This is a genomic window from Bradyrhizobium sp. B097, from assembly GCF_038957035.1.
Taxonomy (GTDB): Bacteria; Pseudomonadota; Alphaproteobacteria; order Rhizobiales; family Xanthobacteraceae; genus Bradyrhizobium.
The window spans coordinates 7,170,032-7,227,702 of sequence record NZ_CP152412.1; the positions used below are offsets into that span (position 1 = coordinate 7,170,032).

A 57,671-nucleotide genomic window follows, 5' to 3' on the forward strand; every position below is an offset into this window, starting at 1 on the left:
CACCGATGGACTGTTCGAGCCCCTTGCAAGACTTGGCGAAGAAGTTTCAGAAGGTCAGCTCGCCGGATTGATTCACTCGATCGACAGGCCACACAATGATCCGGAACAGGTCCACTTCGGCCGCGCCGGCCTGATTGCCAGCAAACGTTTCCCGACCCTGGTCAAGCGTGGCGATTGCCTGTTTGAACTGATGCAGGATATCGCATCCTCGCAGACACGAGGGTGATCCGGTGCCCGGCAAGTTAAATCCAAGAATCGCCGGCATGACATGCGTCCGGTGTCAGCTCACCCATCCGGTCGCGGACTATGTGGAAGGATGTCCCGCCTGCCTTGAGTCAGGCACGCCCGCAAGCGTTGCACCGCACTATACCAGCTGGCCGTCGTCACTGGACCTTGCAACGATTGGTGACTGGCTCTCGTACCCGGATGCATCGGGGCTCGGTGAAGGCAACACGCCGCTGTCAGATCTGCCGCGTCTCGCCAGGGTGCTTGGCATACAGGCGCTGCATACGAAAAACGAGTTTGGCAATCCCACCGGCTCCCACAAGGACAGAATGGGCGGGATGGTCGCCCGGCGTGCCCTTGATGTCGGAGCCAGAACCGTCGCCGTCGCCTCGAGTGGCAATGCCGGGGTATCGGTGGCCGCCTATGCGGCACGAAGCGGGCTGGAATGCGTCGTCGTCACCACGCCCGAGATCAGCCCGAACTGGCGCCAGGCCATCGAGCTGCACGGCGCACGAATCGTCGCAACCGAAAGATCGGACGAGCGGTGGAGACTCGTTGCACGCCACGCCCGGGCCGGCGACTGGTATCCGGTCACAAACTACCTGATCCCCCCTGTCGGAAGTAACCCCTTCGGTGTCGACGGCTATCGTGCCATCGCATTCGAACTGTATCTGCAGTTCGAGCATCACCCGCCAACAGACATAGTGGTCCCGACATCACGCGGAGATCTCATCTGGGGAATCGCAAAGGGATACAGGGATCTTTCGGATGCCGGTCTGGTGCGGTCAATACCCAGGGTTCACGCGGTCGAGCCGTTTCCACGAATCCGTCAAGCGCTCTCGGGCCACGGGATGGTCGGCGCTTTCCCGGAAAAGACCAGCATGGGGTCGATCGGGGGCAATACGGTTACCTGGCAGACGTTACAGGCGCTCGAACTGGCAGGCGGATCGTCAGTCGCCGTCGACGAGCCTGAGGTGGCTGCCGACCAGAGTGTGCTCGCAAGAGAGGGCCTGTATCTTGAGCTTTCAAGCGTCGCCACGCTCACGGGTTTGCGCAAACTGATCCGCGAAGGAAAGGTTACGCCGGATGCACGTGTCGTGCTGATTGCCACATCCCATGGCTACAAGGAGCGCGCCCGAATTGACGAGCGGCTGGTTCCCGTCAACCCGTCCCTTGTCTCCGCTTAATGGATAGGCACTCTTGCGCGTTTGCAACATAGCAGCGCGATCATTGGCAGCGTCGTATGGCCAAGTGACCGGCGACCGACGGGCAGCGCGCGGCGGTGAACTCACGCGAACAGGCGCCACGGGCGGTTCCTTCGTCAGGGAAAGCCTTGTTGCGAGGGCAAGCCCTGAGCCGCGGGACGGCTTCCATCGTGATCGCCGGCAGGCATGACAGGTGTCGGCTCCGCGTCACACGATCGCGAGCCTTTGGCAATTGCGGCTGCGGTCTCGCATATTCGAACGGCGAGGGAAGATTCGGTCGCTGGAGCATCACAAAAAGACGCCGCCATCATGGGCCAAATTCCTGTGCCATGATGGCGGCGATTGATCCTGAAGAAACCGGAAAAGAGATCGGTGTGCCGGCCGGCGCGTGATCCATTCCCGGGACGGTCAGGGCTTCGTCGTCCAGTCAAGGACGATCTTCCCCGAGCTTCCGCTTTGCATTGCCTCGAAGCCAAGCTGGAAGTCCCGCACCGGCAGGCGGTGTGTGATGACTTTCCGCACATCGAGGCCGCTCTGCAGCATGCCCAGCATTTTATGCCAGGTCTCGAACATTTCCCGGCCATAGATGCCCTTGACCGTGAGCATCTTGAAAACAAGCCTGCTCCAGTCGACTGCAAACGGTCTGGATGGAATGCCGAGCATGGCGATCTTTCCGCCCATGACGAGGTGCTCAACCATATCTTCGAAGGCGGCAGGCGCCCCGCTCATTTCAAGCCCGACGTCGAATCCCTCCTTGATGCCTAGCCGCGCCTTCACGGACGCGAGGTCTTCCTTTGAAACATCAACGGGCACGACATCGGCCGCTTCGGCTGCGAGTTTCAGGCGGGCCGGATTGACGTCTGTGATGACGACATGGCGGGCACCGACATGTCGCGCGACCGCGGCGCTCATGATGCCGATCGGCCCGGCGCCGGTGATCAGCACATCCTCGCCGACGAGATCGAAGGATAGCGCCGTATGCACGGCATTTCCCAGGGGATCGAGAATGGCCCCCAGATCGTCGTCGATATCGTCGGGCAGTGGCACGACGTTGAATGCAGGCAATTTTACATATTCTGCAAATGCGCCCGGGATATTGACGCCCAGGCCCCGGGTCTGCGAGTCAAGATGGAAGCGACCGCTGCGGGCGGCGCGACCGTGCATTGCGATGACATGGCCCTCTCCCGAAACCCGCTGGCCGGGAGCAAGACCCTGGACAGCCGGACCGATCTCGATAATCTCGCCCGCGAACTCATGGCCTACGACCATCGGCACCGGTATCGTTCGGCGTGCCCAGTCATCCCAGCCAAAAATATGAATATCCGTGCCACAGATCCCGGTCTTCCTGACCTTGATCAGGACATCATCGGGCCCGATCGAGGGCACGGGTTCGTCGCGCAACCATAATCCCGGCTCTGGCCTGGCCTTTACGAGTGCCTTCATTTTGCAGTCCTCAATCCTCGGGCTTCATTGGATAAGACGGAGCGTCCTGCCGGCGTCCTTGAATGCGTCGATGGCAAGCGTCACGTCGGCGTCGGTCAGGGCGGCAGACATCTGCGTGCGAATGCGGGCCTTGCCGGCCGGCACGACAGGATAGAAAAAGCCGGCAACGTATACGCCGCGCGCGTCGAGCTCCCTGGCCATATCCTGCGCGCGGCGCGCATCGTGCAGCATGACGGGGATGATCGGCGTTTCCCCGGGGAGGAGTTCAAATCCCGCTTCGGCCAGACCGTTTCGGAATCTGACCGTATGGGATGCAAGCAGCGCGCGGCGGTCATCAGCGGCCTCGGCAATGTCGATCGCCTTGAGGGAGCCGGCCGCAACCGCCGGAGCAAGGCTGTTGGAGAACAGGTAGGGTCGCGAGCGCTGGCGCAGTACGTCTATGATCGGCTGAGCGGCCGCGACGAAGCCGCCCATGGCGCCGCCAAGGCTCTTGCCGAATGTACCGGTCACGATATCGACGCGCCCGCCCGCCCCCGTCAGCGCCGGGGTGCCGCGCCCCTGTGGCCCGAGATGGCCCGTGGCGTGGCAGTCGTCCACCATGACAAGGGCGCCGTAACGGCCGGCGAGATCGCATATTGCCGCCAGGTTGGCCACGTAGCCATCCATTGAGAATACGCCGTCTGTCACGATGATCTTGAATCGAGCCCCCTCCCTTTCAGCGAGCTTGAGCACATCCTCGAGCTCGTCCATGTCACCATTGGCGAAGCGGTAACGCCTCGCCTTGCTCAGCCGGACGCCGTCAATGATGGAAGCGTGATTGAGCGAGTCCGATATGATCGCGTCTTCGGGACCGAAGAGCGGCTCGAAGATCCCTCCATTGGCGTCGAAGCACGCAGCAAACAGGATGGCGTCGTCCTTGTTGAGATAGCGCGCGATCCGCTGCTCGAGCTCCCTGTGCAGCGTTTGCGCCCCGCAGATGAAGCGCACCGACGCCATTCCAAAACCGAACGTATCGAGCCCCGCTTTGGCGGCAGCCAGGATTTCAGGGTGATTGGCGAGACCGAGATAGTTGTTTGCGCAAAGATTGATGACCTGACGGTTGCCGCCCGCCGACTGAAGTTCGATCCGGCCGCCCTGCGCACCGGCAATGAGCCGCTCGCGCTTGTAGAGGCCCTCACCCTCAATGTCCGAAAGCGCATTCCTGAGATGGCCAAGGAAATCGTTCGGCACGCAGCACCTCCTGTTCCTGCATGATGAATTTTCCAATATATTGGACAGGAGTCAAGATAACTCGCAACGCGAATACGCATGCTCGCGGCTGCTCGGGACCCGAGGCTCCGCCGTTTGTACGTTCCGTACCGCGCGACGCCGCATCATCGATGGCTGCTTCGCGCTCCGGCGTATTGATCTTTTCCAATTTATCGGACACGATCCCGTATAAAGGAACGCGGCGAGCGACAGCAATCCCGATTGGTGCGCTTCGCACCGGATTCGATGACGTCGTGCCGCCTGAAGCCCCCGGGCTTCGCAAAATTGCGCGAGGATTGTGATGGCAGATGAAGGTCGGGCGCCAATAAACGTCGTACTGATAGGCTTCGGCAGCGTCGGCAAAGCCTTTTCGCGGCTCATAAGGGACAGCAGCGCGAGCCTGGCTTCGAAATACGGCATCCGCCTGAATATTGCGGCCGTATCGGATCTTCGGTTCGGCTCGCTCGTGCCCTGCGAGGGGATGGACGTCTCCCGCCTGGCAGAGACATCGCTCCAGCCGGGCGGATTCGAAAAATATCCAGGCGGCAGCAGCAGGGCGCAGAATGAGACAATCATAAGGGACGTGCCGGCCGACATCGTCATCGAGGCGACCTTCACCAACCCTGTCGATGGTGAGCCTGCAACCTCCCATTGCCGCCGGGCAATCGAGGCCGGCAGGCATGTCGTTACGTGCAACAAGGGACCGGTCGCCTTCGCCGGCAAGGAGCTCAAGGCCCTCGCCGCGCGCAAGGGCGTCACCTTCGCGTATGAAGGTGCGGTCATGAGCGGAACGCCGGTCATACGCGTGGCCAGCCAGACACTGGCCATGGCCGGGATTCATGGATTCGAGGGTATCCTGAACGGGACTTCGAATTTTGTCCTTGGTCGTATGGGAGAGGGTCTGGATCTCGGCGCCGCGGTGAGGGAAGCGCAGGCTCTGGGATACGCAGAGGCGGACCCGAGCGCCGATATTGAAGGCCATGATGTGCGGCTCAAGGTCGCGATCATGGCAAACGAGCTGTTGGGCGCGGATATTTCGCCAGAACAGGTCCTTTGCGAAGGAATTTCGGGTCTGCAGCCCGCCGATATTCTCAAAGCGTCCAGGGCAGGGCAGCACTGGAAGTTGATTGGCTCCGCAAGCCGCGACGAACGGGGCTCGGTCACGGCCGCGGTTGCTCCGCGCGCCCTGTCCTCCGGTCACCCTCTGGCGAACATAGCCGGCGCTACGAATGCCATTACCTTCAGGACAGATGTTTTGGGTGACGTGTCGATGGTTGGTCCCGGAGCCGGACCGCTTCAAACCGCATATGCGCTGCTGTCCGATATCATAGCGATCTACCGCAGCTAGTCTGGTGTTGCAGGCAACAACAGGCACGCAGAAGCCGGCCGCCCGAGGGGCGCGCGTCGGGGTGAACTATCTGTAAAGGACAACGAGAAACCCGCGGGCTATCTTGCCGCCCACATTCGAGATTCGATGTCGAACGTCGGCGGGGTAGCGCGCTGTCTCGCCGTTGTCGAGACGCATCGTACTGTCGCCGCAGGTCACCTCGAATCCCTGCGTGAGTGCCGTAAAGTGTTCGAACGTACCGGACGCGTGTGGATCACTCTCCAGTTTGCCGCCGGACTGGATTTCGACGTCATACCATTCCGTCTGGCCGGCGAGGCGTGGAGAACTCAGGATCTTCAGCCGGCACAGCCCGTCGGCGCTGCGAATTTCAGGGGTATGCGCCCTCGTCGTAATCTCTATCTGGTCGAGGCTTGCTGCGGTGCTGCCGGTACCGACAAGATCCGAAAAGCCGATCTCGAGCGCCTGGGTCAGGCTCCAGACGACCGCAAACGTCGGGTTCGCCTCACCGCGCTCGATCTGGCTGAGCATGGATTTCGAGACGCCGGATTGTACGGAAAGCTGCTCAAGTGTCAGCTTGCGCAGCTTGCGTTCCCTCTGGATCGCGGGTCCAATTTTCGGGGTTCTTTGAGACATCCTCATCGACTTAAGTTACCGGTCGCAACTACGCTCCCACATCCTGTATAGCGGATTTTACCGGCGTCTTCACTCCATTCGGCCTGACGGTGCTGTTTGACAGGGTCCGGCAGTCGTACGCGTGCGCCTCGATTTTTCCGACCGGGGAGTGCAGTTTGAGGGCGACATCCCGCGAACGGTTGCCTGACCGGCCACGACGGATCCTCCAGTCTCTCGCCCGTTCGGGCCAGTGAAACCACTTTCATTTTCCGCCCGACCGGTATCACCGGAAAACCGCCGCTTCGGGACCGGCTGCCCGCCGTTGGAGGCCCGCGCAATTGTCGGCATTGATGGTCGCGTGGCGGCGACTTCGCCGGTGCGGCAGCATCGTCTGCAGCCCGGGACGGCGCCGGCAGCGTCCGGTCGTTTCCGGCCAAGCATATGCGTGTCATCAGCGAGAAGTGTGCGTCATTGGCGTTCAGGCCGGCGCCGCCGCACTTACTCGAGCCCGAGACCAGCCGAACTAAACCAGCCCTCGAACATGCCCACCATCTCATTCTCACTCTTGCTGCGGTCCCGCCCATAGCTGCAAGCGCACCTGTGAGGCCTCTTCGTGTGCGCTCGCTCGCCTACGGCTCCCCGTCGAGATCGTATTTCACGCCTAGCTCCCTCGCGAAGATGAAGGCAGCTTCCGGAGCCATCTTGGGACTGTCGCAAACGAAGCCTGCGTTCCAGTTGGCGGAGCCAGGCTCAGTGGTAAATGATCGGGTTATCGCCACTCCTTCAATGTGGCTCCAGTCGGGATGCTTGGTGACCTCATTCATGAGGATTGCGCGCAGTTCGTCGGCTGTCTTCTTCGCCCTCATTGTCTGTGCCTTTGAGCTTTTGCCCGTCTCCGCTGCGCGGAATTCCAAATCATCACCTTGCGTCCGACCTGACTGGCGATGCCGACGGAAAAAAACGGGACGATGATCCACCACCACTTTACCCGCCAAGTTGGCATTTGATCGAGCGGTAGCGGCGGTGGGCCCAACGTCTGCGCCCTGAATTCCGGGACCTCGCCAGCCTTCTTCCATTCCTCAAACCCGTCACGCCAAACGAGAGCGCTCGCCGGCTCCGACAGGCGCGCAAGCACATCCTTCAATTGCTGGAGACTAACCGGGCCGATCTGCCCCTTGTAATCGGCATAGTACCAAACGTCAGACAAAGCCCCTCCTTCGAACGTCGGGAACGCGCTATATACGGATAGTTGCCGCAGTCAATGGCCACACGCTTCACTCTTGATGCGGCTTCCGGGAAGCCTTCGGGCTCGCGCCCATAGGTGCAACAGCGTGACCGGCGAGTCGGCGCTCACGCACACAAGCCGGCTGGCGAGGTTCGCTGATGCGTGTGTTGCTCTGTTAGCGAATGGATGCGCGATCGACATCGCCGTGCACCCGTCCAATGGACCGGACCGCTTGCGCACGCGATCTTACGCCATGCCCGCGCCGAGAACGGATCCGTCGCGGTCAGAGTAGGGATGGATGCTGCCAAGCGCGATGCTGTCCGCTCGGGCTGAGACAGCTGTGTATGGGTCGGCCGCACGCTTGGCAGTACGGTAGTCCCCGCCTTTCAGTGCGCGCTCAAATCGCTCGCGGCGCCATTGTTCGATCCGGCTGAGGCGCAGGATCGTTGGTGTCTTCCAAGTTTTCGCCATGTCACATCTCCCTTTTTGCCGGCCTCCGGGATGACCTAGTTTACGCTGGGCCGGCCGTCCCGCAGCAGATGCCGGTAGTCTTGATTAGCCATTCACTTGGCACGGGCGAGATGCGTCTCATAGGCGCGACGGGCACGCTGCGGCTCGCGTCTGGGATCGATATGCAATACGATCTCTGCCACTTCGCGCCGGTCCGCACCTTCTGCGTCGGCGTCTAGCAGCCGCAGATAGGTGACGGCGTGCTCTTCGTCGTAGGGCGTTAGGGTCTGATCAGTCGGCGCGGTATCGAGTGGCTCCCGCATTTGCAGTTCTCCGCAAGATGTAGATCGGCGGCTTAACCATCGGTCATATCGGAGCGCGTCGTTCGACTGTGCGTTCCGTTTTCTAGCCGGGGCGTATCACTTCGGCGTCGCAAGTGTCTGTGACCTTAAGTTGGTCGACAATCGCCATTTCGTAGGTGTTGGAGAACGACACAGTGCCGGCGAATATCGTCTCGGGCGTCCGAATGTCGATGGTGAAAATCCGCTTGCTTGGATCGGCAGTTCGGAGCGGGTGATGGCCCTTGTAGTTTCCCTGCTCAGCCTTGAACCTTTTCATTCTGCAGTTAGACGCGCCGCGCATATCGATGTCGAGTTCCTCCGGTCCCTGATCCCACCTCGCTACGAAAGAAGGATCGCTCCCAGATTTCGGAACAACCCTAAATATCTCCAGCTTACCGGTCTCTGAGAGGATGCCGTCACACCATTCAAGCTTGTAGCCGGGATGAATGGCAGTCGGATTTACCTCCAGATTGCGCACTTCGGAGACCCGGCCGTCTCTGGTTCTAGTTCGATTGATCTTCGCCTGCCGATCCATCGTGTATCCTTCAGCCGTATCGAGTGGGGAGGCCTGATCAAAGCTTAGCCTCTCACGCAGCCAAGGCGCAACCCGCCCAATCAGGCGCGGCAGCGAGGCCCCTAACATGACGATTTGCGCGGGAAACTTTCCATACGTTTTCGGATTTTAGAAGTATTCGCTTGGAAATTCTTGCAAGTTAGGTCGCGCCGTCCTGCCGCCATGTACGAACGGATCAACGCTCACATCGAACGAAAATCGCTCTCGACGAGGCTGCGCCGAGTTGAAGCGGTCGCCGTTCACCGGCAGGCGCCTCACAAGCTGAAGGTATCTCAGCCAAGGGCTTCTGCCGTCAGAATTTGAAGCTACCGCCATCCGCATAGCCCTTGGGCCTGATTTCCAGAGACGCGGCCTGATCCAGGCGCTGCTTTCGGCAACGAAAATGCGGAGCGCTGTCACTCACCTGTAGCCACGCTCCGTCGCGCCGCTCCAGCCAGCCGGAGGCGAGAAGGTCTCCGGCCCGAAAATCAGCATTCACAACTCCGATCCAGCGCTCGCAGTCGGCTGTTGGCCAAAGCGCGACGTGAACGGACAACTCGTCGTAACCCGCATCGTGAACATAAGCCACGGCGGGAATGTCCCCGATATTGAACCGATAGCTGCGGCCGGTGTCCCCGTATCTCGGGTCCGGCGGAGGCCAGTTGTTCTCACCGGCGCGCGGCGTGAACAAGCCCTTGTCGATGCCTGCATTGATTCCGGCCACCATCGCGTTGCGCCATGCCCGCCGCCTGCTCGATCCATCGTACTTGACCTTGGCCGCCCCCTTGGACGCGGTCCGGATCACGTCCGGGCCCTCGTAGCTGAGGCGATCGAAGGAAAAGCCGCGGAGGTCATCATCCGACATCGGAACACCCGTCACCGCCGCGAGCCGGCGCAGGAACGGCAATTCCTCGAGCAACGCAAAGTCCGGACGCTCCGCTGCACGCCCCGCCATATGGGCCCGCAGCGCGGCATGGCTTGCATATCCGCAGGCGGCTGCGATCGCCTCGGTGAGATGAGATGATTTGTAATTCGGATAATCCAACCGAACCGCGCGCTTCACGCACGTCAGGGCCGATTCAGTCAATGGAATAGCGGTCACGGATCCACCTCGTCATATCGATGATCGATGTCCGCAGATTACGCACCGACCTGAGATACGAAGGTCGATCCAAGAAAGCTGAAGTTGTCCACTTTGACCCCGCGGCAGGTCCGGCGAGACGGCCGATTCGGAGGATGCCTTGCCTCCACGGAGCTTTCAAGTGCCAGGACAGCTGAAGGCACCCATGCTGCCCATTTGGTGCTGCATCCGGAACGATCGAGACGGTGTAGTGGTAAGCCGAAGAAGGCCATGGCCTAAAGCCTCCCGCACACCAGCCGCGGAGATTATATTTGCGGAGGAAAAGGGCGACCCAGGATGACCGGCGAATTGAACGAGGGAGTGGTCGGCGACACCGCCAAGCTGATGATGCATCGGCTGATTGCGCGGATGCTTCGTCGCGACCCGTCACTGATTGTGAGCGCTAGGATCGCTCACACACGCCAGGCGGACCAAGTCGTTGGATGGCCATTCGTGCGCGAGTGGGACGAGCCGCTTGCGTTTCCGGCGAGAGAGCTTGCTTCCAAGCTGACCAGCCGCGCCCGTGAGATGGTGAGGCTTCGCAACTCCTCGGCGTCCACCTGGCAGAAGACAAGCGATCTATTCGCGCGCGGCGAGTTCAACGATCGTCGCCGTGTCGAGGACCCTGCCAGCAAGGTCGTTGATCAGGACCTCGTTACCAGAACGAGTTGCGAACGCACCGAAAGAGAAACGGAAAGGTACGCTTGCCGTCCGCAGCGCTTTGGCCACCGCAAAAAAAGCAGCCATGCCGCATTGAATAGGTTGGTAGAATGAGGCCTTGCGGCGACCCGATATCTAAATGTTAGAGGCGTCGCTGTTTTCCCGCGCCAGACGCCGTGTGTCGCACGCATGCTCCACGACAGCGCAAAAACCGAACGAACACGAGTGTACCCAGGTCGCACCGATTACGCGCGCCGCACGTCGTTGGCGAGCAACTGCACGAGACGGACCGTTGTGACGCACGTTATCACATGTGCGCGCGCGGACCGTCCGAATCGTACGAAGTTTTGCTGCCGAACGCGAACTCCATCTGACCCGCACAAGCTTAATCTAACTTGGGCTGCCCTACAGTCGTGGTCGCCCCACCGAGGAAGTCGAGCGGTTCGACCGAGAGTTCGATAATCTCTCCGGGCTGGCGAAGCGCAGCGGCACGGTTACCGAACGGCTAAGAAGGAGCTCGAATCTACCGACGTAAAGAAGCGGTGATGGCTCTGGCAGGTTTGCACGACGCTCCACCGGAGGGCGACTGTTAACCAAAAAAAAGAAGGCTGGCGCTTGACAGCTCACTGAGCACCTGCCCCCATGCGTTTGGACACGGTGGTTTTGAACCTTCATTACAACACCCTAGAATTGCAGATCGGGATGTGCGCCAAAATGCGCGCGGAGGACAACCCCAAATGAGCGATGCGTCCGATACTTTAACGCCACGAGTAGAGACCGCGCCCGAGCACGATGGTTGGGTGAAACGCTATCTCGGCGACTTCCGGCCCGTTCGCGTTTTGGGCGGCTTTGTATTGATACTCCTCGTCGCCCTCTCCGCGGCAAGCGCGGTGACCTTCTTTGCGGCCGCCCAGTTTCAGTCGCGGATCGCCGAGCTGAGCCTTAATGGAGCTCCTCTGACGATCTGGCGGGTCGATCAGTTTCGAGAGGACTTCAAAAATTGGCCTGAGGCGATCAGAAAACTGCGCGACGGCATCGCGCAAGACAGGATAAACCTCGCAAAAGACAGGCAAAACAATCTGGTGCTCGCCGCCGAGCAGCTAAGCGAGGCTACCCGCCTTGCCGAGGACGTCAGATCTCTGAAGCAAAAAGCGACTGCCGCGTCAGGTCAACTGGCCTCGATTTCTGCGACCTCGGCGCCAGAAAACTCCTCGAGTGTATCCGACCTCCTGACCCAGCTCGAATTGCTCCTATCCCGCGACGATCTGCAGAAACAGTTCGGCGGCGAACTTGCTGCGATGAGGAAGCGCTACATCGAGAACGTAGAACTCCGCGCAACCGTTGACACGAACGATGCGAAAATAAAGGGCAAGGAGAGCTGGATCGCGAGTCTTCAGGAACAGCGAAAAGATCGCGAGCAGGCGGCCGCTAAGCTCTTCGGTGATTCCAATTCGACAACCGCACCCGAACTCGTGGAACGCATCGTCAACATCACCGCCGAACTGTCGTCCCTCTCCAGCGTCTGGGGCGGCGCCGTCTACACCGTAGCACTGTGGACGAACGATATGGTCGTCTTGTCGCTGCTCATTTCGATGGGAGTGCTCGGCAGCGCCCTAAGCCTCCTCGCCGCGTTCATCAGCAACGATCAGGATTCGCTTTCATTCGGCGAATACCCCCTTCGGCTCGCGTTCGGTGCCGTCCTGGCCATTGTCATGTTCATCATCGCTAAGGCCGGAGTGCCGGTCCTTGCGGACACGGGAAAGCTCGCCGGCAACGCCCCGCTAAACCCCTATTTCATCTCATTGCTGGCGGTCGTTTCGGGATTGATGTCAGATCGGTCGATGGCGGCAATCCGTGGGGTCGCCAGCTCCCTGCTGCGAAGCGTCGGCGGTGCCGACTACAGCCCACGCTACAGCCGCGTCGACCTGGACGAGGCACTCAAGGCCACAAGTCGCGACATCGACGGAATGGCACGTCTCCTGGAAATGGATGGGGACGACGTTCGGAAGCTGTTTTCCGGCAGCGAGAAGGTGTCTCCAGACCAGCAAAAACTGGTTTCTGCTTACCTGGGACGTCCGCTGCGCGACCTGTTCTCCGATCTGCCTGCGACGGAAGCGAGCTGACACACAACGGCGACAAGCGACCTGGAGGGTACCTTCGTGGCGAAGAATATTGTGATCTATTCGGACGGCACCGGCCAAGACGGCGGCGTGCGCCCCGAGCAGCGGGTCAGCAATGTCTACAAGATGTATCGCGCATCGCGGACAGGACCAGAGAATCCCATCGATCCTCATAAGCAAGTGGCATTCTACGACCCGGGGCTCGGCACCGACATCGGAGCGACCGCCCTGAGCGCCCCGTGGCGCTTCATCCAGAAACTGCTCGGTTCGGTCATCGGCAACGGTATCGTCAAAAATATCGCCGATTGTTATGCCTTCATCATCAACCACTACGAACCCGGTGATCGGGTATTCCTCATCGGCTTCAGTCGGGGTGCCTACACCGTCCGCAGCCTGGCGAATCTGCTCATGTTATGCGGGGTGCCGACGAAGACCCCGACGGGTCCCCTGATGCGCTTCCGAAAGCAGGTGGACGACATCGCCATTGAGGCGGTCACAGTGGTGCTCGAGCATGGCGCCGGGTATCCCCGCGCTCAGTACGCAGCCGAACGCGAAGAACAGGCTCGGCGATTTCGCGAGAAGTATGGATCGGACGGAGACTTCAACTCCAACGTGGCTCCCTACTTCATCGGCGTCTTCGACACGGTGGCCTCGCTGGGGGCCAAGGGCCTTCGTCGTTTTGTCATCCAAGCCGGACTCGCATTGGCTTTTACTGTCACAGTTGCCTTGGTTGCGGCATTCCCGGCCCTCCTTGTGGCGTGGCTCGTCGAAAGATGGCTCCCATTCTGGCCGACTTGGTGGGGTCTGCTCGCTCTCACGGTAGTCGGTCTCGGTGGCTACTGGATGTACCGTCAGAAGCAATCGCGCCTCAAGGTTATCCGCGACTTTCCGAATCCTGGAGATCCTCCGCGCGAGCACTACGCAGAGTGGAAGGACGAGAACTTCGACCGCCTGCTAAGCGTCTACGTGCGTTTCGGCCGTGCCGCGAACGCGATCGACGAGAACCGGAAGGATTTCCAGCGAGTGCCGTGGGGCACTGTCGCCGACGATCCGGCGGCTAAGCCGAACGCCGAAGGACCGCCCAAATTGGTGCAGATGTGGTTCGCGGGCAATCACTCCGACATCGGCGGTAGCTATCCCGAAGCGGAGTCAAGGCTCTCGGACAACGCCCTCGCCTGGATGATTGAAGAGGTTACCTCCATACCCGACGGCCTGACGCTTGGTCCCGTGTTCGTGAACGGCACCAAGCTGGAGAACACCGGCGGCGCTGGCACCCCTTCGAACCTTTACCCTCACCATGACGGTGTCCAGCATTGCGAACTCGCAGGGATGCGAGACACCATCGATGGGTACGTGGAGAGATTGCCGCGTTGGATGAAATGGCTCCGTGGGTGGCTTAGCCGCCTCAATTGGGAGGAGGAAATCCGGAAGATACCGCATGACGCTCGCGTCCATCTTTCCGTCAGGGAACGGTTCAAATTGGACGAAGTGACCCAGTGTGCCGGACAAGGCCCATACAGGCCTGAGTCCATGAGGCATCACGACGAGTTCAAGATCAACTATCCGCCCTCGTAAGAGTCGGCCAAGGCCGTAAACGTTGGGAGGCCACTGTGTTAAAACGCCTGAACAACTAGACCGGCGTGCATGGTGCCCGACATCGCCCGTGAGGTCAGCCGCCCTCCCCGTCTGGATCAGTTGTCTATGCGTCGCATCATACCTGCCGGGATCAAACCACGGAATTCAGTTGCCGCGGCGGCCCTTGTCGCGCCTCGTGCGGTTCGCTGCGCCCGTCAGGTTAGATCACACGTGGCTGGCAGAGTCGCGCAAACCAGCGGAACGGCATCCGGCGGAAAGTCCCGTCGAACCAGACTTCGCGTTGTCGGCGACACGAGGTAACCGTGATCAACCGATTGAGCAAGGTACGCGCCTGACCTGCGCAACCAGTGATATCTGACGGATCGCCCGCCTTTATCCGCCCTGCATAGCAGCCAGTTGCGGAATGCCGGCGACCCTTGAGAGGCGGGTTTGCGGGTGTTTCCTCCCTGGTTCGGATCGGTAGATGAGAAGCCGTCAGAGGGGCGACCTCATCAGTATAGCAGTGCCGTTGAGGGCTCAATATCCGGTCACGGTTTCGATCCAGGAAAAGGAGGTCCTAAATCGCCGCCTCGGGAAGGTGCTCTGGCGAAACACAGGTGATGATATCAGCCCCCTGAGCCGTAATGACGGCAACCTCCTCAACCTGGTAGACGCCGCCATCAATCTCATACTTCGGTTCAACGTGGATGATCATCCCTTCCCGCAGGATTTCATCAGAGTTCGGGGAGATCGAGGGTGGCTCTGTCAGATTGCTGCCAGAACCATGCCCTACCCGGGATGCGAAGGATGTGAAAGCAGCAGGCAGGCCCAGCGACGACTGCTGCGCGTGGTTCTCGAACACCTCGTAGGCTTCGCGACCTGTCATACCGGCTCGAAGGCTGGAGAGGGTCGACACCGTCATTGCCCGAACCTCTTGATAGCGTGCCTGTTCCTCGGCAGTAACCTTGCCGGCCTTGGCAATCCGGTTCACGTCGGACAGAGATCCGTTAACCTCGCAGCCCATGTCCACCCAAATGAAGTCGTCAGCGGCAAGGGCGCGATCGGTTGGCGGCAGGCTGTAGGCAAAACTGCCGCGACCAAACCTGACCGGAAGCCATGGCACGGAGCTCGCTCCCTTCTCGATCATTCTCACGGTCAAACGCCGGGCAAATTCAACCTCGGTATCACCCAGCCGCAGGTCCGCGAGGCATTCCATGAAAGTTGACGTGGCGACCTCAAGGGCCGCCTTCTTCTGCTCGATTTCGGTTGGAGATTTCACTGCCCGCAATGCCCAGACGCAATCGCCCCCCTCAATCAGCTTCACGCCAGGGAACTTTTCCTTGATGCCGTCAACGAGGGTCAGGGAGCCGAGACCAAAGCACTCGAATCCGTAATCAATCGCGATGGTCTTAGGATTGTATCGCTCAGATGCGCCGGTAACCGCGTCGACGAACTCCGGCGTGAATCCACGGTATGTCACATGCTCAACCAAATGAGGAACCTCTTTGGTCAACTTCAGTGGCAGAGCTTCAACGGTCGAGGAAACGATAATGGCGGCTTTGTCCTCTCTCGGGATCAGCAGTGCCATCGGGCGGGCCTTGGAGATCCAGAACAGTGATTTATAGCCTGAAAAATACTCGAAATTCGCCTGATCCGTTATCAGAAACATGTCGATCGATTGCTCGGCCATTGCCTGTTTCAGGCTGAGTATTCTGGATTCGTACTCTGCCGCCTTTACCTGAAGACCGGTGCTCATGCTGCCATCATCCGTCATGAATCATACTTAATATACCTAGTATGGATTCCTTTCGGTTGCAACTCAAGGAAAAAGAGGTCAGGAAATGACTCCTGAGTCCACGAAGCAGATCAATGCAGCAAATCGGTCGGCCGCCATCGTCGGCGCTTCGCGTCAGCCTTCTGTTTGAGTGCCTTCGGTCGGAACCTGGCACCCGCCTGCCGCTGCGGCGCGTCCAGACTTTTGTAAGAGCGTCGATCCCACCATGGGCGGCTGCTTGAAGGATGCCGACAGCCACACCGATATCATCGCGAAATACTGAAGCGCTTCAAAACCGCCGAGATATCGAAATCGACATCCTGCAAATCCCGCTTCGTGATTTTCTCACGAGACAGGAGCCGACGCGCCGATACATGCTCGCGCGGCCGATTTACGCTCTCCACACAGACACAGGTATCGTCCCGAAAATGAAAGACGGAGAGGTCAGATGTGGTTCCAGGGCGCACGATGCTCTCGGTCGCACCGAACGGAAGTCCGGCAATTTGAAGCTTGAGGTCGTATTGATCCGACCAGAACCACGGCAGAGCATCATAAGCCCTGTCGACGCCCGCGATGACCGCCCCTGCCACCCGCGACTGGTCAGTCGCGTTCTGAACGGACTCCAGTCGGGCATCGCCTGAATTGAACGGCCCCCGGAACAGTGCGCAATCGCCGGCAGCAAATACGTTTGGCCGGCTCGTGCGCGACCGCGAATCGACGACGATACCATTCTTGCTGAACAGGCCGAGTTGCCCGGCCAATTCCAGGTTCGGGACCGATCCGATCCCGACAATGACAGCATCTGCGTGAAGAGCCGTTCCATCGTCCAGCAACACCTGGTGGACGAGCCCGCTTTCGCCGACGAGCGAGCGTACCGTGCGGGACGTGAGCAGTCTGACCCCTCGGCCGGCGTGGACCGAGGACAGAAAACAGGACAACTCCGGAGCAACAACGCGTGCAAGGACCCGATCAGCCGCTTCCACGACCGTGACCTGCTTCTGCAGCTCCATGAGCGCCGAAGCCACCTCCAGACCGATAAAACCGGCGCCGATGATGACAACTTTTTCCGCCTCCGCTGTCGCGGCCTTAAGCAGACGGGCATCAGCGATGGAGCGAAGGTAATAAACATTTCCAAGATCGGCGCCTGCACATGCGAGCGCTCGTGGACGCGCACCGACTGCGAGCACCAGGGTATCAAAGGCGATTTGTGCACCATTCGAAAGTTCGGCCCTGTTCCTTCCGGGTTCAAGGCAGACAACTTTCGTATTCAGCATGAATTCGATCCTGTTTGTCGAGTAGAAGGCGGCCGCCTTGAGAGGCATCGCCTCATCCGAATGCCCCTTGAGATAGGCCTTGGAGAGCGGGGGGCGATGGTAGGGTAGCGCCGCCTCCTCGCTCACGATGACGATGTCTTCGCCGTACCCGCTTTCGCGCGCTTGCGACGCAACTTCAGCCGCGGCGTAGGATCCGCCGACAATCAGCAACTTCTGGCGCATGGCTTCCTGGTATGGAACGCTTGCAGATACATTGGCCGGATCGACTGGTCCGGAATTTAGGGACGCTTCGTCGAGGCCGGTCGGCTACGCGAATTCAGAGCCGGGCGCGAGCGTGACGGCGAGGCCATCCAGATCTTCGGTCAGCTCGATCTGGCATGACAGCCTTGAGTTCTCCTGCCGCTGCTCGACGACGTCCAGCATCGCATCCTCAAAATCAGCGGCAGGCTTGAGCTTTCCCAGCCAGCCATCGTCGACATAGACATGACAGGTTCCGCAGGATGCACATCCGCCGCATTGCGCGGTCAGGTTCAGCCCCGCCCCGCGAATGGCGAGCATCAGCGTCGGCTCGGATACGTCATTGAGTTCGACCAACCGGCCTTCATGGTCGCAAACCAGCAGTTTCATCGATGGAAGTCCCTAGAACACGACGTGCAACGGGCCGTAGGAGCGGTGGGAGAAAGCCCGGAATGTTGGCGGCTCCTTCGCCGGATCGAGACGCAGGTTCGGCAGGCGCGCAATCAGGGCCTTCAGGGTTTCCCGGATCAGAAGCCTCGCCAGATGCATGCCGAGGCAAATTCGCGGACCGACGTTGAATGCCAGGTGATCCGTGGGCGGCGTCCGCTTCAGGTCGGCCATGTGCGGGCAGGCAAAATGCTCTGGGTCCCGGTTTGCGGCGGCGTGCAGCAGGCAGATGATGTCGTCCTTTTTGATTTCCACACCTGCAAGGGTCACGTCCCGGTTGGCCTTTCTGAACCGCCACTGCACCGATCCGAAGAGCCGCAGGACTTCCTCGACGAACGCGTTGAGGGTGCCTTCCTGGTCGCGCGTCACGGCGTCGTGCAGGCCGGGATCGGACAGGAACAGGTAGATCGCATTGGCGATGGCGTTCGCGGTCGTCTCGCCCGCACCGATCACCAGCTCCCGCACGATCCCGACGAGATGGTCGACCCCCACCTCGCCATACTCGGCCTCGGCCCGGGTCCAGAGCTCGCTGATCAGATCGTTGCCCCGCCTGTCCTTTCGCTCGAGGATCAACGGCACGAACAGCCTGTTCAGTTCGGCGGATGCCCGCAGTGCCTTCCGGTTCAGTTCGTCATTGGCGTACTTCACACCGAGGCTGGCAACGATATCCTTATGCCATTGCGAGACATCGGCCATCAGCGCGTCGTCTTTCCAGGGAAGCCCGAAAAGCGAGCCCATGACGCGGTTCGGCACCTCAAAGGCAAGCTGGGAGGCGAGCTCGGCGCTTCCCTTTCCGGCAAAGAGGTCGATCAGGTGGTTGACCGCAGGCAGCACATGTCCGACGCGATAGGCAGGCATGTGCGCAGGGCTCAGAAGCTTCAGATAGAAGCGGCGCATGCGCGCATGCTCTTCCCCGACCAGTGAGGAGACACCCGTCCTGGCGAGATCGCCCTTGATCTCGAACGTCACGGCGGGCGCATCGACGGGCAGGATCCGGTATGTCGCCTCGTCGGTCTCGATCGCCCTGCAGATATCGTAGCTCAGCACGAGCCAGCTATCCATGCCGGGATCCCAAACGACCTTCCCTCGCCTGCGCAACTCGTCATAGGTCGAAAACGGATCCCGCTCGGCAAGCGAGACCATCGACCACTCGGCGGAAGACGGCAAAATCGAAGCAGTGCTCATATTAAGGTGCCTTGTTCCGAAGTCTTTGCGTCGCAAACGTTTGGTTGCCGCTCAGGACGCCGGACGCTTGGTGTATACTCCACGGTCGGTGATGAAAGCGCTGCATTTCAGGGCCGATTCTGCAATATTCCTTCATTCGGGATGTTGTGCAGACGATGAACTGCAGGGCAGGACTCCCTGCCCTTGGGTGGTGTGTGACGCCCGCATCCCCGCGCGCACCGCCAATTGCCACTCGATGCAGACCGCCGCGACAAAGCGTGCAAGCGTCTTTGCGGCGATCCGGCTCCATGAAGCCAACGGGCGCGGGCTGCAAGCGCACTCAAACCTCGATAACCGGCAACTTCGCCGGCGCAATCGTGCTCAGGAATTCAGGACCACCCGTCGTGACCCTGAATACTTCCTCCACCTGAAAGACCCCGCCGGCGGCTTCGAGCTTTGGTTCCACGTGCAGGACGGTATCTTCCTGGATGATATCGGTCGAACCGGCCAAAAGGGACGGAGGCTCCGTCAGTCCGCTTCCCGAGCCATGTCCGACGCGCCCCGAGAGGGGAAAATCGGAGAAATTCCTTGCAGACCAAAGTTCGGCGTAAAGCGCGAATGCGTCGTCGCCCGTCATGCCGGGACGAATCCCTTCGGCCAGGCGGAGCGTCGTGCTTCTCACCACCTCATAAAGCTTTTCCTGTTCAGGTGTGGCTTTGCCGGCCTTTGCCACGCGGTTCAAGTCGCTGACCGCGTCGGCACGGCGCACACCCATATCGACCCAGACGAAATCGTCTTTCTGCAGCCTGATGTCCGCGTTTGGCCGGGTATAGGAGAAATCGCCACGTCCAAAGCGGACAGGAAGCCACTCGACACTGTCTGCGCCGCGACCGATCATCCGCTGCTCAAGCAATTGACCGAACTCGTACTCGCTCACCCCGGGCCGGAGGCCGGCCAGTCCGTCAAAAAACGAATCCGTCGCAACGTTGCAGGCCGCTCGAATTGATTGAAACTCGTGCTCACTCTTGATCAGGCGCTGGCGCCAGATCAGATCGGCCGCATCGACGGGCCGGAACTGATGGGGCGCGGCACGCAGAAGATCGATCAGCATGACCGATCCGCGGCCGAACATGTCGAAACCATAATCAAAGCCGATTGCCGAACCGCCCGGAAGCCCGTGCAAAAACGTCGCGGCCGCCTGAAGTGCACTGTCGGTGAACCCGTCATAGTAGACAGGGCGCACGTCCGCATTACGAATCTGGCGCGCGTTGCGCTGCTCAATCCGGGAGATCAGGATCGATACGCCCGGCTGATCGCGCCGAACAATCGCCAGCATCGGACGCGCGTCCGAAATCCAGTACAGGCTGCGAAATCCCGTGTAGTATTCGAAGTTGTGTCGGGACGTGAGAACCAGCGCCTCAATCGCCGCCCCGGCCATGTTATCCCTAAGGCGAGAGATTCGTGAGCTTATTTCAGCATCACTCGGCCAGGACGGGATCGTGCTCGACATCTTTATTGCTCCATGGAATGGCCGATTACACCAAACGGTGACACGGACCGCCTTCTCCGCGCTCCAGGCACACTCACGCCATTACCGCTTCTCGGAAGACCAGCGAGCGGCCTAATCCCGGCCACGCGACGACGAACGCGTCGTGGATACTGGATGACAACGGCGCGCTCGCGGGGATGAACACGGCGCCATGCCCTCTCGAGATCAACAGCCAGTCTTTTGCGGGCTGGCTCCTCCGGCGCCGACACATCCCGTGAGCTCCTTGGCTCGGTGTTGCTTCCCCTGCTTCGCAAGCACTACCTTGATGATATGCCTTATATACCAGCTATATTAGAGCTACCATATTTATCGCGCGGGTCAACCTGGAACAGATATGGCAACGCTGTTATCCGGGTTGCTGTACCACGCGAGATTGGCGAGCTCACCGATGGTGCGACTGACGCTCTCATGAAAGCGCGCAGGTGCAACGCCAGGCCAGGTAATTGCGAAGAACACGGTCACTGTTCAAACAGGTGTTCGGCCGTAACCGGTAAAACTGAAACCGGTGGACGATCGACACACGTGAAAGCGGGCCGGAGGCGTCGCTGCGGTGCTTCAGGAACAGGACCCTTGAGCCGGGTTGTCCGGGCGCGAATTGGCGGACTGGCAGCGGATTTAAGATCCGGGTGTTGCCCCCGCGGGCCGAAGAGTGCGGTCTTCGGCCGATTTCGGCGGTGACCTCGCTGGCTCTTTCCTGGGCTGACACATCAGCCTGACAAAGCGCCTGCCAACAGTGTTCTTCCAGGACGATATTTTCACTCATAAGCAACAGCTCCACGATTTCGGCTCCGGCGCAGCGTTCCTGGTGTCAACCATTCGTGGGCCCGTTGGCTCGGGACGCCCGGGACGCCCGAGCCTTCTTTTCGCGGCCTTTAGTTGGGTCGATTGGCCGGCGCAGCTGTTCGGCTGGCCCCCAACGGTTCAGACCGCAGGACGGAATAGAGTTTGGTTGCAAAATGCGCAGCCCGGTGAAACAAGCACCGCAGGATCGATGCAACCTAGAAAATTCGCTCGCTGATTTCGATACCAATGCGGTGCCTCGCGATTGGAACCCTTTAAGAGATAGCCGGGTGCGGCAAATGGACGACCTGGATCGACGAATTCTTGCGACCCTGCAGAGAAACAACCAGCTTTCCTTTGCCGAGCTCGCGGAAGCCGTGGGCTCGTCTCCAGCCTCGTGCATGCGACGGGTGAACAAGCTGCGTTCGAATGGCGTGATAGTTGCGGATATCTCGCTCGTCGATCCGAAAGCGCTCGGCAAATCGCTGACTGTCGTTGTCACAGTTCAACTCGACCGGGAGCGGCTTGACCTTGTGGACGATTTCAAACGCGCAATGCGCGCCGCCAATGAGGTCAGCCAGTGCTACATGGTCACCGGCGATGCCGATTTCGTTCTGGTCGTTACCGTCGACGACGTTGAGGCGTTCGACCTCTTCGTGAAGACGAAGCTTTACACAAATCCGAACGTACGGAAATTCCAGAGCATGATCACGCTTGATCGCGTTAAATTCGAGCCGAGAATCAGGGTGTAGCGGGAACGAGGCAAATCAACGGCCTCTCGATATCGAACTGTCCGCTGAATCATTCGGGCTCGAAAGCACGAACGTCCCAGGCTCGCTCTATCGTTCCCGCGGCTCGCGCAGGCCGGTTCGCAATATTCCCTGGAAGAGCTGGGTTGCGATCGGCCGGCAGCTCCTCCAAGGGGATCAGCTGCTCACACCGGCATTGGCAGTGCCGCCCACCAGCCCCGCGGCCATTTCCGCCGTTATGCATGACAGTAGCTGACCGCCATCTGCAAATGACGTTTCCATTGCCGGATAACGGTGGCGATCGATCACGGTCACCTGGTGGCCACGTTGCAACAGCGCGTAAGCCGTTGTGACGCCAGCGATGCCTGCACCTGAACGATGATATGGGACGTTATCTCTCCAACAGCAGGGTTCGGCCTTCCGCCAGTCCTGGCCTCCATCTGTCTTCTACCTGAGAGATTTTTCCTCGCTGCGAGAGGATCCCCTTCGGTGAGCGCCGATCGCGGCTGCTCTTCAGATTGTTCGGCATTGGAAGTCCTTTTGCCTGAGAGTTTCCTGGGGGTGCTCCGTCGGCGCACCTTCGACAGGTGCCTCTCCTATCCAAGCCTTGAGAACGGCTATTCCATTTCCGGATCATCTGCCGCGCAGGGCTCTATTCTCACATGCGTCTCCTCGTAATGCCGGATGCCAAATCGCGTTCATGCTTCGAGTTCTCGCACTTCGCAGGCACGCCAGACCGGCCGCAACGGCTCTTCAGTGCGCCGCGGCGCGATCAATGACATATTTGGCAGTAGATTTGCGCCAAAATGCTCCGGTCGATGAAATAGACGGTACAAAGAACGACGCAAGTCATGGCAAAGACTTCTTGAGGCGTAACCCGCACGAGGCGATCGCAAGAACCAGCCCCTACCGGGCCGTCCGCGCTTCAGGCCGACAGCCCGGCTGGTACGCGGTGCCCCAAGGGACCGGACCGCGTCATTGTCCCACGGGCTCTTCTGTCTGTGGGCCTTTCAACTTCAGCGACGGCAACGGCGCTATCGCCACCCTGCCCTTTGCGTTCAAAGAGCGTGGAATTGATGAAACCACCGGGTCGCGGCAGAGCCCCGAAGAAGGTCATCGCCACGAGCCGCACGCCGGGCGGCTTGCTCTCGCTCTTCTTGAGAAGCCCGACGCCGCAAAAGCAACCCACGAAACGCTGGTCTCGGGAAGCGGGCGATGCATGAATTCATCCACGACGACAGGCAATTTGGAGCGTTCGTTGCGCATATGGCCTGCAATTGATTTCCAGGCACCGGCAAGACGTGAGAACCAGAAGCGGCTGCCGACGGGAAGTTGCGATTTGGTGACGGACCGTACCGCGGCGGCAAGGCAAATCGCCCGGAGAACCACCGTGAAGATCACACTGACTGACGCCGCAAATGCGCTGCCAGGCACCGAACAGAATCACATTGACCGGCGTCGTTATCCTCACGGCATAGCATTCATGGATGGTCAGTATCTTCCTGTGTCCCAGGCCAAAGTTTCGGTGCTGGACTATGGCTTCCTTCACTCCGATGCAACCTATGATACTGCACATGTGTGGGAGGGGCGGTTCTTCCGCCTCAATCTCCATTTGGACCGGTTCTGGCGCAGTGTGGAGCGCCTTCGTATGAAACTCCCGTACAGCCGCGACGAGGTGGAGGAGATCCTCCACAATTGTGTGGCGCTCTCGGGTCACAAGTCCGCGTATGTAGAGATGATCTGCACACGCGGATCGTCGCCGACCTTCAGCCGTGATCCGCGCCAGGCGGAGAACCGCTTCATCGCGTTTGCCGTGCCCTTCGGTTCCGTCGCCAGCAAGGAGCAACTCGAACGCGGGCTGCATGTTTCGATCAGCGGGACTATTCGAATTTCCCCAAAATCGGTCGACCCTTCCATCAAGAACTATCATTGGCTGGACCTCGTGATGGGCCTGTTCGATGCCTATGACGCCGGCGGCGAAACCGCACTTGTTCTGGACGCCAACGGAAATATTGCGGAAGGTCCGGGCTTCAATGTCTTCATCGTCAGGGACGGCGCGCTGCGTACTCCGGCATTTGGCGTCCTTCCCGGCATCACGCGCCGAAGCGTGTTCGACCTTTGCGCGGAGATCGGACTGCCCGCCAAAGCTGCCGACGTCTCTCCCGCGGAACTGCGCGCCGCCGACGAGGTCTTCATCACATCGACCGCGGGAGGCATCATGCCCGTGACCCGCGTCGACGCAGCCCCGATCGCCGGCGGCTGCGTCGGTCCGATCACGCGGCGCATGATCGACATGTACTGGCAGAAGCATCGTGATCCGGCCTGGTCCATGCCCGTCGCCCATGTCTAGAGCGACCCGGCCGGCTGTCGAATGGCCGCCGCTTTCTCTCCTGTCTGCGGTCGGAGCTTTCTGTCATCAATGCACTGAATGCCTGCGCCACACTTGCCTCGGCCCCGCCGAGAGTGAAAGATCGCGTGTTGCGGCCAGGGCGGGCCCCGACTGCCATGGCATGACCCCGGTGCGCTTTGTTTGCGGCACAGGAGGCATAACCCGCTCGAAGCGTTTTTCTTCGCCTTGAGGCTGCGACCTTCTATTCGTCCTTCGGGCCAACAGCGCTCTGTTCGAGACGCTCACAAGCAAGCAGGAGGCCCGTCCCGGATCCGGCAAAGAGACAGCTGAACAAGATCGATACGTTCCGGACGCTTCAACGGGAAGCCAGCGGCTAGCGGCAGTATCTGTACCAGAATCCGGAAGTGGAATTTCAGCTCAGCAACACGGCTGGATTCATCGCCGGGAAACTCGCCTCGTTTGGCATAAACCATGTTGTCACCGGCATCGCGGAGATGGGCGTCGTCGCGCTCATACAGGGAAACGGCGGCGACGGGCCACCATCGGGCTCAGGGCGGACATGGACGCATTGCCCATACTGGAAGCCCCTCGGGCAAGGCCTGGTCATCGAGGACGCGCCGGAAAAATGCCTGCGTGCGGGCACGACGGGCATACCGTCATGCTGCCTGGCGCAGCGAAGCACCTTGCGGGCACCCGCAACTTCCGTGGCATCGTCGCGCTGATATTTCAGCCGCGGAATAGAACGGGCCCGGGAGTGAGACCGGCGGCCAAAGGATGATCCGCGAGGAATTGCGGGATCGTTTCCCGCATCATGCCAATGAAGTTGTGGCCGCAAGCGGTACAGGCTCCGTGTCGGCATCATATGGATCGCATATATAAGCGCCGTTTCCAGGATTGAGCGAAGCAACGCCTGGCCGGTACCAGGCGGTTGCTCCTTCCACCAGATACGCCCGGGCAGTCGAGATTGTGTTCAAGTTGACATTCCATATATACCTGCTATAGTCAGTAGGGAATTTAGAGAACGCTCGCGTCCGGCATTCCTGAGAACTGCTATGCCAGAGCCGCGTTCGCCGGAGCTTCGGCAAACGGATGCACATCGCGCCTTGAAGCGAGCACAGCACGCGGGAGGAGCGCTGGCAGCGGCCAGGATCAGTTCGCCCGGGAGATTGCTTGATGCAAACGACTACTGGAATGCGCGATTGTCAGGCAGGACGGTCCGGCCTCTTTAAGGTTGGAGGCGATCCCGGTGTGGCTCCAGCCAATGCTTCTCCAGATAGGGGCCCCAATAGATCTTCAAAGCCTGCCCGTCTTCGCACTCTCTCCGCCCTGGATCGTCGACGCCTCATGGCTGGCCGCTTTTCTTGTTCATGGCATTAACCCTTCAATTGGCCTTGCAACTCAATTGAGTTGAACTATGCGGGAACAGAGCAATCGAGCGATGCTTTCGTGGACCGGCACTGTGCGGCAGAATATGCGGGGTTTTGCCAAGAATGAGATTTTGGCACGAATATCGCTACAGGATCTCGCAGCGATAGGCGAACTCCTTGAGCCGGTGATCTTGAGAGAACGCATGATTCTCCAGGAGCCGAAAACCCATCTTGAGCACGTTTATTTCATAGAATCCGGTCTCGTCTCGCTGAGAGTTGTTGCGATCGGCAGCATCCTTGAAACCGCAGTCATAGGACATCGGGGCGCAGTTGGCGCCTCGCTGCTGTTTGGAGGGCACCCTTCAGCGCATCAGGCTGTTGTGCTCTTCCCCGGAAGCGCGCACAGGATCCGCATCGAGGACCTGCGCCGGCTGATGAACGAATCCCGTGAAATACAGCGACATCTGCTTCAGTACGTTCAAGCCCTGACCCTGCATTGTGCCCAGATCGGGCTTTGCGGAGTGCGGCACGATCGCGAGAAGCGAATTGCGTGCTGGCTCTGTCTGGCAAGTGATGCGATTGACGGCAGCGTGCTTCCAGTCACCCATGACTATCTTTCGTCCGTTCTGGGGTTACGCCGTGCCGGCGTAACGGAGACCCTGATCCGGTTCGAGGAGCAAGGGCTTATCCGCAAGATGCGAGGCGTCTTGCAGATCGACCAGCGCAAGCCTCTCGAGCAGAAAGCATGCTGTTGTTACAGGCGTATCGCGAGCGCTTACGACTGCTCTGACCCGGACGGTCTGGTGTAGTGACCGATGGATCAGAAAATCTGTCTGCATCTTCCCCGGCTGGACAGATCCCGGTATCCCGGCGAAGGAGCCGGAGATCAGCGTGCGGCCGAAATATGGGAGAACCCGCGCCACGCTCCATCAGCGTGGTGACGCGGTCTCATGGCAGTGCCAGGGCGGAAAGGCGCTTGACGTGATCAACCACCACCACGAAATGATTTTCGCAGCAGAACGGCAGGAGGCATCCAGGACTTCATTTCGATGCCCGCCGCTTCCCGGGCTTTGAGGCAACGGTTTTTGAGGGAGCGCGTGTCGAGGAGGCACCCTTTAGCGGAAGGCTTACGGAGCACGCGAGCAGATCGAATGGCGCCTGCACGACACCGAAGACGGTAACTTGGGGATCGGTTGTCGTAATCTTGTAGAAGCGGCGGAGCATCGGATAGCCGGTCGGAATTCCGAACACCTCCTCGACCTTGCCCGTAGCGGGAGCCGCGTCGATGATGAGATCGGTGTTCACAAGATCAATACCATGACGTTTCAGCGCCATCGTTACGAAGCGCTCGCCAAACTCCTCCACAATCTCGTCGTCCACGTCCGACGAGAGATATGTGGCGTCATACATCAAGGGTCCTCCGTCTGCAAAAATTATCTTGCGGACGCAAAGCATTCCCCCCTTCGGCGGGTCGAAGGTCAGCATGACCGGATCTGAAATTTTCTCGCGTGTAATGGATATGAGTTGAAGCTTTGTATCCTCGGAGAGCGGCGTGGCAACATCGAGCTTCCGCAGAACACGCGTCTGCTTCTTTACATAAGTGCCTTTACCGGCGACCGAGACCAGGGCTCCCGCGGCCTGCAAATCGCGCAACGCCCGCTTTATCGTGATCGGACTTACGCCGAACTCCTGGGTAAGCATCGCGGTGGAAGGGATAGGTGATCCCGGCTCATATGCACCGCTCCTTATGCGCTTCAGCAACTCCTCACGAATCGATTCATGCAGGGACGACGCCGTTCGCAGCAGCAGTTCATTCACAGGCCTTCTCCATGCTTTCCGCCGGGGCCGGGGCCAAAGCGCATCCGATCCGACGCCGATCCCTGTTCTGGACAAGACCTCGATTCGCGTAGCGTTCCATCCTGGTATACCTACTCTAGAATGTTCTGGGGGTCAACCTGGGTTCTCACGCGCAGTCAGTCATGGCTGACATCCAGGAGAACAAGGATCACGATGAGCGTTCATCACCAGGAGACCCGACGATTCAGGAGTCCCGGGCCGTCGGGCTGCGCCGTAGCGGTCACGTGCTCTGGGATGCTCACCCGCCTTACGAGGCAGGATCGGAGGTGACGGTCAACGCAACCGGAGCCCCGTGCGGGAACAGAGGCAGCATGGCACGGAAAGGGGCTTGCCAACGGGCGCGCCCCATCTTTGGCCTTCCCACAGCGCACCGACAGCTGCACGCATGGCGGCGATTATGCCGTCGAGCGCGCAGGCCTGACGCGATCGTTCTGTTCTGGCCAGTGATACGTGACGGGCGCACGCGGGTGCAAACGAAAGCAGAGCGGGCAGGCCAGGAGAATGCGTGAGCATCCGGTGCGGACCGCCGGGCAATGTCATCGGCAGCCGTATCGATTTGCCTGTTTCGGTCGCGTCAATTCCACGGCAGTACTTCATCGAGCTCTTGAAGTGGAGAGCAGCGATGCGCGCGCCGAGGTCTGCGAGCCAGGCTTGCGACTCCACGTCGTTCATTTCGGCTGTGACGATCAGGCCGTCCATCACCGCGGCCCGCGACCGGAGCCACAGCGCAGCAGCAGAACTTGCGACCCAAAGCGATGGAATACCCGGACCGCAGGCGGCAGCGGAGAGCCGCATTGCCGGCCCCTGCAGGACAGCTTCCATCGCTATGATGCGGAATTCCCGACGGGTTCGCTCGCGCAACCCGTCGGGTCCGCCTGCAAAACCCGCAGTGCAGCAGGAGACTCGCGAACCGGCTTCCGCAGCCTGCGCGCATGCGCCGGCGGCGGATGACCTTGCGCGAGGAGAGTGCGCGACGCCTCGGCCATCCCGACGCTCGTGATGCACGGGTATGCCGCGCCCTCAAGTGTGAAGCGTTCGGTCAGCCGTCCGGGTATCCGATCCATGTGCTCATTCGAGCCGGGCAGGCGGACCGTTGCTGCCAGGCATTTCTCGATCGTCTTCGGCGACAGTCGCACTTGCTTCACCGTTGTTGACCCGTCGGGTGGCGTGCCGTCCAGAGGCGGTCAGGCGGGTCCTCCGTTTAAGGTCAGAAGATCGGAGCTCGCGATTCCTGGACGAAAGAGGCCACTCTCGATTGGTGCAATGCGTACGAAACTGGCGCGCTATCGGCACACGTGAGAACCAAGTGAGCTTTCAACGCCGCGAAGACAGATTTGAGGGCAGCTCCCGACTGGTTTTGGTGTAATGACCTCACATCAGACAATGACGCGCAAACGAACAGCCTGGATCATTGGCGCCGAACACGAATCGGCCGAGCGATCGGTTGATTGCGGTGGATCTGTCATGCCGCAGCCCTTACGGGCATTCCTTCCCGGACTTTGCCGCCGGTCCAAAAGACCGGTGGCCTTTTCTCCGGGCCGGTTTCAACGGCGACGACCGTCCCTGGGTCGCGACACAGGCGTGCCGGGTCGGACTGGTCCTGGTTCAATCGCAAATCGGTATCGAATGTGGAATCGCCGCAACGGCTCTTTTGCCCGGCCTTGCATGGCCGGTTTGCACCCCGGCTCAGGCGGTGGACACATCCCGATGTGTTATCCGGCGATCTCGAGGACAGTGCGACAATCCGGCAATCCGCAGTGCCCGGTTGTTCAATTTGCGCTGATCTCATCGCAACAAGGATGCGAGTTCTTTGCAGAGCGCCGAAAGCGGCCTAATATTACAGTTATGGCTGCTCAAGAGCCGGGGGTCCTGTTTGATATCCTTGCGAGTGTGACGTCACAAAACGGTTTCCTGGCCGCGAGCGAATATCGATCCGGTCTCAACGGACCGTGGCTCTCAATCCTGTTCCCCGCTGCCTGGCGGCTCACGGGCGCGTGCTCATCGAAACCTGTCGTGCGCAGAAGAAGAAATTACGAAGTTACGAGAAATGTCTCTCACGACATTGAGCACCATCAAGAGCTTCATGAGCGCCGGGACGACAAGGGCAACACCGACAGGGGAGTTGCCTGCCTGCGAGCGACGAGGTGCAGGCCGTCACCGGTCTGCCCCCGGATACATGGTATCTGAATCGCAGCAGGAGCCGAGATGACCGATCCCTGCAAGCCTGTATCCGGCACTGACGGCATTACGGCCCCGCTGCGCAATCGGACGTTCCGCCGCATCTGGCTCGCGAGCCTGCTCACCAATCTCGGCATTCTGGTCCAGGGCGTCGGGGCCGCCTGGGCGATGACGCAGATGACGTCCTCCGCCGATCAGGTTGCACTGGTGCAGACGGCAATCATGCTGCCGGTCATGTTGATCTCCATGCCGGCCGGTGCCATTGCAGACATGCATGACCGCCGCGTCGTAGGACTGGTTGCGCTCTCGATTGAGCTTTGCGGCGCGACCCTGCTGGCGCTGCTCGAATGGCAGGGTCTTACTACGCCGAATGTCCTGCTCGCACTTTGCTTTGCCGTGGGCAGCGGCATGGCTCTTATGGGGCCGGCGTGGCAAGCCTCGGTCAGTGAACAGGTGCCTCCGGAAACGCTGCCTGCGGCCGTCGCGCTGAACGGCATCAGCTACAATATCGCGCGCAGTGTGGGCCCGGCCATCGGGGGCATTTTGGTCGCGGCGGCCGGCGCAGTCGCCGCATTTGCCCTCAACGCCGTTCTCTACCTTCCACTCATGCTCGCTCTGTTCGCGTGGAAGCGCAACGCCGTCCCCTCTCGTCTGCCGCCGGAAAAGCTCAATCGTGCGGTCATTTCCGGCATACGTTACATCGTCAATTCGCCATCCATCAGAATCGTTCTGAGCCGCGCCCTGGTGACCGGCCTGCTCGGCGGCGCGCTCATTGCCCTGCTGCCGCTGGTCGTGCGCGATCTCCTGCACGGCAGCGCCCGGACTTATGGCATCATGCTCAGTTCCTTTGGTCTCGGCGCGGTGATCGGCGCTCTCAATATCACCAGGGTGCGCAAGCGCATGAGTGGCGAGGCCGCGATCCGGGCCTGCTCCCTTTCCATGGGCGCGGCGATTGTCGCAGTGGCGTTAAGCCGCGAGCCGCTTTTGACAGCGGCAGCGTTGATGTTGGCCGGGGCCGTGTGGATGATGGCGTGGGTCATTTTCAGCATTGGCGTGCAGCTGTCGTCGCCGCGCTGGGTGGCGGGACGCTCGCTTGCTGCCTATCAGGCGGCCAGCTCCGGCGGGATTGCCCTGGGCAGCTGGGGTTGGGGCCGCCTGACCGACGCCGCCGGCATCGAGGCAACACTGCTGGTCTCCGCGGCCTTGATGCTCGCCTCCCCTCTTCTCGGGCTCTGGCTGCCCATGCCTCGTATCAGCGCGCAGCGCGAAGAGGCCGAGATGATCGAGGATCCGAAGATACGACTCGCCCTCACCGGACGCAGCGGGCCGCTCGTGGTCGAGATCGAGTATAGAATTCCGCAGCACAGCGCACGCGCCTTCCACAGCCTGATGCAGGAGGTCCAGCTGTTTCGACAGCGCAATGGCGCCTACGGCTGGTCAATTGCCCGCGACATTGCCGATCCTGAACTCTGGACCGAGCGTTATCATTGTCCGACATGGTATGATTATTTGCGGCTGCGCAACCGTTCAACCCGGACAGAGCGTGCGCTGGATCGGCAGGCCATGGCCTTTCACATCGGCCCTCAGCCCGTGCGCGTTCGACGCATGCTCGAGAGGCCGTTCGGGTCGGTGCGCTGGAAGGAAGAGAGCCCGGATCAAGCTGCAAACCACGCCCTGCCCCGGCAGTTCCCGGGGCCTTACGAGAAGTGACGACGGCCATTTCATTCACTTTATATCCTTTTCAGGCGGGTACCGATCCGCTGACCGAAGCTCCGGTGAGGAAGTGTCCTCCAGGGCTGCCCGAGGTCAACGCCATCCTGCTGGGCTTTCCGGCCACCAGGACCGGCATCTCGCTGCGAAAACTGTAAAGCCACATCGCGCACAGCCCATAAAAGGCGGCTAATCCCGCGAAGCCGTAACCGGTCATCGACTTGAGAATGAGCCTGCGATGCCGGCGCGAGAGCCCGGCGAACGCCTGATCGACCGCCTCGCCTGATCGGCACACCATGGTCTCCGGCCGGGCGAACCCGGCGGCCCGCAACGTTTCGCGGCAAACCGACCTGTTGGTGGTGCGCTCATGCGCACGTTCACTTGGGGCCCTGAATTCAAAGCGGCGAACGAGTCCGGCGATCGCTGGCTGTGCTTTCTCCTTGAAGCTGAATACTCCTGCAAGGAGCTCGCGCCGGGGACAGGTACCAACCCGGTTGAGGCAGGCGCTCACATCCTCGAAGTCGAGTGGATCATCGGCGAAATCCGGATCAGGCGAGGCTTCGGCGAGATGCCCGTCGTGAGAGTCGCCGCCTCCTTTTTGACGGAATACTTACAGAGCAGGCGAGTTGGTCGAACGGGGCCTGGACAACACCGAACAGGGTGATCTCCGTGTCGCTTGTCGCACACTTGTAGGAACGGCGCAGGACGGGATAGCCGATTGGTATTCCAAATACTTCGCCGACCTTTCCCGTTGCGGGAGCTGCGTCGATTATGATGTCGGTATTGAGGACATCGATACTGTGACGCTTGAGCGCCGTCGTTACAAAATGCTCCCCGAACTCCTCGATTATCCCATCTTCTACATTCGACGAAAGATACGTGGCATCGTACATGACGGGCACATCATGAGCGAAGACAACCTTTCGGACACACAGCATCGCCTCCCTGGGCGGCTCGAACAAGTGCATGGCGGGATCCGATATTCTTTCCCGCGTGATGGACAACAGCTGAACGTTCGTCGTGCCAATAGCCGGCGACACGGCATCGAGCCTGCGCAGAACAGGTGCCTGCTTCTTCACATATTTGCCTTTACCTGTGAACGAGACCAAAACTCCCGTCGTCTGAAGATCCCTCAAGGCACGTGTGACGGTTATCTGACTGACGCCAAATTCCACAGTGAGCACTCCCGTGGACGGGATAGGAGCCCCCGGCGGATAGATACCGCTCTCAATACGCCTGAGCAGTTCCGCACGAACAGACTCATGCAGGGACAATGACGTTCCGGGTCGCCGTTCATTCACAGGGATGCTCCGTTGTACGGAGCAGAAGCTGGCGGCGACCGACGGTGATTTCAAGAGCGGACCACGCAGTCAGTTTGTCGCAATAATCAGTCGTCGCATTCGCGCGTTAGCTGGATGAAATCGCAGGGCCGAACAGACTCTCGCGCGCGGGTCGGGTACCGCATGAGCGTGATTTCATCCTGGGTCGGTCCAGGCGAGCGTCGGCAAACCGGGCTCATAGCACGCCACGGAGACTCCCGACAGTGCCCCGCCCCCTGACCGAGACGGGTCAGGCACCGACATGATCGAACATCGTGGTGTCAAGAGACTCGGCGCGAATTGCACCTGATGCGCGATCGCCACACGAAGCCAACTGCTCGCGGCGATGACGGCCGTGAAAATTGCGTCAGGTTTGCTGCCACCGGACAAATGGCATGACCGGCGATGGGTGTCAGGCGCGCCGGCAGCAAACCAACGCACGTTCGGGAGAAAGCCTTCCGGGAGAGCGAAGCCGCGGCGATGCCTCTTGCGGAAGCCGGGCGATGGCTCGCGCCATCCCGCCGCCGCCAGCACCTACGTTGACGGAGCGGATCGCGGGCAACGCACGCCATACCGAATGCTGGCACATTCTGTCGCGTTTGTCGGGTCCGCGACACGAGCTCTTTTGTTCGATCACGCATGTTGTCTCGCAGACCAAATAGCTGAAACGCAATCACAAACGTCCCTTTGCCGCCGTCAACCAGGCTGGCACGAATTTTGATCTCTATTCCTGCGACGCGACGGGTGACTGCCAACCGGCATCACTTCGCGCGTGATCGCGATGAATGGAACGAAGAAGGGAAGCTCTGCATGTCAGGTCTGCGTCAGATCGGATTCGACGGAAAGGATGGCGCCGGCAAGTCATCGATCAAAACGGGCGCGCAGCTGTTATGCTAGGCGTTTACGACAATCCACCGGAAGTTTCCCTGGTTTCGGAAAGGCGATGCGGAGCGGTTCACCCACTACGGCCCGCAAGCTGTCATCCGCTCTGTCCATCAGGGTCGCCCGAGACGCGGTAGCGCGCAGATCTCACGAAAGCAGTGAGTGGCGGAGGCGAGATGGCTCGAGTGATGAAAGGATCGCGCGAGCACGTTCGTGTACGGCACATTCCCGGCATGCCTGACCATTCTGTCGAGCTGATCTATCCGGATTCCGGATTTCTTTCCCACGACATCGCGATCCGTCGGGATGTCTGAAGGATTCCCGATCAACTCCGGAATGTGGCGGACACACGGGATCTCTACAAAACTTCTTCACGGTAACCCGCGCAAGCATTTGTGCGGAATCGCCATTCTAACCAATCGTCACGTGACGGAGCAGAAGATGCAGGTTGCCAGGAGCCGGTCCTTTGGAAGCTTTTCCGAAGTAGCAGAGTTTTATCCGGGGCGTCCCCCCTACTCACGGCGACTGCTTCAGTCGCTTATTGACCAGGTAAAGAGCGTAACCGAAAGCCCCGTCTTCGGTGATATCGGAGCAGGTACGGGCGCGATCGCGTATTCCCTGGCTGACATGGGGCTCTCCGGCTATGCGGTCGAACCTGATCGTCAGATGATGGAGGTAGGGCAGCGGCTCAACCCGACTGGAGCGGTATCCTGGATCAATGCGTCGGGAGAATGCACTGGCCTGGCCGACGGTTCGCTGGACTGGATTTGCTACAGCACATCGTTCCATTTGACGGACACGAGCGAAGCACTTCGCGAGAGCATGCGGATCCTGCGGCCTGGGGGATCCTTCACAATCACGATCCTGCAGTCGGATCTTGAGACTGACCCCTTTCACCTCGAAATCGAAAATCGGATACGCGACATGGCGCCTGCCCTGCGACGGGCGCGTACTCTGGGTCTCGGCCCCACAGGAACTTACGAGCCGCTCCTCAATCAATATCCCGGCTTCGGGAACTGCATTTATCTTGCCACCACCGAAGCCATCTCGATGAGCGAAGAGCAGTATGTCAACTTTTGGGCTTGCTCACATGACATCCCGAGTCAGGTTGCGCCCGAGGTCTGGGACTCCATACTGCAAATGATCGCGGACACGTACAGAAGCAGGCAACCGGCCGGCCTGCGATTTCGTTCCAGGGCGTGGCATGCCCAACGCGAGTGAGATGGTTTCCATACATCACAACAGACGGCGCCAGACCGCGGTGATGGGCTTGCCGGGGAGATGACGCCGGGCGCTGTGGCTGAAGGTCAGCAGGGTCCGGTGTTCTGTATTCCGCCCCGGCTGACAGGACCAACTGGCGCGCTCGGCGGATCAGTCCGTACATACAGGTCGACAACAATCCAGCAAAAAGGACTCTCGCATGCTTGAACGCCGGGCGGCAGTTGGAGTGGGTTGTTTACCGCCATTCGATCCAATGGTTCGGGAGAGTCCCTGCCGGCTTATTCCCCCCCAAGGCAGTCAGCTTCGGGCGGGGCAAGTTGCCCGCGACCGGGCGGTCGGCTACGGAATGGGGCACCACGGCGAAATCCTGCAGGGAGCGTTCCGTGATGGAGAGGGGCAGATGCGTCGAGGGCTTGTAACCCTCCCCTTTCCTGTCTTCAATTCCGTGGCCTGGGCCGTGCCGACGGAAGGGCGCTCCATCGAGATTGACCCGCCCGAGAAAACAAAAGCGCTACGGGCCGTAGCCTTGTTATTGAACCGGATCGGGGAGCGTTCGTCTGGACTATCGGTGCGGATCCGGAGCAACATCCCGATCGGTTACGGTTTGGGCTCGTCAACAGCTGACATTGTCGCGGCTCTCACGTCGGCAGCCAGCGCGCTCGGTGCCAGCCTCTGTCCGGCGGACCTCCTGAAACTGGCCGTCAGCGCGGAGCAGGCAAGCGACGGGACGATGTTTACCTCACGCGCGGTTCTTGCTGCGCATCGGGAAGGCGTCCTTCTCGAGGAGTTCGCACGTCCCCTCCCGCCCATGGGGCTCATCAGCATCAACAGCAGTCCGGACAATCCGCTGTTGACGCTAGACTTTCCACCCGCTCCGTATGAGACGACGGATGTTGATCATTTTGACGACCTGCGGAGAACATTGAGACAGGCTGTCGCCGAGGGAGATCAGGCGCTGCTTGCCAAAGTCGCAACAGAAAGCGCGCTGATCAATCAACGATATCTTCCACAACCGGGCCTCCCGGATATCCTGGACATCGCGCGCGCGAACGGCGCATTGGGGATCCAGGTTGCGCATAGCGGGCGAATGCTTGGTTTAATCCTGCCCGCCAATCTCGACCGGTTCGATCGTCCGGTTTCAACGATCATGGGCGGGCTTCAGGAGCTCGGTGCCGTGCCAATGTTCATCTCCCGCCTGTAGTGAGACCAGCAATGCGGATGATGATTGCCGCGCACAGCGGTTTTGTTTGCTCTTGTTGTCGCAGAGAGTCGGTCAGAGCCCCGGTTTTCAGTGCCGCATGCTGCTCCCGCCCGCAGCGCTTTCGTCGGTCTCAGTGCGGCAGCGGATACGTTCGGCGGTCTCATGCCCGGCAAGGACAGCGAGGAAGCGAATCGCCGGCCACCCATCCTCGTCGGCTGCGCTTATTGGCGAGCGCGAGCAGATCAACGACGGTCCGGCGGGCCTTCCTGTCTGGCAAAGCGTTCGCACAGGAAATCGAGGACAGGCCGGTACGCTTCGCGCGAGAACAGCTGGTTTTACGAGGCCAGGTTAAGGAGCGCCATCGGCTTGCCCGCAAGAAATGGATCACGCGCGCCGGCAATTGACCGACCTGGCGAGCTTACCGTTGAGGCGTGGCCCCCGGCGCCGCCGGGTGAGAGATGTGTGCTGCCCGCGAACACTCGGGTGATCGTCTTGTTACCGGCGCCCACGCACCAGATTGCCGATCAAGTGCGAGCGCAAGGTGTGGAACACCTTGCGCAAGGTGAAGCACGGGACGGTGTCATGTGGTCGATGACCTCTTCTTGTCCGGGATACGCCGGCCCCGGCCGATCCCAAGGCGCGCCGCGCTCGCTGGCGGTCCGCCCGGCGTTACTGGCGTCGCGGCGTCAGACGATCCCGTCGATGAAATCGCGATGCGCATTGGCGGGCGCCCGTGCTTCAGTCATGCCGGGCCCTCATCCGGTCTCGCGAGTGGCACGTCGATTGCTGTGATGAGACAAGATCACCGCAAAAGCGCTGGATCGTTCCCAAAACTGACCGATGGTGCCTCCCGATCGATCTTGATGGATGCGCTGTCGAAGTTTGTTCTCATTGGCATCGAGACGCACGATCAGTCCCGCTTGCCGCGAGGCTTACCGGGCCGAAGGATGTTGATGCAGCCTTCAAGCACATCGGTCGAACCAGTCGCACCGGTCATGCAGACCTGCCGTTTGAGGCGATCCCCGGCCAAGCCCTCCGCGCCGGCAAAAGCGACCGTTCAGCGGTTCCGGAAAGCCGCTTCATGGAAGGATCAAGAATATGAGGATTATCGACGAGCCTTCATCCAGTCGCTCAGCGTCGGTCGTCTTCGTTGGCAGGAATCGCCACGGCCGCTGGGTCGCCTGGGAACAGAATGGCCGGTTTGGCGGCCTGTTCGTGAACCGCGCCGCGGCCTTCAAATTCGCGCTTCTCAAAAATGGGCATTATCCAGAAAACATCGTTGAGCTGCCACCGGAAATCGAACTCGAGATTCACCGTCAGAACCCTTTGTGCGACGGGCGCAATCTGACAGGGGGACGATGACGCCGGCATCTCGGGTGGAGACGCGATCTGTCGAGCATGTCGCCACCGGCAGACACTCGCCCGGGTCACGTTTCGTCATCGGCACGCATCGACAGACCTCCGGTCGCGGCTGCAGCATTGATTCGGCACGCTGTCTCTCCTGTGCAGACACGCCGCTCCCCTTCCGAAAGGTACTACTGTCGTCCCCGCACTCAACAACGGGAACGACTGTGGTCAGAGGATCGAAACGATTTGCCCATCTTGATCACATTGCGTGCGGACACCTGCTCAGGTTCGAAGGCGCAGGCTCCATACACGCGCGGGCTGGTCGTGCGTTTCGCCGCCCCGGGTACGCTCGCGCCGACGCCCGCTGGCCCGCAGCACGTCCCATGCGCCAATCTTCCGCGGCTTTATCCGGTTGCCTGTCTGGCTGTCTCCTGCTCCGGCAACTCACGGGCGGGTTCTGGCAGCCTTCATGCTGCATGCGGCTTTCCCAAAAGCCAGCCATCCAGTTGGGCGGCGATCGCCGGATCGAGCAGATGGCGCTTTGCCATCCACTCGTCATCGAAAATCGTGCCGAGGTATTTTTCACCGCCATCGACGACCAGGGTCACAACCGTGCCGGTCAGCTTGCCTGCGGCGATGAATTCGAGGGCCTTGTAGATCGCGCCCCCTGTCGACCCACCGACCAGAAGTCCCTTGCGTCGGGCGATGTAGCGCGCTGTCTCGAAGGCCTGGATATCGCTCACCTGTACTCCCTGATCGATGCAGCCGTAGTCCAGCACAGTGCCGACCCGGTAGCCGGCTGGTATGCCCGTGCCTGACTGGTAGTAGGGATGCCCGGCCTTGCCGAAGACAATGGAGCCGGCGGGCTCCACGCCGATCGTTCGCAAATTCGGATTATGCCGTTTTAACCACTGCGTGACACCGGTGATCGACCCTCCGCTCCCGACGCATGCGACGAAGGCATCGATGCCGCCCGAAAGCTGGCTGATCAGTTCTTCGGCGAGACCGGCGTAGCCGTCAGGATTTGCAGGATTCTCCTGTTGGTTCATGAAGACCGCGCCGGGCAGCTGCGCGGCGAGCTGTGCTGCCAGTCTCACCCGCTCTACGACGGCGATCTCGTCTTCGGCGAAATCGCCTTCGACATAGCGGATCTCGGCGCCGAGTGCCCGCATCATCCGGATCTTGTCGGAGGCGGCATGGTGATCGACGACAGCGATGAAGCGCAAGCCGAATTCCACAGCGGCCAGCGCCAGCCCTGTGCCGGCATTTCCGGAAGAGGACTCAATGACGGTGCCACCTGGCGGGAGGCGCCCGTCTCGGAGCGCGGCGACGACCATGCTTCTTGCCATGCGGTCTTTCATCGAGCCGCCGGGATTGTTTTTTTCGAGCTTCAGTACCAGGCGAGCGTCCGGCCTGGCGACTTCAATCGACATCACCGGGGTCTGACCGATCAATTCCGTTACGATGGTGGGCAGCATCATCTCTCCAAATGTCTCTGGCTGCGGACCCGCGCCTGCGTATCCTCTAAAGTACAAAGCGGACGGGCAACAAGTGGCAGATCAACTGACACGGCCATGCCCGGACTTACGAAATCCATCCCGGCCTTTCTCGCATGTGACCTGCTGGCGGACTGTCAAAAGAGCAAAAGCGGTCGCGCTCATCATCTCGAGCTGATCCTGTATTCAAGAATGTTCTGAGGGCCGATCGGGCCGGGGTGAGTGGTGCCTGTGTCTCGAAATCCGGACTTCAGATAAGCCCCTCTCGCCCTCACATTGCGTGCGTTGACGGCCAGCATGAGACGGTTGACGCTTGCCCGGTTTGTCGAGATCCAGTCAGCGACAAGCGAGGTTGCAGCCTTGCCATATCCGTTGCCCTGGTATGCCCGGCCAACTCGAATACTGTGCAAGGTGATCACGTCTGATGGTGCCCATTCGGGCAGGGCCGCCTTTTCGCGAAGAACGAAAAAGCCAACAACTTCGTGCCGGAAGACAATCGAGAATGGATGTTCCAGTTCCGGATGTGAGCTATTTCGAAGCTGAGCGAACACCAGATTCAGGGAATCCACGAACTGCTCTTGCTCTGGCTCGATCTCAAGGTGGGCAACCATCGCGTAGTTGGAACGAGACAAAGTTTTCAGCATCGCACGCATGTGGATCCTTCTATCAGCGGGGCTCTGGTGAAGACCGAGCGAAAAATGTCGCTCGCAAAATCACATTGATGGGCAGCAAGGGAGTCTCAAAAGTCGTGCCAACTGCGCAGCCAGAGGCTCAGCATGATTTTCCGCAATGATTCAATCGCTTGCAGCGTCGAGCAGTTCAGGGCCAGGGACAGGTAATACCAAGGCCATAGTGTTGCTGACTCGACAAACCCGACAATGCTGGTGAGGTGTTCGGGGCCTTTCCCCAGAGCTGGTGGACAGGATCCCTGCGAACGCCATGACGCCGTCGTCACCTGTGCCGTTAACCCGGACGACGTAGTCCGCCGGGACTATTCCGTGGCCACCCCCCGGGGCTAGTCCTCGTCCTCGACAGGATACTTTGCGATGCGAGCGATGGTGAATACGGAATGAAATTTGTTGACGTGAATGGCTAAGCCGCCCGAACGGAGGACGTCGGCCTGGGAGAGCTCCAATTCCACGGCAGCGATTCATGCAGGCAGCTCTGTGGCACGTCGGCGATGGCGCGAAGGCATCGGCGAGCCACGCTTTCGGGTCGATGTTGTTGAGATCACCGTCGTGATGAGCGTCGCCATCACCGCGGCGCGCTCGGCCCCGCGTCCGGATCCGGCGAACAACCGTGCCTTTCTTCCCGGAGCAAAACCACACAGGGCGCGCTCCGCGGCATTGTTGGTCAAGCGGATCCTTCCAAAGCACGAAGCGGGCCAAGCCATCCCACCAGCTGCACGCGAAGCGCTCCTCGCTGTCGCGTTCGTCTAACGTGATCAAGCCGATCAACTGCTTGCCTCAAGCGTGGCCGTAACAGGCGACGCCTTGCGTCCGGAATCGGAGAAAGCGTCGAACCCGCTATCGGTGTCGGCCTGAAGAATGCCGGCGAAGTTCTGAAGATGCCGCGCCGGATGCCGGCCGCGGGAGGCTTGAAATAGCGACGCCGATCCGGTCCGCCACCGTCGAACCTGGAAGAGGTCACCGACCGCAGCAAGAAAAAGGCCTTCCTAACCTCCCACCCGCCACACCCGGAGCATCCCGACGTGCCGCCCGGGCCTCCCAGCGAGACGCCCGGTAAGGGTCCGCCTCGCCCCAGCTCCCCTCCCGGTCATCGTCCCGTGGGCCGGTAATTGGCAAAAGGCACCGTGCGCTCTGCCGACCGCGACTGGTGGACGCTCTGGCCGGAAATCTTCGGCAACGAGCTCGCCGCCTCTGCACGTCTCGGATTTCGTCCGCGGACCGTCCACAAGCAGAACGGCGTGCTGATCCTGGAGGCGAACTGGCCCGTGCAAGGGCAGGCTGAGACGATGCGGCTTCGTATCGGGTATTCTCCGCTGCACCCCTTCTTCAGGCCGGCCGTGGCGGTGCCGAACGAGCGCTTCGACTCGCCGCCCCCCTCAGTCGCGAGCTGTGCCTACTTACCCACAATCCGGGCAATGGGACTCGAATCAACTGGTCGCCGACTTCATTCAGGAGCGGCTGACCTTCTGCTGCGCGCACTTGAGGCCAGAAAAGAAGGCCGCTGGGACGACGCAGCCAAGCTCGAGGAGCAGGCCGCCGACCCATTGATGCCGTATTTCGCAGGAGCCTGCGAAGAGGATTCGGTCATCCTTTTCGATGGTCAGGTGACGCTACCGCCAGCGCAGCACGGGCTGCTGGAGGTGGTCTGCTCGTCTCGTTCCAGCCGGACGAACACCGCCGCATTCGAAGGCGTGTTGCGGCAGCTGAAGACCAGCAGCGGGACGGCCTGTGAATAAGCACTGAACTTTGCCCCCTATCGGCTTCCAACATTGACCCCGCATGAGACGAATGTTCCGATGACGGTTCAACGGTTTCATATTATCGGCTGGGGCAGCCTTCGGCGCCGATCGGGGGTCAAACAGCGTGCCGAATTACATCTATGTGGAGCGACACAGACACTAAATTAGCTGCACCGGCGTTCGGTTCCGGACACACGTCACGAACCAGACAGCTGTGACTGGCGCGAGTGAAACACGAAGGAAGCCGTTGATGGCTAAAACAGCCAACTTCCAGCCGGTCAACGATGGAGATTTACGCATGCTACGATTTTTGCGGATTTGATGCTGGATCGGTTTGGTCGCAAGGCTAACGTGTAAGAGAGGCAAGACGGCTATATATGCCGACGGTCGACATCTTGCCCTTCAGATCAGCGCGTGCATCAAAGTCCACGTGCCGAATACCAATGGCAACGCATTGCTGCTTTCCAAAACAACTGGTCGTAACCCGCATGGTCAGGAGAAGATCGATAACAGCGACGCGAAACATCATCGCGGGTCCACTGTATGCAACCATTTCGGCGACTCTGACGATTCAAAAATGACGACAAGCAGTCCTTGCAGAGCAGGGTGCGCATGCTGCCGCTCTTCCAATGGGCGTGGGCGCCGGCGGCTATTACGGCACGCCGCTTGCTAGGGTACGATAATTAATCCAGCTCGACCGTCGCTACCGCCCCAGAGTTCAGATGACACCTGACTCGTTAACATATGCCATAGCGCGGTCTTGTGTCCTTAGCTCAGATGAGAAAGTTCCCTCTAGTCTTCAATGTGCAGTGAGAGCAACGATATCGTCGCCGAACTTCAAGAGGCGCTCGGCTCCTATGACAACCAAAAAGACGGCGTCAGCTCTGGCGGGCTGGATTGCACAGCAGTGCATCGTGGAATAGCCGACAGCTATCTGGTCAAGACGAACCGGCTCAACTATCGTGTCCACAGCTGTGCCGCTGGTCTGTCGCACTATCCGAAAACGCGCGCATTGGTCGTTGAAACCGGCAGCATGCGTGTCACTCAATGGATGGCCTCAAGGCATCTTCACCCCGGCGGCATCTTCATCCCCATGAGATGGCGGCGATACGACATTGAGATCAGCGACGAGGCGACCTTTTTCATTGTTGATTTCTTGGATCGGTGGGACGCGAAGCAGGTTCACGAGCGCAACCATGACTCTTGCGGAATGCTACATTCCGAGGACTTTTCTTGCGGCACCCGCCATCGCTCATCTGACGCGCCAGTCATACGCACAAAACCTGCCCGAGGCCCATCAAAAAAGGGCCATTCTAATGCTTGCTAACCTCCTACGGCAGTCGATTGAAGTCGTGCTTCCTGGAGAGCGTGCAACGACAACAGTCGAAAGCCGAATGGTTCAGATCGTTCAGTTTATATGCTGCAACATGGATAAAGTGGGTCTGCGCCCGGCAAATGCGGCTAGGAAATTTAACTGCTCTATGCGTACGATCCAGAAGACTTGTGCTGACAATGGTACAACGTTCGGCAAACTTCTCATGGAGATCCGTCTGTCCCTCGCGGCTCGTCGATTATCCCTTGGAGAGGAACGTATTTCCGAGATCGCATACTCTTGCGGATTTGCGAGCTTGCCCCATTTCTCTCGAGTGTTCAAATCGCGCTTCGGCGTCGCCCCACGCGTCTACAGGGCAAACCTGCGGGATCAAGCACCCCCAGCACGTAGCTAGCCATTGGAAAATCTTTGAAGTGACGTTGCTCTCCGGATCAACAAGGTCAGGGGAGCAGCCCGATATGACAGGCTGATGAAATGTGCGCGCATTGAACAACTCGAAGTCGCGAAGAAAGGCTGCAGTCGCTCGATGTGCGCCGAGCTTCTAGGGTGACCGCTCCCAGGCGTCGTACTGCGCCCAGAGGAAGTACGGCGTATCCCAGATTGGCGGAAAACTCACAGGAGCGTCGTTGCGCGCGAAGTTGCCCTTGAGGAGGGGATCGGTGAGTTCTCCGGTCGCTGGGTCGAGAAAATTGGTATAGAAGACCTGGTTGCCGATGCGGTTCAACGCGTCCAGTTGACCGAACCCCTCGTCGAGATTCGTGACGCCCTGCCCCATCAAAAGGCTATCGCTTAGGTCCTTTTTGCTTCTTGATCTTTTGAAGTGCGAGCTGCAGGTCACTCCGAAGCTTTTTGCGATCGATGCTGTGGACCTTCGATGCTTTCCAGCCGGCTGGCAAACCGTTCGAACCGCCACGGCAACATCAGCGTATAGCCGATCGACAGCCCAATGACCCGTTCGACCTCGCCGAGATTGACCATCGCGGGCCCACCGTCTAGCGAATGCTGGCATTCTTATACTCGAGATGTGAAGGAGCCGTGATCTCCGAACCGGCCGCTCACCGGCGATAACAGGTAAATCCGGAATTTCGACGCGTCAGAATTGCCCTTGATACTATTGAGCTGCTCAATCAAATCGAGCGCGGTCTCGCTCCGGAATTCTCGACATATCCGCCGTCCACCAGACGCGCTTGCGGATTGGCGGTAACGCAATCATTCCTCAATGAGACCGTGGCAGCCAGCGTCACCCAGGGAAACCGCGCGCTCGTAAAAGCCGCTGTGCTCAGCGGAATGTGCAGTGAGCGGCTCGTAACGGTCTGATCGACGCCGATGCCGGCGCGATCGAGCGTTGCGAGAATACACAGGTCTCTGTCTTTTGAGTGTAGCGGATCGATATCGAAGGGAGCGAACACAGCCCGTTTGCCACTACCGGCATCCGTCGTATTCAACAACAGCGCCGGCATACGGTCATCGCGTCATTCCCCCATACGATCTAACGGAGATAGTCCTGAGCGAAGTCAAATAGGCTTGGATTGCAGAAACTCGTACCAACTGTGATCGAGAGCATGACGCCTAAGACTTGCGAGCGGCTTGCAGTGAACTGACCAGCGATACCGCTATCGGCCGGCGCGGTGAAAATAAAGCGCTTAAACCTACAGTAGTGGCGCGATTTATCGATGCGTTCCGCCCGACGGTCAAGAGATTTTCGACACGGATGAATCAAAAGCGAGGCGCCGCCGTTTCGCCCCTCCGATCCACTCAGTTGCGCATTTTTTCTTCACTCATTCGCTTCAAACGCAATAAACAGGCGCCGTCCGCGCCCCGCTCTATGTTGTTGTTGGAAGATCGTAGATCATCATCACTGGATGTTTGCTTCAACGCTTACAGGCGCTCAGAATCGAGTGGCCATCAGCTGCTTGGTTGAAGCTGTCTTGTGGAGCTACAAAAGTTGACACCCAGCAGCGCGGGAACGACAGGCAACACGGTCTTCAGATCGCCGCGCTCCATGGCGGATATGGTCGCACAACCACGCCGGCATCGACCGCCGCAAAGTCAGATGACGGTCACGGCCCAGGCCGACGTCCTTGATTGACGGACGTACTGCCAACCGTACAGCTCACAGCGCTCGGCGAGCATCGCAAGAACCGGATTCCAATTGGCTTGATGAAGTTGACCGCTGGCGCCGTTCGGATCGAGTTTTTGTCGGAAACGGCAGTTCAGATGGACGGCCAGATCGCCGGCGTCCAGTTTGATGGTGCCCCTGCCCCTCCGCACGCATGCTTCCGCTCTCCGCCGATCCGCCCTCTTATCTTGCCGTCGCCTTATCCCAATTCCCTATGAACTGCTGGGAAATACTCTCGAAATCGGCAAGTGAGATAGCTTATAGTCGCGTGATGCGGGTACAAAGGGGGGCCTTCTCGGTGCACGATAGTTCGGTGGAAAGAGCCAGATGGCTCCGCGATTTGCTGCGCTTTCTGCCGCTGCGCAGCCAGTTCGTGCTCTCTGGCAACACCCGCGACCTTCAGATGCATGAGGTCGTTCCACGCGAGGTGACCGCAGCGCCGCTATCCAGGGTCCTGCCAGACGTCCTAAGGGAAGCAGGTTATGCGCAGATCGTATGGTTCGATCTTCTGAACGGATTTCGGGATATCGACCCGGCGGACGGAAGCTCCCTCACGCGATTGGGTCTGATGCCGACGGGCGGCGCTGCGGCAGGCGGCATTGACCTCCTGTCGACGACGCTGGAACGTCACGTCGCAGCCGAAGGGCAGCCCTCCGTCCTCATCGTCGACTTCGCCTCCAGACTGGTCGCGCGAAACGAAGCATTGTCACCTGCCGAGCACCAGCTTTTCTCTCGGGCGCTGATCCTCTCGCATGCGGCGCGTGCCCGTCCGGCGGGCGACAAGCGGCTCCCCTTCTTTAATACGGTGGTTTGGATCGTCGACAAGGAGGGTGATCTGCCCGATTGGTTCCTGATCGGAAACCCGAAAGTCAGACACATCCCGATCGGACGACCGGATCATCTTGCCAGAAGAAGCATGATCCGCTCCCTCGTGCGGGGTCTGCCGGGTGCCCAGAACGCGGAACAATCGGCATTGGAGAAGTGTACGCAAGAGTTCGTGGACGAGACGGAAGGCCTTCTGTTGCTGGACGTGAGCGCGGTCGCGCAGCTTGCCCGCAGCGAAGGCGTCCAGTTCGATCGGATTGGCGACGCCGTCCGGCGCTTCAAAGTGGGCGTGACCGAGGATCCCTGGCGCAAGATCAGCCGCGACAAGATCCGCTCGGGTGAAGAATTCGTCAAACGACGCGTCAAGGGACAGTCTCACGCCGTCACGCATATGCTTGATATCGTCAAGCGTGCGGTGACCGGGATCGGACAATCGCCGCGGGGCGGCCGACCAAGAGGCGTGGTTTTCCTGGCAGGCCCAACCGGCGTCGGCAAGACGGAACTTGCGAAAACGATCACGAGCCTGCTGTTCGGCGATGAATCTGCCTATATCCGCTTCGACATGTCGGAGTTCAGTGCCGAACACTCCGACCAGCGGCTGATCGGCGCACCGCCAGGCTATATCGGATACGACGTCGGAGGCGAGCTGACGAACGCTATTCGTGAGAAACCGTTCAGCGTCGTCCTGTTCGATGAGATCGAGAAGGCTCATCCGAGGATTCTTGACAAGTTCCTGCAGGTTCTCGACGACGGCGTCCTCACCTCCGGACGAGGCGATCGCGTCTATTTCTCCGAGGCCTTCATTGTCTTCACCTCGAATTTAGGCATCTACGTACCGGGGCCGTCCGGCGAGCGAATTGCCAACGTGACCCCCGAAGAGACTTTTGAAGCGGTACGCAGCAAGGTCCGAAGCGAGATCGAAAGGCACTTCAAGCAAGTCCTCAACCGGCCCGAGATATTAAACCGCATCGGAGAGAACGTCATCGTTTTCGACTTCATCCGCCCCGAGGTCGCAAACGAGATATTCGATTCAATGGTCGACAATCTGCTCAGGGAGGTCAACTCGCTGGGCTATGACGTGAGTTTGACCGCGGCTGCGCGCGAGGTGCTACGCGGCCTGTGCCTGGCCGATCTTTCCAACGGCGGCCGAGGCATCCGCAACCAAGTCGAATCTCACCTCATCAACCCGCTATCACGGGGTCTGTTCGATCGCGGAGCGCAAGCCGGACGCAGATACCGGATCGAAGAGGTTCGCCCCGGGCCATCGACCACGATCGATCTCGTGAGCGAGCAGCCTTCATGAGCACGACGGTCAATCTATCGCGCATCCATTTCCCGATCACCACCTTGGGCCCCGGTCGGAGGATCGGAATTTGGTTTCAAGGCTGCTCGATCCGTTGTCCTGGATGCATCTCCATGGATACATGGGTGCAGCGACGCGGAACGACCGCCATAGACGAAGTCGTGCAGACGGTTGCGCCATGGCTTGCGACGGCCGACGGGATCACGATTGCGGGTGGCGAGCCTTTCGACCAGCGCGAGGCCTTGTTCGATCTTTTGGCACGGCTTCGAGCGCGAACGGATGCGGACATCCTCGTGTTTACCGGCTACCCATGGACCACGATCTGCGAAGCGCTCGCGACCTCGCCATCTCTCATCGACGCGATCGTCTGCGGGCCGTTCGATATCGACGAGACGCAGACCCTCGCGCTTCGTGGCAGCGACAACCAGGAACTGCACCTCATGACGCCTTTGGGCCGCGCTCGGTTCGCGAGCTTCGAGCGGCGGATGGACGAAACAGACCGCGCCTTCGACGTCATGTTCGACGACAACGGAGACGTCTGGCTTGCCGGCATTCCCGCGCGCGGCGACTTCAGACGGCTGCGACATATTCTCGAAGGCGGCGGATCGACGCTTGGAACTTCGGAAGACACCCGTTTCCCATCTCTTTAAGAATTTGACTGATGATCAGACTTTGCCCGAACTGTAATACCGAACGGCCCGTCACCGAGATATTTTGCGAAGGCGTCTGCAATGGCCAAACCTGCGGCTGGGACCTGTCGACGGTCGATATAACGGCGCCCGGCGCGACGCGACCGAAGCCGAATCCACATGTAAATGCTCCTTCAAGCGTCCCGACCTGCCAAAACGGTCATCAGGGCTCTCCCGGCGACCTGATCTGCGGCATCTGCGGCGAGCCGACGATCGAATGCGATGAGCCCCCCTCACCGGCCGAACCAACGCCGGAGCCGGAGCCTCCGCCAGAGGCCGAAACGATCGTGGACGGTTGGCATCTGCAGAAACGGATCGCCTCCTCCAGCGCGGTCCGCGAGCGCTTCGCCGCCACGCGCGCTTGCGACGGACAACGTGGAATACTCACACTTTACGCGATAGGCTCGGAGCCGGATCAAGCGATCTACGATTTGCTCTTAAAGCTGCCTCGAGATCACGTCCCGGAATTCTTCGCAACCGGCCGCTGGCAAGACCGCGCCTATGAGGTCGCGGAGGAATTCAAGGGCGGCACTCTGGCGGATTTTGCCCTCGATCCTGCCGATCCGGCGGCGATAGCTAACTTGGTCGGCGAGCTCGCCCAGGCCGTTCACGCGCTCACCGAAGCCGGATTGCGACACCGCGATTTGCGCCCTTCGGTCATCTTCGTGCGATCAAGAGAGCCACTTGACCTTGTCATCGGGGGTTTCGGATCGGCACGGCTGTCCGAATTCGACCTCGATATCGTGTCTCCGCTGGAAACCACCCGCTATATGGCGCCCGAGGCGATAGCCGGCGGCGTCGCCCCGGCTTCCGACTGGTGGAGCCTGGGGATGATCCTGCTGGAGAAGCTCACCCAAGGCGCGTGCTTCCAAGGCATCAATGAGCAGGCCTTTCTGATCCACATTCTCACCAATGGCGTACACCTCCCCGAACATCTGGATGGCCGGATCAACGCCTTGCTGCGCGGCCTGCTGGCGCGTGACCGGCGTCAGCGCTGGCAGTGGAAGGAAGTTCAGGCGTGGCTGCGCGGAGAGAGCGTATCAGCTCCAGCAGCCGAGCCAGCCGGCGACACAGAGGGGCGGACCTCGATTTCGCTCGGTGGAAAGCAATTTCGATCCGCGAACATGTTCGCATTGGCGGCGGCTGAAGCTGGGAACTGGGACCAGGCCAAGGCCCTCGTCCTCAGGGGCGCTGTTGCAAGTTGGGCTTCCGAAGCCGGCTTCGAAGCGGCGGTTGCGGCCACTCTTCGGCAAATCCTGCGGACCGAAGATCTTCAGGAGGATTTGAAGCTCTCCATCTCTTTGAAGACGCTCAATCCTTCGATGCCGCTGATCGTCAGGGGCAACATCGTCACACCGGGTTGGCTACTCGACCACCCGAGCGACGGTTACGGTCTGATCACCGGCCCGGCACCCGACCTGCTCCGGAAGATTGATCCGGACGATTGGCTTTGGCGTCTGAAGGTCCGCTCGGACACAGTTCGAAAGCGATTGGCCCAACTCGAAATCGCGGTCGACGAGGACGTTCTGCGCGTCCACCTTCTGTCGACCTCTATGGCCCGCCTGGCGGCGCTTTGGGAAGAGCGGAGAAAGCTTTTCCCCGATACGGACCATGCCGGCGTCGCCACGCTCACCGAGCGACGCATTTCGGCCGAAGAAGATCTTCTTATCCTGCTCAGCGCGACGTCGAACCAGTTCCGTTCTGCTTCCGAGGTCATCGAAGAAGCAGAAAAGGAAGCCTCACTGGCAGGGCTCGGCAACTTTTCGGCCGAGAAGGCGACAGAACTCCTTGGCCGGCCGCGTCGCGAGATCTATCAGGTGATCGACGAGCGCATTCAAAACTTTGCCAGATGCGGCATCAAGCAAGTTGACGAGTGGGCGGATCAGTTTCGCCTGGACAGGCGGATGCCGCTTGGGCGCGCGCTCGCCCTTCTCTGTGTGGAGCTAGACACCTGGAGACCACTTCCAAAGCAGGGCTATGTGTCGACGATCCTGGACTTTTTCGCCAAGCGGATTTCGGGCGGAGTCTTGCGCGGCCCGCTGACGCGGATGCTGATCGGCAAATCGGCCAGGATCGACCTCACCGAGCTCGATACGTCCAGAGTTCCGGCGACTGATATTCTCGATCAACTGCTTGGTCGCACGAACCGGACTGTGAATCTCGATCCGGCCGCGTTCGCCGATGATGACGGCCTTGAGCGAAGGCTGCGCTCGTTGCACTCCCACGCGCTGCTCTACAGGCGCGATACCGGCATCGATGGCCTGTTTATGGGATTTCCGTTCCTGATCATGCGCGATCATCGGCCGAACGCGAGACCGCGGATCGCGCCGGTGCTGCTATGGCCAGTGCGCGTCAATCCCGAGGTCGGAAACCGCGGTCATGTCACTATAGGCTATGGACGTGAGAGAAATCCCGATACCGACATCGAGCACGTTCTCGTCAATCCGGCTCTCGAAGGAATGGTCGGCATCCCCGAGGCGAGGCGTTGGCAAGAAGCTGCCAACGAGCTCCTTACCCATGCAAGCCTGTCCGTCCAGGCGGTAATGGATGCCTTCAGCCGATTGGCCACGCCGGCCGGCAACGAATTGACGGCCCTTCCCGGAAAGGACGTCAACGTCGGCGCCCAAGAACGTCAGCTGGTGCCAGCCGCCGTGCTCTTCCATCTGGCGTTCATGGGCCAGGCCGTCATGAAGGATCTCGAGACGCTCCGTGGCTTACCGCCGACCGCGACCGCACTCGAGGCCGCCCTGCGTCTGAACGAACAGCAGGCGGCGCCTTCTGCATCGCCCCTGGTGAAAGAGGCCGACCGGTACTTCACTGCCGACAGCGACCCTTCGCAGGAGGCCGCCGTCCTCGAAGCGCGCCAGGCCCCGGGGCTGGTCATCGAAGGACCTCCCGGAACTGGCAAGAGCCAGACCATCGTCAACATGGTCGCTGACGCGATTGGCACGGGAAAATCGCTCCTCGTGATCTGCCAGAAGCAAGCCGCTCTCGAGGTGGTGCGCAAGCGCCTGGACAAGGAACACCTGACGGATCGCTTCGTCATGATCACCGACGCCAATCGCGACCGCGAGCCGATCGTTGGCGCGATCCGTTCGCAGGTGCAGGCCTTGCACAGCTTGTCCCCGGGTAGGTCTCCGGCCTGGAAGCGAGAGCGCGAGCGCCTGGCGGCGCGCATCGAGACGCTCGAGACGGAGCTGGATCGCCGCCAGATCGCGCTTCATTCGGTGGACGATCGGACCGGGTTGTCCTATCGAACGCTGCTCGGCGAACTGCTCGAGATCGAAGAAGGCAGCCCAAAACCCGTCGACGCTCCTGAACTGCGCCCTTTGCTGTCTGATCTACATCCCGCGGACGTGGCGACGATCGAGGAGAATTGCGGCCCGCTCGCGAAATTCTGGCTGTCGTCGAAATTCGAAGACAATCCCCTGTCCGCCCTGAAGCCATTCAATCCCGATCGAGGAACCGCGACCGCCATCGCCTCGCATCTGCAGGCATTCTTGCACGCCGATACCCGGCGGGAGCAGACCGATGCCGAGACATCGAACTGTCTGAAAATATCGGATGCGGCGGAATTCCAGTCGTGGCTCGCCGAAGCGGACGAGCTCCGCTCGATCAGCGATTCGGTGTGCGCAAATCTCGCTCGATTGCGGCCGCTGTTTCGAAACGTCGAGGGTGGGGCATCGGAAGCGGCACGCATTCTCGGTGGCCTTTTACAGATCAAGGAGATCTTTTCATCGCTCGACGGCCCATCCTACAAGCCGAACTTTTGCTCGAGGCTCATCGCCTTCAACGAGGACGAGCTCTGCTCCGCCGGGGAGCTCGCGGGCCAGGTTCGCTTGCCGGCAAGTGTCCTGCAATGGATCAACCCGCTACATTGGCTCCGAATGCGTCGTGTACGCGAGCTCCTTGCGTCGTTGCAGCTCCCGCAAGATGCCAGCGCCATCAGCGCGTTGTATTATGCGGTCGAGCTCGAATTGGCCATGCGCCAGCCAAGGCGCGAACTCGAGCAATATTTCATGATCCTCTTCGGCCGGGCCCCCAATCTGGATCTGTCGCCCGGCAAGCTCGCCGATTTCGCCGAGAGGCTTGGTTCGTTCCTCAATGGTCTAGGCGGCCACAATTCGCTTGTCGATCGGTGCCCGACCCGGCCCGAGCTCGATAGAGCGCTCTCGGCCGGAACCAGCGAAGAACTCGGCTTGTTCTTTGAGCGGGCGGATCTGGCGCTCAGAAGGCATGACACGCGAGAGGAGAGCCGCGCCGCCTTGGACCGGCTCAGGACCTACTTCGACGAGCTGTGGCTCGGATCAAGACGCTCGGCGATCGAGAATGGGCGTTCCAACGCCGGCGCCGTCGCCGAGATCGTGCAGGCTCTGCCGATGCTGAGCAACTACCAGGAATTTCGGCTTCGATCTTCCCGCCTGGGGGCCAAGGAGCGAGCCATCTTCGCAACTCTCAGGTCCAGGGAGTCCGAGTTGTCGAAACTGGCTTCTGAAGACCTCGATCCCTGTATTCGCGCCTCCATAGGGCGCGAGGCCCGTCTTTCATGGAAGGCTGGTATGGAGGGCGCGAATCCTGACGTATTGTTTGATGGCGACGAGCTAGAGGCGAAGGTCAAATCGCTCGCGGAAGCCGACGCGCAGATCCGGCAGTACAACAGGGATCTTCTCGTCCAAGGTATTGACGCTGCAAAAGTGCGCCCGACGACCGAGTGGGACGCGATCACGAAGCTGCGTGGCCCGAGAGCGCTAAGATTGCGCGAATTCGTCGATCGCGCCGCTCCGCTCGGCCTCTTCGCGCTCCGCCCGGTCTGGCTCATGACACCAGACGTTGCCAGCCGCGTGCTGCAACCTCGCGCCGGACTCTTCGATATCGTCATCTTTGACGAGGCATCGCAGATGCCGGTTGAATACGCCTTGCCCTCCCTGTTCCGAAGCTCTCTCGTCGTCGTTAGCGGCGACGAAAAGCAGATGCCGCCCACCTCCTTCTTCGCAAGCAAGGTCGAGAACGATGAAGCGGCGATATTCGACGGTGAAGAACCGGAAGAAGGAGCGAGTGAGGAGGAACGCGAGGCCTTTGCCGAGACGTGGAATCGGAGAGAGATCAAGGACTGTCCCGACCTCCTCCAACTCGCCCGCTCCGTACTTCGTACCCGTACTCTGCAGGTGCACTATCGTTCGAAGTATCGGGAACTGATTTCGTTCTCGAACGCATCGTTCTACGCCAACACTCTTAGCGTCCCCGTTCGTCATCCCGAAGAGACAATCCGCCGGCTCAAGCCCATTGAAGTGGTGCGCTCAGACGGCACGTACAAGGGCCAAACGAACCAAAAGGAAGCCAGCGATGTCGTGGAATACCTATCCGGGCTTTGGGAGGATTCATCGCCGCCGTCGGTCGGTGTCGTCACGTTTAATCGCAAGCAGGCCGACGCCATCGAAGATGCTTTGGAAGACCGCGCCGAAAACGACGCAGTATTCCGCGAGGCATTGATGCGCGAGCGTGAACGTATCGAACATGGCGAAGACATGAGCTTTTTCGTGAAGAACGTGGAGAACGTGCAAGGCGATGAGCGTGACATCATCGTTTTCTCGACGACCTTCGGCCGCAACGAGCACGGCGTCTTCCGCAAGAGCTTCGGCGCCCTGGGGCACGCCGGGGGCGAGCGCCGCCTGAACGTCGCGGTGACACGCGCGAGAGAGAAGGTGGTCATCGCCACATCCATGCCGATATCGGAGATATCGGATCTGCTGACGAGACGGAGCGGTCCCCGGGTGCCGCGCGACTATCTGCAAGGCTACCTTGAATATGCCAGGACGGTATCCGATGGCCTCATAGGCTCCGGAAAGACTCTGTTGGACCGGATGGTCACCGAACAGCGTTCCCACAACGAAGCTGCAAATCATGAAGAGGATGGCTTCACGAAGTCCGTCGAAGCCTTCCTGGAGACGAATGGCTACAAGCCCAGTCGGGCTCGCGATGGCGGCGCATTCAGCCTCGATTTCGCCGTGACCGATCCCCGGACCGGCCTCTACGCTATCGGCGTGGAATGCGACGCGCCACGACATCGGTTGCTGGAAAGAGCGCGCGCTCGCGAGATCTGGCGTCCGAAGGTGTTGGAAAGAGCCGTCCCTTACGTCCACAGAGTTTCGTCGTATGCCTGGACGCATGCCGGAGACGCCGAACGCCTGCGGCTCAAGAACGCTGTAGAACACGCGCTCCGTGGGGGAGGATTGCAATGAGCGGGCCCAAAGCATTCAGGATCGTTACCCGAGCCGAGATCATCGCCATCTGTCATCGCAACCTGGCGCGGCTCGACGCCGCGATCGAAAGCTGGACCGCAGCCGGCAGACGCAACGGGACGATTGAGCAGAAGGACATCGAAAAGGTCATAGCCCGGCGAGACGAGCTTCGTCGCCTGCTCAACGCCGATCGTTTCGTCGAACTACAGAAGCAGGTCGCAGCCGAGATCGGCTTCCTTCAGGTGGATTCCGAGCGCCGCGTCGAAAAGGCTGCCGAAATAGCGGCACGCTCGAAGCGTGATTTGAGGCGCTCGAAAGTGGCAGCCGAGGCGCTGCTGCAGAGACTGCAAGCGCTGAAAGTCGAGATTCCCGCCGACATTCGAAGCGAGCTCAGTGGCTCGACCGGATCTTCCGAGCGCCTGGAAGCCAATATGGCAAAGGCGCTCCTGCTGGTTCCGTCTCAAGCGGCGCTGGATACCCCGACAGATCGCCAACGCGCGCTTGCCGACCGGCATGGCGCCGGCGAACGCCGTGAGACGCTGCAAGAATGGCTTTCGCGACAACATCAGGAGATGGAGGATCCGGGCCTGGCGCGCGTCGATGCTGTCCTTGGCGAGCTACGCGGGCTTGGCATCGATTCGTCCCCGTTCTCGGACCGTGTCGCACTCCTGGAGGCAGAATCCGCGGCTCGAAGATCGCTTGTCGCGGATAGCCTTCTGTTGGACTTGGCAGCGGCCGTGAAGGATGGCCGCGCCCGGGTGCGACTAGCCAACGAGCTTCGGCAACGACGCGCCGAACTGTCTGTGATGAAGTCAACGGAAGCGGCCTCGCTGCGCAGCGAAATTGAGGAGACCCTTTCTTCGCCGTCGGCCAGCAACGGCCAAGAACTCGTCAAGCGCGCAGATTTTCTCATCGAGGAGGAATTCAAGGCGATGGCCGCCGAAGAGCGCAGGCGTGCGGTGCTGGAGGGTCTTGCCAGCCTGGGCTACGAGGTATCCGAAGGAATGGCGACCGCCTGGGTCGATAACGGCCAGATCGTGCTGCGCAAGGCGGCCAATCCTGGCTACGGAGTAGAGCTCTTGGGCGGATCGAGATCGGATCTCCTGCAGGTGCGGGCCGTGGGTATCGGCAGCTCGGCCGAAATTCGCGATGAGAATCGTGACCGCGACATGGAGACGATCTGGTGCGGCGAGTTCGATCGATTGAAGGCGTTGGTAGCTAAAGCAGGCGGAAATGTTGCGATGGAATTCGCAAGGCCGGTCGGTCAATTCCCTCTGAAGATCGTCTCGGATCCGGGTGTAAGCCACCAAGCGGAGATTGCCGAAAGATCGTATCGAGAACTACCACTCAACCGCCACAATTAGGGATTTGCCAAAACTCCGGCCTCCAACCTAAGAAAAATGATCTCGCAGATGCCAGCGAAGATCACACAGCCCGAATTATCTCTTTTGCGCAGTCGAGAGCTTTTGCGGCGACAGCTTTATAGCCGTCCCTTATGATGAGGCTGTCTGTTGCCCCGCGCACTAGTTCTGGATTGAGCTTATTGATCTGAACGACGGTTTCGACCACGTGTCGATATGGGCCACCATCTCGCCGCACGTCTATCACGACCACGACAACTGCCCGGCCGGAAAGCACATCAAGCAATGGCACAGACCCGGCTCAGCTGGTAGGCCATGTCGCCGCGCTTTTCTATCGGCATGATCACCAAATCCCGCGAGCGGGTCTGAGGCGCTCCGCGCATGCTCACCTTCCGGGGCACGGCGCAGCCGCGTCTTCCAGTCAGCGAGGCGGCCAAAGCGGACTACAATACCTCGCGGTGAAACGCCTCGGTTGCGAGACGCAACAGACCGTGCCGCTGGACATCATCCGCCACCCGAAATCGACGCGATCCACGAGCTAGGACGAACCCACGTTCAGCGGAGCCAGATGCAGATTGGGAAGCTGCGGTTCTACCATTGAACTACGCCCGCAACGTCAATGACTTACTTGCAACCGGAGACTTCAATTTGCTCGCTTGTTGCTCGGCATCACCTATGTACGCTATGGGGCGAGTCGGCGTCAACAGCACAGAGCCCGCTCCGCCGCCCACTCTACGGTTAATCTCCAGAGCTTGCACCACTCGATGTGGCGGCAGTTTCCAGTCCGGGATGAACCATTCGATACCCATCAACATAGCTTTCGTACGGACCAGAGTAGCCGATCTCGTGAAATACGATCTGGGAAATGAGCTCCCGCACGAATACGACCTTAGACCAAAGCTTCCCCTGTCCGGCGCTCTCACCAGTATGAACGATATCGTTGCGGGCTCTTATTATTTCGACGACCGCGTCGTCGCTGAAGATCGCCTTCGACAAACCGTAATGGTCGCGAAGAGCCTGGATTTTCTGGGAGAGCGTCCGTCCGTTGAGACTTTTGACCTTGCCTTCAAAAATCTTTCGCGGCGTCTCCTCGAGCTCAGATATCGTGATCGCTTCGAGCAATTTTGCTCTAATGACCTCAAAATTATCTTTCGATACGACCGTCGTCAGAGACTTTGGGATAACGTGTTCAACCATCGCCTCGAGAGCGGTCATCGACATCAGAAAGCGCCCTTCGTCGAAGGAATTGTCGTTGTGAAGCCAACCAATGGCTGTCCATATCATATCGGGAAACGGTCTCGGATCGTCGAACCGCTTGGCTAGCGCCTCGATAAATGGCCCCTGGTTGAGATGATGGATAGGTGGCAGCCCTACCCCAAATCCATCTCCTTGGTAGTAAGTCACCTCCCAAAGACACCCGATGCGCAAATCCAGTCGCGGCGTTTGCAGGCGACTTCCGTGTGCAAAACCCAGTCCCCGATGCATGAACGTGAGAAAGTCATCGGCCCTTTCCACCCAACCCTCAAGCTTAGTCTCAGCCTCAGCCTGAACAATCACGTTTCCGGACATATCGTCGACAGCGACGTCCCTGGCATCGCCTAGCACCTCAACAAGCCCCAAAGATGTTTTCACCCTCGGATTCCGGAACGATTTGAAACCGCGGAACCACAACCTCATCCGCGGCGTCAGGACTGACTCGGCACAATGAATGACTATCTTCGCTTTCCGTGCCGCCACCTTCAGCACATTTCCGCTTGTCCCAAAATTGACGCCACGCACATCGACGCTGTCTGAGAAGAACGTTTCGTCCCTTGGACCAATTCCTTCGAGGACAAGCGCTTCTGAGAATGAACCAGGTTTGCCCATAGCGCCCTGGAGAGCGAGCAGAACCTGAGCCGGCAGAGGCTCGATTTCGATCTGGAGCCGGGAATCTTCACCGGCCCACGTTTCGAATTCGATTGGGAAACGCTGATCGGCGCGCACGATTGTCCCATTGAATTTTATTCGTTGCAACGTCACCCGTGACCTCCATCAATGCGCCACGCCTCACAGGAAGCATAGCAATTAAGTGGATGGCTATATTCACGGCAAAGAGTAGTATCCATAGCCCACGGGTATGTTTCGGCCGTCTTGGGAAGAAACCAGGTACACAGTCTTGCTAATATTGATGTAAGGAAAAACATCTACTCGAGTCGCGGCAATTAAGGAGTGATGGTAGATTTCGCGCGAGGGGGAGACGCGGTAGAGTTGCTTAAATCTTGGCATTATCAATATGCCATGTCTCCAATAGACGTCGTGCACTGTTCCTCGAATGAGGTTAGAGTCAGAGTCTGTAAGCGCGAATTCA

At 59.9% G+C, this 57,671-nt stretch carries 45 protein-coding genes, 3 pseudogenes and 2 riboswitches (2 of these 50 running past the window's edge); of the genes and pseudogenes, 21 read left to right on the forward strand and 27 right to left on the reverse strand.

Features of this window, described 5'->3' with window-relative positions:
• Nucleotides 1–226, forward strand: partial view of a succinylglutamate desuccinylase/aspartoacylase family protein gene (locus AAFG07_RS32935; protein WP_342723867.1) — the final stretch only. The gene continues 800 nt to the left of window position 1, outside the view; only the last 226 of its 1,026 coding nucleotides appear in the window; its start codon lies beyond the left edge, outside the window; its stop codon occupies nt 224–226.
• A 4-nt stretch (nt 227–230) separates the two neighbouring features.
• A complete protein-coding gene (locus tag AAFG07_RS32940; protein WP_342723868.1) occupies nt 231–1,412 on the forward strand; it encodes a pyridoxal-phosphate dependent enzyme in 1,182 nt (393 codons plus the stop codon).
• Nucleotides 1,413–1,838: 426 nt separating this feature from the next.
• Here the strand turns inward: AAFG07_RS32940 and tdh are convergent, their stop codons facing one another.
• Nucleotides 1,839–2,873, reverse strand: a complete 1,035-nt coding sequence (gene tdh, locus AAFG07_RS32945; RefSeq protein ID WP_342723869.1) for an L-threonine 3-dehydrogenase — start codon at nt 2,871–2,873, stop codon at nt 1,839–1,841.
• Between the two features lie 24 nt (nt 2,874–2,897).
• On the reverse strand, nt 2,898–4,103 hold the full coding sequence (locus tag AAFG07_RS32950) for a glycine C-acetyltransferase (RefSeq protein ID WP_342723870.1): 1,206 nt from the start codon (nt 4,101–4,103) through the stop codon (nt 2,898–2,900).
• 319 nt (nt 4,104–4,422) lie between these two features.
• On the opposite strand from AAFG07_RS32950, the gene AAFG07_RS32955 reads away from it, so the two are divergent.
• Complete coding sequence (locus AAFG07_RS32955; RefSeq protein ID WP_342723871.1) at nt 4,423–5,469, forward strand: homoserine dehydrogenase; 1,047 nt, start codon at nt 4,423–4,425, stop codon at nt 5,467–5,469.
• Between the two features lie 66 nt (nt 5,470–5,535).
• Here AAFG07_RS32955 and AAFG07_RS32960 read toward each other — a convergent pair whose 3' ends face one another.
• The 6 genes from AAFG07_RS32960 to AAFG07_RS32985 form a co-directional block, all read right to left on the reverse strand.
• The gene (locus AAFG07_RS32960) at nt 5,536–6,102 is read right to left on the reverse strand and encodes an XRE family transcriptional regulator (protein ID WP_342723872.1); all 567 of its coding nucleotides are present in this window, start codon (nt 6,100–6,102) and stop codon (nt 5,536–5,538) included.
• Between the two features lie 608 nt (nt 6,103–6,710).
• Nucleotides 6,711–7,157, reverse strand: coding sequence for a hypothetical protein (locus tag AAFG07_RS32965; RefSeq protein ID WP_342723873.1), 447 nt, complete (start codon nt 7,155–7,157; stop codon nt 6,711–6,713).
• Nucleotides 7,158–7,552: 395 nt separating this feature from the next.
• Nucleotides 7,553–7,777 carry a hypothetical protein gene (locus AAFG07_RS32970; protein ID WP_342723874.1) on the reverse strand — a complete coding sequence of 75 codons (225 nt, stop codon included), beginning with the start codon at nt 7,775–7,777 and terminating at the stop codon, nt 7,553–7,555.
• 92 nt (nt 7,778–7,869) lie between these two features.
• Nucleotides 7,870–8,079, reverse strand: a complete 210-nt coding sequence (locus AAFG07_RS32975) for a DUF2285 domain-containing protein (protein WP_342723875.1) — start codon at nt 8,077–8,079, stop codon at nt 7,870–7,872.
• An 82-nt stretch (nt 8,080–8,161) separates the two neighbouring features.
• On the reverse strand, nt 8,162–8,632 hold the full coding sequence (locus tag AAFG07_RS32980) for a hypothetical protein (RefSeq protein WP_342723876.1): 471 nt from the start codon (nt 8,630–8,632) through the stop codon (nt 8,162–8,164).
• Between the two features lie 331 nt (nt 8,633–8,963).
• A complete protein-coding gene (locus AAFG07_RS32985; protein WP_342723877.1) occupies nt 8,964–9,752 on the reverse strand; it encodes a hypothetical protein in 789 nt (262 codons plus the stop codon).
• Nucleotides 9,753–10,067: 315 nt separating this feature from the next.
• Here AAFG07_RS32985 and AAFG07_RS32990 point away from each other — a divergent pair, with 315 nt between their 5' ends.
• From AAFG07_RS32990 to AAFG07_RS33000, 3 genes are all read left to right on the forward strand, one after another.
• A complete protein-coding gene (locus AAFG07_RS32990) occupies nt 10,068–10,544 on the forward strand; it encodes a hypothetical protein (RefSeq protein WP_342723878.1) in 477 nt (158 codons plus the stop codon).
• Between the two features lie 623 nt (nt 10,545–11,167).
• Nucleotides 11,168–12,553 (forward strand): hypothetical protein, encoded by a 1,386-nt coding sequence (locus AAFG07_RS32995; RefSeq protein ID WP_342723879.1) that lies wholly within the window; start codon nt 11,168–11,170, stop codon nt 12,551–12,553.
• A gap of 36 nt (nt 12,554–12,589) precedes the next feature.
• Nucleotides 12,590–14,125 carry a DUF2235 domain-containing protein gene (locus tag AAFG07_RS33000; RefSeq protein ID WP_342723880.1) on the forward strand — a complete coding sequence of 512 codons (1,536 nt, stop codon included), beginning with the start codon at nt 12,590–12,592 and terminating at the stop codon, nt 14,123–14,125.
• A 577-nt stretch (nt 14,126–14,702) separates the two neighbouring features.
• Here the strand turns inward: AAFG07_RS33000 and AAFG07_RS33005 are convergent.
• From AAFG07_RS33005 to AAFG07_RS33030, 6 genes are all read right to left on the reverse strand, one after another.
• Nucleotides 14,703–15,881, reverse strand: coding sequence for a Xaa-Pro peptidase family protein (locus AAFG07_RS33005; protein ID WP_342723881.1), 1,179 nt, complete (start codon nt 15,879–15,881; stop codon nt 14,703–14,705).
• A gap of 284 nt (nt 15,882–16,165) precedes the next feature.
• Nucleotides 16,166–17,395: an FAD-dependent oxidoreductase gene (locus AAFG07_RS33010; protein WP_342723882.1), complete on the reverse strand. Its 1,230-nt coding sequence runs from the start codon at nt 17,393–17,395 to the stop codon at nt 16,166–16,168.
• An 84-nt stretch (nt 17,396–17,479) separates the two neighbouring features.
• Complete coding sequence (locus AAFG07_RS33015) at nt 17,480–17,800, reverse strand: 2Fe-2S iron-sulfur cluster-binding protein (RefSeq protein ID WP_342723883.1); 321 nt, start codon at nt 17,798–17,800, stop codon at nt 17,480–17,482.
• A gap of 12 nt (nt 17,801–17,812) precedes the next feature.
• Nucleotides 17,813–19,042, reverse strand: a complete 1,230-nt coding sequence (locus AAFG07_RS33020) for a cytochrome P450 (protein WP_342723884.1) — start codon at nt 19,040–19,042, stop codon at nt 17,813–17,815.
• Nucleotides 19,043–19,361: 319 nt separating this feature from the next.
• Complete coding sequence (locus AAFG07_RS33025) at nt 19,362–20,531, reverse strand: Xaa-Pro peptidase family protein (protein WP_342723885.1); 1,170 nt, start codon at nt 20,529–20,531, stop codon at nt 19,362–19,364.
• 445 nt (nt 20,532–20,976) lie between these two features.
• Nucleotides 20,977–21,333 (reverse strand): hypothetical protein, encoded by a 357-nt coding sequence (locus tag AAFG07_RS33030; RefSeq protein WP_342723886.1) that lies wholly within the window; start codon nt 21,331–21,333, stop codon nt 20,977–20,979.
• Nucleotides 21,334–21,649: 316 nt separating this feature from the next.
• Here AAFG07_RS33030 and AAFG07_RS33035 point away from each other — a divergent pair, with 316 nt between their 5' ends.
• A complete protein-coding gene (locus tag AAFG07_RS33035) occupies nt 21,650–22,102 on the forward strand; it encodes an Lrp/AsnC family transcriptional regulator (RefSeq protein ID WP_342723887.1) in 453 nt (150 codons plus the stop codon).
• A gap of 237 nt (nt 22,103–22,339) precedes the next feature.
• Here AAFG07_RS33035 and AAFG07_RS33040 read toward each other — a convergent pair.
• Nucleotides 22,340–22,462: pseudogene (locus AAFG07_RS33040) on the reverse strand (FAD-dependent oxidoreductase); the annotation flags it as partial.
• 67 nt (nt 22,463–22,529) lie between these two features.
• Nucleotides 22,530–22,622: riboswitch (glycine riboswitch) on the reverse strand.
• Nucleotides 22,623–22,708: riboswitch (glycine riboswitch) on the reverse strand.
• Nucleotides 22,709–23,501: 793 nt separating this feature from the next.
• On the opposite strand from AAFG07_RS33040, the gene AAFG07_RS33045 reads away from it, so the two are divergent.
• From AAFG07_RS33045 to AAFG07_RS33055, 3 genes are all read left to right on the forward strand, one after another.
• A complete protein-coding gene (locus AAFG07_RS33045; protein WP_342729313.1) occupies nt 23,502–24,449 on the forward strand; it encodes an aminotransferase class IV in 948 nt (315 codons plus the stop codon).
• A gap of 559 nt (nt 24,450–25,008) precedes the next feature.
• Entirely contained in the window at nt 25,009–25,227 is a 219-nt protein-coding gene (locus tag AAFG07_RS33050; RefSeq protein ID WP_342723888.1) for a M20/M25/M40 family metallo-hydrolase, read from the forward strand.
• 636 nt (nt 25,228–25,863) lie between these two features.
• Nucleotides 25,864–26,625: a Crp/Fnr family transcriptional regulator gene (locus AAFG07_RS33055; protein ID WP_342723889.1), complete on the forward strand. Its 762-nt coding sequence runs from the start codon at nt 25,864–25,866 to the stop codon at nt 26,623–26,625.
• Nucleotides 26,626–26,857: 232 nt separating this feature from the next.
• On the opposite strand, the gene AAFG07_RS33060 is transcribed toward AAFG07_RS33055, so the two are convergent.
• Together AAFG07_RS33060 and AAFG07_RS33065 are read right to left on the reverse strand one after the other, a co-directional pair.
• A complete protein-coding gene (locus AAFG07_RS33060) occupies nt 26,858–27,634 on the reverse strand; it encodes a GntR family transcriptional regulator (protein WP_342723890.1) in 777 nt (258 codons plus the stop codon).
• Between the two features lie 613 nt (nt 27,635–28,247).
• Nucleotides 28,248–28,384, reverse strand: a pseudogene (locus AAFG07_RS33065) (transposase domain-containing protein); the annotation flags it as partial.
• A gap of 1,494 nt (nt 28,385–29,878) precedes the next feature.
• On the opposite strand from AAFG07_RS33065, the gene AAFG07_RS33070 reads away from it, so the two are divergent.
• Nucleotides 29,879–31,561 (forward strand): MFS transporter, encoded by a 1,683-nt coding sequence (locus tag AAFG07_RS33070; protein WP_342723891.1) that lies wholly within the window; start codon nt 29,879–29,881, stop codon nt 31,559–31,561.
• Between the two features lie 31 nt (nt 31,562–31,592).
• On the opposite strand, the gene AAFG07_RS33075 is transcribed toward AAFG07_RS33070, so the two are convergent.
• Nucleotides 31,593–32,072: a hypothetical protein gene (locus AAFG07_RS33075; RefSeq protein WP_342723892.1), complete on the reverse strand. Its 480-nt coding sequence runs from the start codon at nt 32,070–32,072 to the stop codon at nt 31,593–31,595.
• 37 nt (nt 32,073–32,109) lie between these two features.
• Complete coding sequence (locus tag AAFG07_RS33080; protein ID WP_342723893.1) at nt 32,110–32,835, reverse strand: GntR family transcriptional regulator; 726 nt, start codon at nt 32,833–32,835, stop codon at nt 32,110–32,112.
• A 1,233-nt stretch (nt 32,836–34,068) separates the two neighbouring features.
• Here AAFG07_RS33080 and AAFG07_RS33085 point away from each other — a divergent pair.
• The 3 genes from AAFG07_RS33085 to AAFG07_RS33095 all read left to right on the forward strand — a co-directional run bounded on the left by AAFG07_RS33085 (nt 34,069) and on the right by AAFG07_RS33095 (nt 37,546).
• Nucleotides 34,069–34,983: a class I SAM-dependent methyltransferase gene (locus AAFG07_RS33085; protein ID WP_342723894.1), complete on the forward strand. Its 915-nt coding sequence runs from the start codon at nt 34,069–34,071 to the stop codon at nt 34,981–34,983.
• Between the two features lie 199 nt (nt 34,984–35,182).
• On the forward strand, nt 35,183–36,184 hold the full coding sequence (locus AAFG07_RS33090) for a GHMP kinase (protein ID WP_342723895.1): 1,002 nt from the start codon (nt 35,183–35,185) through the stop codon (nt 36,182–36,184).
• Nucleotides 36,185–37,282: 1,098 nt separating this feature from the next.
• Nucleotides 37,283–37,546, forward strand: coding sequence for a hypothetical protein (locus tag AAFG07_RS33095; protein WP_342723896.1), 264 nt, complete (start codon nt 37,283–37,285; stop codon nt 37,544–37,546).
• A 452-nt stretch (nt 37,547–37,998) separates the two neighbouring features.
• Here the strand turns inward: AAFG07_RS33095 and AAFG07_RS33100 are convergent, their stop codons facing one another.
• The 3 genes and pseudogenes from AAFG07_RS33100 to AAFG07_RS33110 all read right to left on the reverse strand — a co-directional run.
• Nucleotides 37,999–39,009, reverse strand: coding sequence for a cysteine synthase family protein (locus AAFG07_RS33100; RefSeq protein ID WP_342723897.1), 1,011 nt, complete (start codon nt 39,007–39,009; stop codon nt 37,999–38,001).
• Nucleotides 39,010–39,191: 182 nt separating this feature from the next.
• A complete protein-coding gene (locus AAFG07_RS33105; RefSeq protein WP_342723898.1) occupies nt 39,192–39,680 on the reverse strand; it encodes a GNAT family N-acetyltransferase in 489 nt (162 codons plus the stop codon).
• 439 nt (nt 39,681–40,119) lie between these two features.
• Nucleotides 40,120–40,424, reverse strand: a pseudogene (locus AAFG07_RS33110) (transposase); the annotation flags it as partial.
• A gap of 401 nt (nt 40,425–40,825) precedes the next feature.
• Here AAFG07_RS33110 and AAFG07_RS33115 point away from each other — a divergent pair.
• From AAFG07_RS33115 to AAFG07_RS33125, 3 genes are all read left to right on the forward strand, one after another.
• Nucleotides 40,826–41,452 carry a hypothetical protein gene (locus tag AAFG07_RS33115; protein WP_342723899.1) on the forward strand — a complete coding sequence of 209 codons (627 nt, stop codon included), beginning with the start codon at nt 40,826–40,828 and terminating at the stop codon, nt 41,450–41,452.
• An 805-nt stretch (nt 41,453–42,257) separates the two neighbouring features.
• A complete protein-coding gene (locus AAFG07_RS33120) occupies nt 42,258–42,782 on the forward strand; it encodes a hypothetical protein (RefSeq protein ID WP_342729443.1) in 525 nt (174 codons plus the stop codon).
• 154 nt (nt 42,783–42,936) lie between these two features.
• Nucleotides 42,937–43,182 (forward strand): helix-turn-helix transcriptional regulator, encoded by a 246-nt coding sequence (locus tag AAFG07_RS33125; RefSeq protein WP_342729314.1) that lies wholly within the window; start codon nt 42,937–42,939, stop codon nt 43,180–43,182.
• Nucleotides 43,183–43,329: 147 nt separating this feature from the next.
• On the opposite strand, the gene AAFG07_RS33130 is transcribed toward AAFG07_RS33125, so the two are convergent.
• The 3 genes from AAFG07_RS33130 to AAFG07_RS33140 all read right to left on the reverse strand — a co-directional run bounded on the left by AAFG07_RS33130 (nt 43,330) and on the right by AAFG07_RS33140 (nt 44,248).
• Nucleotides 43,330–43,563, reverse strand: coding sequence for a hypothetical protein (locus AAFG07_RS33130; RefSeq protein ID WP_342723900.1), 234 nt, complete (start codon nt 43,561–43,563; stop codon nt 43,330–43,332).
• Between the two features lie 59 nt (nt 43,564–43,622).
• Nucleotides 43,623–43,766, reverse strand: a complete 144-nt coding sequence (locus tag AAFG07_RS33135) for a hypothetical protein (RefSeq protein ID WP_342723901.1) — start codon at nt 43,764–43,766, stop codon at nt 43,623–43,625.
• A gap of 149 nt (nt 43,767–43,915) precedes the next feature.
• Nucleotides 43,916–44,248: a hypothetical protein gene (locus AAFG07_RS33140; RefSeq protein WP_342723902.1), complete on the reverse strand. Its 333-nt coding sequence runs from the start codon at nt 44,246–44,248 to the stop codon at nt 43,916–43,918.
• A gap of 972 nt (nt 44,249–45,220) precedes the next feature.
• Between AAFG07_RS33140 and AAFG07_RS33145 the strand changes: the two genes are divergently transcribed.
• From AAFG07_RS33145 to AAFG07_RS33160, 4 genes are read left to right on the forward strand one after another with little or no spacing between them, the layout of a single operon-like run.
• Nucleotides 45,221–47,035 carry an AAA family ATPase gene (locus AAFG07_RS33145; RefSeq protein WP_342723903.1) on the forward strand — a complete coding sequence of 605 codons (1,815 nt, stop codon included), beginning with the start codon at nt 45,221–45,223 and terminating at the stop codon, nt 47,033–47,035.
• The gene (locus AAFG07_RS33150) at nt 47,032–47,685 is read left to right on the forward strand and encodes a 4Fe-4S single cluster domain-containing protein (RefSeq protein ID WP_342723904.1); all 654 of its coding nucleotides are present in this window, start codon (nt 47,032–47,034) and stop codon (nt 47,683–47,685) included. The genes AAFG07_RS33145 and AAFG07_RS33150 overlap by 4 nt, the downstream gene beginning before the upstream one ends.
• A gap of 11 nt (nt 47,686–47,696) precedes the next feature.
• Nucleotides 47,697–53,963 (forward strand): AAA domain-containing protein, encoded by a 6,267-nt coding sequence (locus AAFG07_RS33155; protein WP_342723905.1) that lies wholly within the window; start codon nt 47,697–47,699, stop codon nt 53,961–53,963.
• Nucleotides 53,960–55,327 (forward strand): hypothetical protein, encoded by a 1,368-nt coding sequence (locus AAFG07_RS33160; protein WP_342723906.1) that lies wholly within the window; start codon nt 53,960–53,962, stop codon nt 55,325–55,327. The genes AAFG07_RS33155 and AAFG07_RS33160 overlap by 4 nt, the downstream gene beginning before the upstream one ends.
• Before the next feature lie 735 nt (nt 55,328–56,062).
• Here the strand turns inward: AAFG07_RS33160 and AAFG07_RS33165 are convergent.
• Together AAFG07_RS33165 and AAFG07_RS33170 are read right to left on the reverse strand one after the other, a co-directional pair.
• On the reverse strand, nt 56,063–57,343 hold the full coding sequence (locus AAFG07_RS33165; protein WP_342723907.1) for a hypothetical protein: 1,281 nt from the start codon (nt 57,341–57,343) through the stop codon (nt 56,063–56,065).
• A gap of 63 nt (nt 57,344–57,406) precedes the next feature.
• A protein-coding gene (locus AAFG07_RS33170) for a hypothetical protein (protein ID WP_342723908.1) crosses the window boundary here: on the reverse strand, nt 57,407–57,671 show its end. The gene runs 581 nt beyond the window's last position; the window shows 265 of its 846 coding nt (coding positions 582–846); its start codon lies off the right edge, out of view; it ends in the stop codon at nt 57,407–57,409.

Excerpts from the sequence above, each read along its gene's own strand:
- AAFG07_RS33140 (WP_342723902.1), bottom strand. The coding sequence starts at position 44,248 with ATGCCGGCGCTGTTGTTGAATACGACGGATGCCGGTAGTGGCAAACGG.
- AAFG07_RS32965 (WP_342723873.1), bottom strand. The coding sequence starts at position 7,157 with ATGGAAGAAGGCTGGCGAGGTCCCGGAATTCAGGGCGCAGACGTTGGG.
- AAFG07_RS33015 (WP_342723883.1), bottom strand. The coding sequence starts at position 17,800 with ATGAAACTGCTGGTTTGCGACCATGAAGGCCGGTTGGTCGAACTCAAT.
- AAFG07_RS33070 (WP_342723891.1), top strand. The coding sequence starts at position 29,879 with ATGACCGATCCCTGCAAGCCTGTATCCGGCACTGACGGCATTACGGCC.
- AAFG07_RS32990 (WP_342723878.1), top strand. The coding sequence starts at position 10,068 with ATGACCGGCGAATTGAACGAGGGAGTGGTCGGCGACACCGCCAAGCTG.
- AAFG07_RS33100 (WP_342723897.1), bottom strand. The coding sequence starts at position 39,009 with ATGCTGCCCACCATCGTAACGGAATTGATCGGTCAGACCCCGGTGATG.
- AAFG07_RS33005 (WP_342723881.1), bottom strand. The coding sequence starts at position 15,881 with ATGAGCACCGGTCTTCAGGTAAAGGCGGCAGAGTACGAATCCAGAATA.
- AAFG07_RS32955 (WP_342723871.1), top strand. The coding sequence starts at position 4,423 with ATGGCAGATGAAGGTCGGGCGCCAATAAACGTCGTACTGATAGGCTTC.
- AAFG07_RS33035 (WP_342723887.1), top strand. The coding sequence starts at position 21,650 with ATGGACGACCTGGATCGACGAATTCTTGCGACCCTGCAGAGAAACAAC.
- AAFG07_RS32975 (WP_342723875.1), bottom strand. The coding sequence starts at position 8,079 with ATGCGGGAGCCACTCGATACCGCGCCGACTGATCAGACCCTAACGCCC.
- AAFG07_RS33160 (WP_342723906.1), top strand. The coding sequence starts at position 53,960 with ATGAGCGGGCCCAAAGCATTCAGGATCGTTACCCGAGCCGAGATCATC.
- AAFG07_RS33150 (WP_342723904.1), top strand. The coding sequence starts at position 47,032 with ATGAGCACGACGGTCAATCTATCGCGCATCCATTTCCCGATCACCACC.
- AAFG07_RS33090 (WP_342723895.1), top strand. The coding sequence starts at position 35,183 with ATGCTTGAACGCCGGGCGGCAGTTGGAGTGGGTTGTTTACCGCCATTC.
- AAFG07_RS33105 (WP_342723898.1), bottom strand. The coding sequence starts at position 39,680 with ATGCGTGCGATGCTGAAAACTTTGTCTCGTTCCAACTACGCGATGGTT.
- AAFG07_RS33055 (WP_342723889.1), top strand. The coding sequence starts at position 25,864 with ATGCGGGAACAGAGCAATCGAGCGATGCTTTCGTGGACCGGCACTGTG.
- AAFG07_RS32970 (WP_342723874.1), bottom strand. The coding sequence starts at position 7,777 with ATGGCGAAAACTTGGAAGACACCAACGATCCTGCGCCTCAGCCGGATC.
- AAFG07_RS33030 (WP_342723886.1), bottom strand. The coding sequence starts at position 21,333 with ATGAGTGAAAATATCGTCCTGGAAGAACACTGTTGGCAGGCGCTTTGT.
- AAFG07_RS33020 (WP_342723884.1), bottom strand. The coding sequence starts at position 19,042 with ATGAGCACTGCTTCGATTTTGCCGTCTTCCGCCGAGTGGTCGATGGTC.
- AAFG07_RS33130 (WP_342723900.1), bottom strand. The coding sequence starts at position 43,563 with ATGGGGCAGGGCGTCACGAATCTCGACGAGGGGTTCGGTCAACTGGAC.
- AAFG07_RS33120 (WP_342729443.1), top strand. The coding sequence starts at position 42,258 with ATGTGCAGTGAGAGCAACGATATCGTCGCCGAACTTCAAGAGGCGCTC.
- AAFG07_RS33095 (WP_342723896.1), top strand. The coding sequence starts at position 37,283 with ATGAGGATTATCGACGAGCCTTCATCCAGTCGCTCAGCGTCGGTCGTC.
- tdh (WP_342723869.1), bottom strand. The coding sequence starts at position 2,873 with ATGAAGGCACTCGTAAAGGCCAGGCCAGAGCCGGGATTATGGTTGCGC.
- AAFG07_RS32980 (WP_342723876.1), bottom strand. The coding sequence starts at position 8,632 with ATGGATCGGCAGGCGAAGATCAATCGAACTAGAACCAGAGACGGCCGG.
- AAFG07_RS33010 (WP_342723882.1), bottom strand. The coding sequence starts at position 17,395 with ATGCGCCAGAAGTTGCTGATTGTCGGCGGATCCTACGCCGCGGCTGAA.
- AAFG07_RS33085 (WP_342723894.1), top strand. The coding sequence starts at position 34,069 with ATGTCTGAAGGATTCCCGATCAACTCCGGAATGTGGCGGACACACGGG.
- AAFG07_RS33135 (WP_342723901.1), bottom strand. The coding sequence starts at position 43,766 with ATGGTCAATCTCGGCGAGGTCGAACGGGTCATTGGGCTGTCGATCGGC.
- AAFG07_RS33025 (WP_342723885.1), bottom strand. The coding sequence starts at position 20,531 with ATGTCGAGCACGATCCCGTCCTGGCCGAGTGATGCTGAAATAAGCTCA.
- AAFG07_RS32995 (WP_342723879.1), top strand. The coding sequence starts at position 11,168 with ATGAGCGATGCGTCCGATACTTTAACGCCACGAGTAGAGACCGCGCCC.
- AAFG07_RS33125 (WP_342729314.1), top strand. The coding sequence starts at position 42,937 with ATGCGTACGATCCAGAAGACTTGTGCTGACAATGGTACAACGTTCGGC.
- AAFG07_RS32960 (WP_342723872.1), bottom strand. The coding sequence starts at position 6,102 with ATGTCTCAAAGAACCCCGAAAATTGGACCCGCGATCCAGAGGGAACGC.
- AAFG07_RS33155 (WP_342723905.1), top strand. The coding sequence starts at position 47,697 with ATGATCAGACTTTGCCCGAACTGTAATACCGAACGGCCCGTCACCGAG.
- AAFG07_RS33050 (WP_342723888.1), top strand. The coding sequence starts at position 25,009 with ATGGACGCATTGCCCATACTGGAAGCCCCTCGGGCAAGGCCTGGTCAT.